Source organism: Acidovorax sp. KPB24-07 (genome assembly GCF_057543315.1).
Map to the genome: position 1 here is coordinate 1 of NZ_BAAJYS010000010.1, position 48,416 is coordinate 48,416.

Consider the following 48,416-nt stretch of genomic DNA (forward strand, 5'->3'; position numbering starts at 1 on the left):
CGTGCAGGGTGCTCGAACCCCGTGCCCGGTCCCCGCCACCGCCCGCGCAGGGCATCGGAGACGGGGTGGGGCGGCAGATGCCGCCGGTGCTGGTCTTCAACGCCAGCTGAACATGCAGGTGATGCAGGAAGACGATCTTCGGCCCCCGTGGCTGCCCGTGCTGGGCTACGAGCGGCTGGACGACGCCATCGCGCACATCAACGCCGGGCCGCGGCCGCTGGCGCTGTACTGGTTCGGCCGCAACGAAGCCGTGCGCGACGATGTGCTGCGCCGCACGGTGAGCGGCGGCGTCACGGTGAACGACACGCTCATGCACATCACGCACGACAACCTGCCGTTCGGCGGGGTCGGCGACAGTGGCTGGGGCGCCTACCACGGCGAGGCGGGCTTTCTGCGCTTTTGCCACCAGAAGTCGGTGCTGGTGCAATCGCGCTGGTCCATGGGCTCGGCGCTCTACCCGCCGTATGGCGCGCGTTTCGACCGCGTCATGGGCCTGCTGCGCCGCTGGCTTTAGCCGCCGCGGGGCCCTCGCACAGGGCCCGGGACAGCCGGGGGCTGGAGTGGAAAAACCATTTGCGGCGACAATGCCGCTCCTTTTCGTTTTTTTCATCCCCTGTTTTCGTCCCGTTTTTTTCCATGTCCAGTATCCAGGTCCGTCCCGCCACGCTTCGCGATGCCAAAGCCATTGCACAGATCCATACCGTCTCCGCAGCCGAGGTATACCGTGGCTTGTTGCCTGACGACCAATTGAAATCCCTCTCTTCGGTCGAGAAGCGCCAAGCCTACTGGCGCGAGGCCATCGAGTACTGCGAGCCCCAGGTCCAGGTGGCCGTGGACGGCGACAAGATCGTCGGCTTCGTCGGCTTCGACCGCTCGCGCGATGAAAAATCGCGCCCCACCACCGGTGAAATCTGGGCCATCTACGCCGCCCCCACCCACTGGAGCCAGGGCGTGGGCGTGGCCCTTTGGGACGCCGCACGCGACGGCCTGCAGGAAGAGGGCTGCACCAACGTCACCGCCTGGGTGCCGCTGCGCAACGAACGCGCGCTGCGCTTCCATGAACTGGCCGGCTTCAAGCGCGAAATGTCCACGGCCAAGACCGCTGTCGTCGGCGGTGTGAAGATCGAGGAAGTGCGCCTCAAGCGCCCCTTGAACTGATCCGCCGCCTCCCCTGACTTTCCTTTTCGCACACCCTTCATGATCCACTGGACCGAGCACGGCGAGGAGCGCTCAGCGCCCTGGCGCAGCGAGAGCAACGCTGCGGCGCCCCGGCGCGTGGTGCTGGCCGACGACACGCTCGCGGCCGACACCGCCTATCGGCTGGCGTGCGAGGGCACGGGCCTGTTGTGGCACGGCGATTTCCAGAACGCGCGGCACCTGCTCCAGGCGCTCATGCGCCGCGCGGACAAGAAGCCCAAGGCCAAAGGGGCCAAGGGCGGTCGCAAGGCCCACGCCGGTGGCTCTGCAGCCGAGAGCACGATCCCTGCGCAGGCCTTCCATCTGCACCGGCAGGCCCAGGCGCAACGTGCGCGCACGCTGGGCATGCTGCTCGTGCCCGTGGAGGGGGACCGCACCATCGCGTTGCGCCGTGCGCCCGATTGGCGAGAGGCATTCGCCGAGGCCTGGGGGCCGGCCGACGGCACCGCCTGCGTGGTGTCGCTGCGCGAAATGCTGGGGCTGGTCGGGGCACACGAGTGGCGAAAGAAGGGTGTGGAGATTCCCGCCCTGGGCACGCCCCAGGCCCCGCGCCGCATCCATCCGCACTACGGCGTGTTCTCGCCCGTGCGCGGGGAGTATGTGGACCTGGTGGCCCAGGCGCCGCTACCGGCCAGGGATCTGGCCTTCGACATCGGCACCGGAACGGGCGTGCTCGCGGCGGTGCTGGCCCGGCGCGGCGTGCACCGCGTCGTGGCCACCGACCAGGACCCCCGCGCTTTGGCCTGCGCCCGCGACAACATCCATCGGCTGGGCCTGTCGGCCCAGGTCGAGGTGGTGCAGGCCGATCTCTTTCCCGAGGGCCAGGCGCCGCTGGTGGTGTGCAACCCGCCCTGGCTGCCGGGGCGTGCCAGTTCGTCCATCGAGCATGCGGTCTATGATGAAGACAGCCGCATGCTGCGCGGCTTTCTGTCGGGCCTCAAGGCGCACCTGGCGCCAGCCGGCGAAGGATGGCTGATCCTGTCCGATCTGGCGGAGCACCTGGGCTTGCGCTCGCGTGACCAACTGCTCGAATGGGTGGCCGGCGCAGGCCTGCGGGTGGTTGATCGGCACGAGGTGCAGCCCCGCCATCCCAAAGCCGCGGACGCTACCGATCCGCTGCATGCCGCACGTTCGGCCGAGCGCACCTCGCTCTGGCGGCTGGCTGCGCTGTAGGCACTGCGCCAAGCGCCACCGGTTTCCTTTTCACACCGGCAGCAGTTGCTCCATGCGCTCGCGCACGGCGGCAGCGCGTTCGGGGCCGGCCAGCAAGGTGATTTCATCCAGCAGCGCCTCGCTCACGTCCAGCATGCTGTCCCGGTCGCGCGCACCGCGCAGCGCTTCATGGAAATTGCGGGCCAGGTCGGCATTGCGCCGCGCGAACATGCGCTCGCAAATGTCGAACAGGTACATGCGGGCGCCGGCCAGCGAACGCAGGGCGTTCGACGGTGCCGGGGCTTCGTTCGTGGCGGCCGGCGCAGTGGAAGGCGCGGGCGTTGTGTTGGGGCTGGCCAGGTAACCCTGGCGCATCAGTTGCTCGACGATCTGGGCGCCGATGCCGTTGTACATGGCCTGCAGGTCCTTCATCGGCCGGCCATCGGCCAGCAGCAGCAGGGAGCGTTCTCGCAGGCTCAGTGTTCGCACGCCGGGGGACAGTTCCAGGCGGGCCTTGTCGGTTCTCAGGAGCAGCATGGAAGGGGCAAAGATCAGGCGGGAGCCTGATTGCACCGCACTCCCGTGACGTGGCGATGACGCCAGCAGGGCCACGCGGCTGCGTGCGGCCAATGCCCACGGTTCTGATGCCGGGTGCGGAACTTGCCGCGAAGGCCGGTGGTATTCTCGCGGGCTTCGCCCAGGGGGGAGAAGCATGCTGACGGAACACCCAATGAACAAGAAAACAATTGCAGGCGCCGCCGTGGCGCTGGCTGTCGTGGCCTATGGTGGCGCGACCTGGTATCTGGGCCAACGGGCCCAGTCGAGCTACCAGGAGGCGCTGGTCGATCTGCGCCAGGCCCTGGGCCCGGAGGCCATCGTTTCCGAGGAATACCACAAGGGCTTCTTCTCATCGCAGGCCAAGCTGGTGCTGCAGTGGACCCCGCCCCGCACGACCGAGCAGGTGGAGGCCAATGTGCCGCCATCGCCGCCGTTGCGCCTGGCCGTGAACAGCACCGTGCACCATGGCCCGCTGGCGGGCCGCCGCCTGGCGGCCGCCGTGGTGGATTCGCGCTTTGCGCTGGAGGGGCTGGACGCGCAGGCCACCAAGGACCTGGCCAAGGTGACCGCTCCCACCCTGACCACGGTGCACCACCTGACGGGCCGGCACGACCTCCATTTCCAGTTGCCCGCGGGTGAAGTCGGCAACGAGGAGATGACGTTGCGTTGGCAAGCCATGGTCACCGACATGACCCTCAGCGGGGACCGCAAGCACGTCAAAGGCAGCTTCCAGTGGCCCGAATTCGCGATGGTTGGCGTGCCCGGCGGTACCCCGGACGAGGACGACGAAGAGGCCAGGCCGGCGGCCCGCATCACCATGGCCATGAAGGGCATGGACGGCACGTTTGAAAACGAAGTGATCGAAGGCATGTGGCTTTTCGGGCCCGGCACCGGCACGGTGCGGCTCGCGGAGATGGACGCCAGCAGCACCCCGGCCGCAGGCGGCGCGGCAACGTCCCTGTTCTCTCTGAAAGAAGTGGCCGGGTCGTCCACGATCGAAAGCAATGGCGCCACGATCAGCATCGCCACTGCGCTCAACGGCAAGGGCAGCATGGGCCCGCTGAATTTCGAATCGGTGGGCTTCGAAGAAAAGTTCCAGCGCATCGACCTGGAAACGATCAAGCGCTTTCAGCAGGCACTGATCGAGGCCTACCGCACACAGGGCCTGGCGAGCGCGGCCTCCCAAACGGAAGAGCGCATTCTGGCTTTGCTGGAAGAGAGCGCTCCCCGCCTGGTGGCAGCCCTTCCGGCTTACTCGATGAAACTCATGGCCACCTACCAAGGCCAGCAGGGGCAGATCGAATACGGTGGCGAAGTGCAGCGCGCTCCCTCGGCCGAAGAGGTTGCGCAGACGGGCTGGAAGGCCGCGTTGATCAAGGGCTCGATGCTGAATGCCAGCGCGCGTTTGCCCAAGGCGTGGATTGCGCCCATCGCCGAGGCCGCGGGCAAGAAAGACATGAAGAGCGAAGACATGGACGCCATGATCGGCATGGCCCAGGCGGCCGGGTTCCTGCGGCAGGAGGGCGACAATCTCACCAGCGTGGTGAAAATGGAAGCCGGCCAGGTCAAGCTCAACGGCAAGAGCATCGACCTGCCAAAGGGGACTTTCTAAAATAGCGTGCTTCGGTGGCTTCGGCCATCGGTCGGCTGCTCGCCAGGGCCCTTCGGGCCCTTTTTGTTTTTCCGGGCGCCGGGCCGTTCGTGGGGCTGCAGGCAGTCCTTTTCCTTGTCGTTACCTTCATCGGAAATTCCGGATTCACGGCCATGGGCGCTCGGCGCCGGTGGCGCAAAGGCCCATTCACGCTGCCATGACCTTGCTGCTCGCGCCCATGGAAGGGCTACTCGACTTCGTGCTGCGCGACGTGCTCACCCGCGTGGGTGGGGTGGACCGCTGTGTGTCGGAGTTCATTCGCATCACCGGCACCTTGCTGCCCGACAAGGTGTTTCTTCGCTACCTCCCGGAACTGCGCCATGGCGGCAGGACGCTGGCGGGCGTGCCGGTGCGGGCGCAGTTGCTGGGCTCCGATCCCGTCAGCATGGCCGAGAACGCGGCGCGCCTGGCGGCACTGGGACCCGAGGGGATCGATCTGAACTTCGGCTGCCCGGCCAACGTGGTCAACCGCCATGGGGGCGGTGCGGCGCTGCTCAAGGAGCCGGAGCGCATCGCTGCCGTGGTCGAGGCGGTGCGCCGCGCCGTGCCGCCGCACCTGCCGGTGTCCGCCAAGATGCGGCTGGGCTACCACGATGCCTCCCTGGCCCGCGAATGCGCACAGGCCATGCAGGCCGGCGGCGCGTGCGAATTGGTGGTGCATGCGCGAACCAAAGCCGACGGCTACCGGCCACCGGCCTATTGGGAGCAGATCCCCGCTGTGCGCGATGCCGTCTCCATCCCGGTGGTGGCCAATGGCGAGATCTGGACCGTGGCCGATGCGCAGCGCTGCCGCGAGGTGTCGGGATGCAGCGCCCTGATGCTCGGGCGGGGCATGGTGGCCGATCCCGGCCTGGCCCTTGCAATCCGCTCGGCGGACGCAGGCGACGCCGACGTGCCTGCATTGCCTTGGTCGGCGCTGCAGCCGCATCTGTCCGATTTCTGGCGTCTGGTCTGCGAAGACCTGGAGCCCCGCCAGCGCGCGGGCCGGCTCAAGCAATGGCTCAATCTGCTGCGCCGGCGGTTTCCGGAAGGGGAGGCGGCGTACCAACAGGTGCGCACCATGACGGATCAACAAGACATCACGCAATGGTTGCACCGGCAGCCGATGCCCGATCCGGCTTGAAACCAACTTGCCCTGAGGGTAGGGCGGGCCTGCCTCGGCTGAGTGCGGACCAGACGGTTCCGTCAGGTCGCACCTGAGGCATGGGCCTGCGAAGCAGGCCGCCTGTTTCGCGCTACAAAAGGTGATCCGGTGCCAATGGCCCCAGGAGCTTCAGCAGCAAACGCAGTCCCAGACCAGTATCGGGGTCCGTCGTGGCGTCTTCGAGGCCGCTGCCCTGGGGGGCTCGCCAAACCAATCCCTGTTCGGTCTTCTCCAGTCGCCAGGCGCCTTCGCGCATGGCGGTTTCGATCTGCTCTGACGCCATGCGGGAGAGGGCCCGGCTTTGGATCAGCAGGGCAATCTCGGTGTTCTGCAACTGGGAGCGCAGATCCAGGTTCATCGAACCCACCACCAGCAGCCGGCCGTCCAGCACCAGCACCTTGGAATGCAGCATCGACCGGGACTCGCCCGTGGCGGCGGCCCCCGATGAACCGAACGTCGACTTGAGGCCTGCCTGCTCGCTGCGCAGTTCATACAGCTGCACGCCCATGGCCAGCAATTCATCGCGGTGCCGTGCGTAGCCCACATGGGCAACCGGCGCATCGTTGGAGGCCAGCGAATTGGTGAGCACCCGCACTCGGACTCCCCGTGCCACGGCATCGGCAAACGCCTTCTTCATGTCCTCGCCGGGCACGAAATAAGGCGAAATGATGAGCAGGTCCTGCCGTGCCTGGGCCAGCAACTGCAGAAGGCCGTCCACCACGGTTTCTCCTTGCGCTGCATGTTCTGCAGAGGCTTGGAGCGCTTGCGTCCGCGGTGTCGTGGAAGAGGGCGAGTTGTTGTCGGAATAGGAACCGGATGCGCTCACCTCGACGGCTGCCCCTGGCTTCATGTCGCCCACGGGAATGCCGCGCTCGCCTTCGGCGGGAATCTTCGCGGGTTGGTCCGCCAGCATGGCGGCCGGCGCCCAGACGAAGGCTGCCGCACCGAGGTCCATGGCTTTTTCGTTCCAGACGCGCTCACGTTGCGCCTGCGTGGGTCCATCGCTGGATGGGCGGGGCTCGCCGTCCGGCGGCTTGGGCCCATCCCGCCGGTCGGAGGCCGCAGTGCGCGTCCCTGAAGGGGGGGCGTTGCTGTTGTCACCATCACCCTGTCGCTGCTGTTCGGACGCTGGCGCCTTCGAGGTCTGTTCGCGCAACCTTGCCAGTTCCTGCTGGGTGATGAGCGACTGCACGGGGTAGGCGCGCTGGTTGTTCCAGTAGCTGTCGAAGCTGCGAGACAGATCCTGGACGATGGGGCCCACGGCGAGCACGTCCAGATCCACGAAGTTGCCCGAATCGGCATTGCCGAAATAGGCATCGCCCAGATTGCGCCCGCCCGTTACGCCCATCACGTTGTCCGCGATGAACAGCTTGTTGTGCATGCGTTGCTGCACCCGGGAAAAATCGGTCACAGAGCCCCACAAGCGCCCCAGCATCGAACCACGCGGCCCAGCGACCGGGTTGAACATCCGCATTTCCACATTGGGCTGGAACGCCATGCCCATGACCAAGGCATTGCGCCCCGTGCTGTGAAAGTCGTCCAGGAGAATGCGAACACGTACCCCGCGCCGTGCCGCCGCTGCAATGCCGCGCAGCAACCGCTCGCTGCTGGCATCCGCATGGATGGCGTAGTACTGCAGGTCCAGTGTTTTCTGTGCGTTCTCCACCAGGGCGAGGCGGCTGCCATAGGCTTCCTGGGGGCCGCTGAGCAGGAGAAAGCCGGAGTCGTGGCGTGCTTGGTCAGCGCGGCGGCGATCCTCCAGCACCTTGGACAAGACTGTATTGCTGGCAGGTAACTCTGCTCGTGAGACAGGACGGTCGACTCTATCTGGCAGACCGGCACAACCTGAAATGAAGAGCAATGCGACGAGTGCTGAAATACCGCGCGAAATATACAAACTGGGATGTCTCACTCGTGAGGTTTTTATGGATGTGCCGGTGCTGTGGGCTGGATGGTTAGTTGGTCAGTTCGAAGCCGTTGCGGTACAGCTTGAGTCGGTCGATGGTTTGCAAGATCGTGCTCTGCCTGTCTTCGAAATAATGATTCTTCGCATCTCTTCATTTTGAGTGGCCGTCGATACATCATTCCGCTTGATGGTCAAGGTGAGGTTTTCTGGAGAACTTCCATCTTTTTTTCGAGAAAATCCGGAACTGTCAAATGTTAAATAAGGATCGGCGCCAGTGGCCGTACCGTTTCCCGATATGGTGAAATAACTTGCTGGGGCCTCTTGCTTCATGACAGTTCCATCCCCGCTTTCGCTGTAGGTCTGGCTGCGATCCTTATCAACGAAAACGATCCAACCGGTGCCCCAATCGGCACCACTGGCTGGAATGACATAGGCACTGGCATTTTGCTTCATTGCCTCTGCTTTTGCAGTATTGATGGCTACCAGAAGAGAGTTGGCAAGCGAAGATAGCTGAGAATTCCGCTGAAAGGCCTGGAACCCTGGCACGGCCACCAAAAGCAGTATTGCAGCAATGGCCATTGTTATTACCAGTTCAATCAGGGTAAAGCCATTCTGCGATTTTGATGTTTTACTCATGGCCAGCAAAGCCTGGGATTGCTTGTGTTGCCGCTGCATTTTTTTTGTGCCGTTGCTCATTAATTCCAGATTGCCGACGACTGGATCTGACTTTACTGGAGTCGCGATCACTCTAACGCATTGTGAAATGGGCAACGTCCCGGTGCCAGTTGCAGGGCATGTACTGGCAGACAGGAGGTATGCCGCCGCAGACAAGCCTCCATCGCCAGAAAATGTTTTAAAGGGAACCGTGGAGGCCGTGACACCCCCGCAGGCAGTGGATGGAGAGGGGGCTAAGGCAGCAACAGTTCCGCTGCTGTTGCTGAATGCCAAGTAGCAATTATTTTGTGTCATGTATCGCTCCTGCTGCTGAAGAAGCTCTGCCAAGGCGGCCCGCCCTTGCGCTCGCCGGCCTTTCAGAATGGAGTCGTTGTAAGCAGGATAAGCAACTGCTGCCAGAATGCCAATCACTGCCACCACGATCATGAGTTCTATCAGGGTGAACCCTCGGTTTGCTTGCGCGTTCATAGCTTGACTCACTTGTTTTTCATGTCTTGGTAGTTGTTGATCTGGCGCCAGCTTAGACGGCCCACGGCCTCGGTGATGCTGACGACCTGCGTGCTTGTGCTGGCGCCGGATTGCCCGATCGTTGTGCTCCTCAACGTCGTGGTTCTCCATCCCCGACCGGTGCTGTCCAGTGGAGTGGGCGGCGTTTCGGATTCATTCACGAAGAACATGCTCGGTCCCAACAGACCCACGGTCGAAAGGTTGTATTTCCCTGAGCCATCGCCAATGTTGACCACATAGGCATTGCTGGTTCCGGGCGTGTTGGTGCAAGTTCCGGTAGCACCAGTGGCGCCAGGAATGATCGTATTAAAGGTGGCATAAAGGCTGCCTTGGTCACCAATGGCACTGACCAATTTTTCTCCAGAAACCGGCATATCAAAATACCACCCAGAACGTTGTGTTGCATCGGTATCCGACATGGCCCGGCCCCATTTGAATGCACCCACCGTGATGACCCTTGTGCCGGTATTGATGGCGCCTTGTTTCAGCCGCGCCCGTCCGCTGATGACACTTGCCGCCGCAGGGGAACTGTCTGCAGCCGTAAGACCATTGTCGTAAACGGCATAGAAACTGTTGGTTGCAGTCGACGTGTTGTCTGTCGTCTCCAGATATTTTCCTGTGCCGAAGGTGACATAAAAAGTTTCCAAGCCGGATACTGTTGGTCCCGAGAATATGGCTGGTGCTGCAGTAATCGGTTGGATGGTATTGCTCGAATCTTTGGCAATATACAAGGGGTAGGGCACAGGCGACCCTGCAGTGCCTTTGTTGAATGCCGTCAATTTATTCATATTCCAATCGCTGGTAGGCAGATTTTTTGAAAAATCAAGTTTCCAGAGGTTGCCATGAAAGTCTCCCATGTAGATCTGCGTGACCTCGCCAGCACTGCCCCAGAGCGGCTGAAAATTGGCAAGCCCCGTCGCTTTGGTGGAGCTCAGCGTGCTATCGATGGGCAAGGAGATCTTGAAATAATTGGTTCCCAAAGTCCACGAGGTTCCAGGCTGCTTGTCCAATGCCAGCAGGAAAAGGGCGGGCTGTCCGGTCGTACTAAATACCCCATTGACATCGGGCACGTAATTGTTCGCACCGCTTGCCACGACTGCAAACCAACGATAGGTGCCGGTGCTGGCGCTCCCGCTGGTTTTCAGCTTTAGAATCTGCGGTTTCCCGATTACCTGGCCCATATCTGCATCGTCGGAACGCTTGAATTCCCACATCACGTTGGAGGCAGCAAAATTGGACGGGTCAGACACATCCAATGCAAAAACCCCGGAACCTCCTCCGCCTGTTCCCGAGACCAGGACAGTTTTCCAATCGGATGCCGTGCCATTGAATGCCACTTGCGCCTCTCCCACAACTGGTGGCGCATCGACATAGCTTTGATGGTTAGTCACATAGCTCGTGTTTGTCAGTGCTGAGAGTTTGGGGCCCATCCAGCTGGGAATATAGGCAAACAATTCGTCGCCAGTACCCGCGTTGAATGAATGCAGCATGCCGTCATTTGCTCCAACAAAAACAGCTGGCGTGCGATTGTTATAGCTACTCCGGAAGGCAGCATACCCGGCGCCGGAATAGGCCGCGGTAGGTGCACCTGAATACACAACGCTGGAGTTGACGATGTCTCCGAGCAACGAACTGCGCACCCGGAAAGGATTACCTTCCTTGGTTCGGTCTCCCCTCAAAAAGCTGACACGCGCTGAACCTTGCCCATCTGAAGATGCGGTAGGTTCTGCTTTATTGAGATAGCCTTGCAAGGCGCTTTCAATCGTTGCCCAAGTAAATGACGCCGCCACTGGATTCGCATTTCCGGCGGTATTTCCCACAAAAATCTTGCGATTGGCAGCGGGCGAAGCCATCACCGACAAACGGTCTGCTGCGCTCCAGTTCTGAGAACCAACGTTGAGGCTGGTGCCGGAGGCTGTCAAAGGTTCAGCGACAACGTCTCCGCTCCAGTTACTCGTATCAAACTTGGCAGAATACACGACGCTTCCCGACGTGCTGTTGATGGTCGTGGTAGAGGCTGAACTGCCTGCGATGCTTCTGGCTTGGGTCGACGCCCTGCTGAAAATATCGTCAAAGGCTGAAAGGACGCCACGTGCACTACTTTGAAGGTAATAGGTGCCAGCCTCGCCAGGATCATTTTGCTTTTGCCAGACATTGTTGTCGTTGGTGCCGTCTTGGCGCTTGAAAGGATTGCCATAGGTGTTATACGGCCTGGCTGCAGCGTTGCTGGGATCCGATTCGAAGCCGCCATACTTGGAGGCCATGAAAAACTGATTGGCAAAACGGCGTGTTGAGACGTTGTTTTGGTCCCCGTACTCGTTGACGTCGAAAAGGAACGTTTTGACTCGGAGTCCTGGACGCTGTTTTGCAGGGGCTGCGGTCCAATCGGTTCCACGAATGTCGTGCGTGTGAGACCAATATGCCGACCCCATGATCTGGCTGGTTTGGGTACCACTCGGCACGCTACCGTTGGCCCCATTGGGATTGCCAGTGGTTCGGGTCACATTTTGACCATCTTGATAGGTCGTTGCTTGATTTCGCTCAAAAGCTTGAACCGTGCTACGCCATGCATTAATGTTTGGAATATTATTTGCCAAATCAGGCGTTGGCAGTCTGTTTCCGTCATGGGTGTTCACGTCTCCAATGACAACCACGTTGCTTTTCAAGCAAGAATAATCCGATGCATTGCTTCTGTTGTCATATGGGTCGGTCCAGGTCGAGTAAGCCGGATAACCATCGTACATATCAGATGAAATATTGCTCGTCGCAGCGGTGCTTGGCTGCAAGCCTTGCAGGTATCTGATCGTCTCGTAATGGAGTTCACCGACAGGGTCATACATTTTGTAGCGACCAGGTACAGGTCCGGTTCTGCCAAATTTGTTCAGATAGTTGATGACGCCGCTAATGTTCGGCGTTTGACTGGTATTGTTGTCGGGATTGGATAGGAATACTCCGTTGTTGGCATTCCATTCTGCATTGGGATTCCCGCCGCTGGGGGTGTTGTCCTGTCCCGTGGTGCTGAAAGTTTTGCTGCCGACATATTTCATCGGTGCTCGAAGCACCCCGCCATAGCGGCCGTTGTTATAGCTTGCCGTCTGGTCCATAAGATAACCAAAGGCAGCCAATCGCATCTGATCACTGTATTTCTGAATAACACCGGTTGGCTTGTAATTGCCATTGGGGTACTGCCTGCACAAATTGTATGCAGCACGCACGTCTTGCAAAACGCCAGAGGTGGTATCGCAGACTTGAACGCGTGCATAGAAAAAGCCATCGCTATTCAAGTTTGCGTTCACAGGCGGTGTCCACGATCCGCTGTAGTTTCGGTAGTAACACTGTTTAGCAGTGCCGCTCTTCGGGTCGCCAAAGATGTCATTGGTACAAGCCACGCCATTCGATGCGGGAGCCACCTTCCAGTAATTCACACCATTGACTTTGACTCCATACCAAACCTCTTTCGTTCCTGTAAAACTGCAGGTATTATTTTCAGTGGCGCATTGAGTTGTACCGCCGGGTCGATCTGTTGATGCATCGCTGACCGGTCCCACGGATGAATTAGCGGTTGGCGCGCCCAATTTATATGATGCCGGGCCTGTCGAACAGTTTCCGGTATTAGAAGTGCCAAAATAGATTCTATTCAGGGTATTGGCTACCCATATATCGTTTCCGTTGGCAGCTGTGATCATTGCTGTGGGGACAGCTCCCCAATAAGTCCCTGCACTTCCACCATTTTTTTGCAGTTGCTTGGCCGGAAAATTGCTGGTATTCCACATGCAGACCGGGTCCCCATTGGGAATGACTGCCCGTTGAAGTATGGTCAGGGAAGAGTTGGTAGTGGCTGTATCAATGTATCGATCACCGCCTGACAATGCCAAGCGGAGCATATCAATGGCTGAACTGCTGGCCCAGTTCAAAAAATTGCCGCTGAAGGCATTGGTGCACTTCCGTGCGGTTGCAGCACCGCTGCGATCGAAACGCTTGTAGTCTGCTGTTGTCAAGCCGCTTGCAGGTGTTTCCGATGGAGAATCGTTGTATACATAGCAACTTTCCGCGTCATAATATCCCAAATACTCATTTAAATTGGAATAAGTATTGTCTGTGGCGCCCCCTGATGGGTATTGTGAGCCTACTGTGGGATATTCAACGGATAAAGCCAGAGCCAAAGTGGGCTTGTCCACTGCCGCTGCTGCGTAGAGTGGATCTGCGGAAATATTGATTGCAGGTATGGAGGGCGCAGTGCCTGCGCTGAATGCAACAAATGAAATGGTTGCCATGATTGGCACGGCTGCCAATGCAATCCACTTCGCAGAAGACGATTTTTTAATGCTCTCTTTGCAGCCTGCAATTATTTTTATTGCTGCAGCAGTCCTGGAGGTATCAGAGTTGTTCATATAGTCCTCTTCAATTTCTGAAAATTACTTGCGATACTGTTTGAGTATCCGCATTCGGACCAAAGCCCATGGCAGTGATTCTGTAAATATACTTGACGTCTCTTGGATCTTTTGTGCGAGACATAGAGGGATCGGGAATTGGCTCTATCACATAGCGCGGAGGTTGAGCGGGCTGAATTCCTGCATTTCCAGATGGAAATGTCCGTCCTGTATAGGTTCCGAATACAGTGGTAGGCGCATTGTTTGATGTATTCGTGAAGTCCACGGCCAACCAAGCCGGCTTACCCGTGGCATTGAGGGCGCATAACCCAATCGTGTTGCCAGATGTACCGCAGTCCTGAACAAACTGCGCAATATCTGTACTGCCTCGTTTGAAGATGCTATTTCTTTTGGTGGAAGAGCTCGCAGGTTGTCCCAGGATGTCAAATTCCGCATCCATCAATGCAGCTTCGGTGGATTGCCAAGCAATTTGAGTATCTCGATCATTTCGGGTGCCGCGCTCCGCCATCATCGAAATCTGCACTCCTGATATTCCCAATATGGAAACAATCACCAGCAACAGCATCACTACAATTAATGACGCTCCTTGTTCTTTTGAAGCCCGGGGTAAAACTGCGAATTTCACAGATAAATCTTGGAATTTCAGCATGCTAATTGTCTTGTTGATAGTTGCGCAGGTGTACCGTGAATGTAACGGTTTGTCGCAATCTTCCATCGGATGACGTGAAAACGGTGCCTGGATCATTGGTGGCGTCTGCCAGGCCACTGCCTATCGCGCCAGAACTGGAACCTTTGGCAATACCCAGCGGATAGAGGGTTTGAGAGCTCTTGTCAATAGCCGAGCCGCTGGGGCCTCTGATAACCATGCCGATGCGCAGGCTCCTGACGCGTCGCCAATTGGAATAGCTGACGGCCGCATTTGACGTGTTGGTGATCTGGTCGGCCCTTAAATAACGCTCAGGCCCATTTTCTGGTGAACTTGCTGCACTTGCCGGCAAAGTGGCGTTGTTCGGGCCGATACCATCAACCCCGTAAAGCACCTGAAAGTTTTCCACGCCCCTGATCAAAGGCTCCGCTTCCAGAGAACCGGTTGAACCAATATGGGTGCACATGAGAGACGGCTCGCCGTCTTGTCCGATACCAACGTGCAATATGCTCAATATGCGGTCATATCGATCAACGGGTACCGCTGACGGTGCCACCCCCATGCAATCAATCATGGTTTGATCGGAAGTCGTGGCTGTCGGCACCAGTTGGCTGGTTTGATTTCTCAACACCAGAATATCACTGCCTGCACCTACGCCTGAGCCCCAATTGGAGCTTTCATCCCATGCGTCGGTTTCACTGCGTTTTTGGTTATTGATACCGTAAATGTTTGGCGGTGGATTCGATTCAATGCCAGCAGTACTATTGGGTACTGGAGTGGCCGCGTCTCTCACATCCTTATATCCCGCCTGTACGCCCAAGCGTTGAATCAGATCGACGGCAAATCTGCTGTTGTCTCGAAGTTGTGACGCTGCATCCACGCTGCTGAAGCCCTGCCTCGAAACGACCAATGCTGCTACTGCGACCAGCACAATCAGTAAGCTGATGACCATTGCCACCATCAGTTCGATAAGGGTTAAGCCCCTTTGCTGCCCCTTGGTTGCCAAATAATGTGGCATGTAGTTGTTTTTTTTCATATTGAACTGGCATTGCCACTGGTCACTGGGAAAATAATGTAGGGAACGCTTCCTGAGCTACTGGCCTGCTCCAATACGTCGTTTCCAGTTTTACTTCTATCAGTGGAATTGCGAGTCCATCCAATTTTTATCACGGCGATCTCATTCGCAGTGGCTCCGGATGAGGTACAGGCCCACTGGGGTATTCCATTGCTGTTGTACGGAGCACTGTCAAAACAGATAACTACGCGAGCTCCTGGCAGGGTGTTGTCTACCCGGGCGAGCCAATCCGTCATCTCGGCATTGGCAATATCAGTCGCTGATGTGCAACCCGTGGAAGCATTGCCCACGCTCAAGCAATACGATGGAGTGGCTGGCACCATGGACCCGCTCGACAGTGAAACAAGATACGGGTTATCGGCAGTTGTTGTCTTTACACCGATTTCTTTATTGCCCCGCATCATCTCCGCCAACTCTCTTGCCAACATCGCTGCTTGTGCTTGCAGTCGAGCCTCTCTATTGGATTGAAGGGCGAAAGCCTGCATGCCAACCAAGCCCAGCATGCCGAAAGACAGCACCATGATCGCGACCAAGACTTCAACCAAGGTGAAGCCCCGGGATTGCCTGATAGGTCGTGGACAGGAAAGGGTTTTGGCGGCCAACCTGGACGGTGGTAACAGGGCAGAGAATGTCATGTGCGAATGTTACGGAAGTCTCCTTCAGTTCGCCCGCCCCTCCTGTGCCGTTGGCTCCATAAGGCTGACCGTTTGGCGGCAGAATGGGCGGCTGTCCGCCAACCGTGGCATCCAAGACTGGAGTTTTCTCACGCCGTATGAACAAGTCAGCAGAGTCAAATTTCATGAGGAGGGCATTGGAGCTGGCGCAGCAAGGCCTCTTTCGAACCTCGCCCAATCCACGAGTCGGCTGCGTGATCGTCAATGCTTCTGGCACGGTGCTGGGCGAAGGATCTACACAGCCGGCAGGTCAGGCGCACGCTGAAATCATGGCGCTGCGCGATGCCCATGGGCGTGGGTTGTCGGTAGAAGGGGCCACTGCCTATGTCACTTTGGAGCCCTGTTCGCATCATGGGAGAACCGGTCCGTGCTGCGATGCTTTGGCTGACGCGGGATTGAGCAAGGTGTTTGCCTCTATCACCGATCCCAATCCCATGGTGGCGGGGCAAGGGGTGAGCAGATTGCGCGAGCGTGGCGTGGAAGTAGACGTGGGCCTTGAATCGCAAGCATCCCGCGAGTTAAACCTGGGCTTTTTCAGCCGCATGATCCGCCGACGCCCCTGGGTTCGCATGAAGGCAGCTGCCTCTCTGGATGGCTTGACGGCCTTGCATGGAGGTGAAAGCCAATGGATCACGTCGCCCTTGGCGCGCTCCGATGGCCATGCTTGGCGTGCGCGGGCGTGTGCGGTGTTGACTGGCATCGGCACCGTTCTGGCGGATGATCCACGGCTGGATGTCCGGGGGGTCGAGACTCTTCGCCAACCTGACCTGATTTTGTTGGACAGTCAGTTGAGGGTGCCATTGCACGCGGCCATTTTCAAAGCCGAGCGCCGGGTTTTTATTTACACGGCCATCCAAAACCCTGAAAAGGAGGCGTTACTCGCCTCACGAGGTGTCACCGTGCTGCATTTGCCCAATGCGGAAGGGCACATCGACCTGGCTGCCCTGATGTTGGATCTGGGTCGCCTGCAAATGAATGAAGTGCATGTGGAAGCGGGCAGCCAGTTGAATGGCGCGCTACTGCAAGCGGGGTTGGTGGACGATGTGCTGCTTTATCTGGCCCCCAAATTGTTGGGGCCTGGATTGGGCATTGCGCACCGGGTGGCATTGTCCAAGCTATCCGACGGAACCGACATGGCATTCCAATCGGTCGAGATAGTCGGCCCGGACCTGCGCGTGGTCGCGCGGCTGTCCGGCCACGCTGATTTTTAAGACCCGATTTTCGCTTTTGCTTTTTGAAGGCTCATGGCTTGGCATATCCAAGACACGCTCCGGCGTTCGGTCGCCCTTTGCATTCTCTGTACAGCCTGCGATCGCGTTCGGCAGTCGACTCTTCGGAGGTGCTTCGTGGAGTGGTCGTTTTCAACTTGACCGTATTCTTTCTTTTGTTGTCCTGCGCTGAATTCGAGGCATCGGTCGTTGTCGCTGCATGGGCCGCAAGCGTATTCATGCCGAGTGAGACTCCGGCGCAAAGCAGGAAGGCAAATCCTGCAAGGTGTTTGGCGGTTCGAGTGGGCATGGGTTCCTCCCTGGAATTTTGATTTCAGGATATTGTGGCGCAAGAGCATGGTGGAAGCCGCTACGATGCCCGCTGATCTTTTGCTCTGGAAGTTTCGATGCGCGCTACCGTCATCCACCTTGAAGAATCCAAAATCCGTGAAGTGGCCAACGCGGGAATGGGCCGCAGCGATGTGCTCGCTTTCTGGTTTGGCGAAAGCGATGAGGTCACCCCTGAGCCTGTGCGGCGGGCGGCCATGGAGTCTCTTGGGCGGGGAGAAACCTTCTACTCTCATAACCTGGGGCTGCCCGAGCTGCGCAGCGCGATCGCCTCGTACACGAGCGCATTGCATGGGCCGATCGCTGCAGACCGGGTGGCCGTGACCTCCGGCGGGGTGAGCGGGCTGATGCTGTCCATGCAAGCGTTGCTCGATCCTGGTGACGAGGTGGTGGCGGTGACGCCGGTGTGGCCCAACCTGACGGCGCAGCCCCAGATCATGGGCGCCCGGCTGCGATGCATTCCGTTGCGTCCCCAGCCGGGGGGCGCATGGGTGTTGGACATGGATGCGCTGCTGGCTGCCATCACCCCCTCCACTCGGTTGGTGATCGTGAATGCACCCAACAATCCCACGGGCTGGACGCTCACGCGCGACGAGCAGCGTCAAATCATTCAGCACTGCCGTACGACGGGTACGTGGATACTGGCCGACGAGGTGTACGAGCGGCTCTACTACGACGATCCGTCCCACTCGGTGTGCGCGCCCAGCTTTCTGGATCTGGCAGAGGCTGAGGACCGATTGGTCGTGGTGCAGAGCTTTTCCAAAAGCTTCCTCATGACTGGCTGGCGTCTGGGTTGGCTAGTCATGCCGGCGGAAATGACTCATCAAATTGGCAAACTCATCGAGTTCAATACCTCGTGCACCAGTGTCTTCACCCAGCAGGCGGGCATTGCGGCTTTGCAGCATGCGTCAGAAATCACGCCCCGTGTCGTCTCTCATCTTCAGGTGTGCAGGGATGCGTTGGTTCCCTTGCTGCAGGCGCTGCCGGGCATTGAGGTCGCCAGTCCGCGTGGCGGTATGTATGCGTTCTTTCGGCTGCCCGGCCAGGGCGACTCTCTGGATTTGGCCAAGCGGTTGGTGCGGGAAGCCGGTTTGGGGTTGGCACCGGGCAACGCGTTCGGTCTGGAGGCGCAAGGATGGTTGCGTTGGTGCTTCGCTTCCCGCGATCCTGAGCGGTTGGTGCAAGGGGTGCAACGGCTCAAAACCTGGCTCGGGGTATAATCGCAGAGTTTTGCATGGTGCAAGACGCACGCTTGTGGCCATTCCAGCCGCTTGCGCAAGTAAGACAGGGGCAGGGCAGCCACGCGCTGCAATCTCCGGCCCCGCAATTCAAGGAAAACCAATGATCGCATCCTCTATCAAGGCCGAAGTCGTCAAGGCCAACGCCCGTGCTGCCAACGATACCGGTAGCCCGGAAGTTCAAGTGGCCCTTCTGACGGCCCGTATCAACGAACTGACCCCTCACTTCAAGACCCATGCCAAGGATCACCACGGTCGCCGTGGTCTGCTGCGCATGGTGAGCCGCCGCCGCAAGCTGCTGGACTACCTGAAGGCGAAGGATGCTGAGCGTTACACGGCATTGATCGCCAAGCTGGGTCTGCGCAAGTAAGCGCATTCGCATGCCGAAACGCCTGGGTTAGCACGCTAGCTCAGGCGTTTTTTACTTCGGAGCCGCAAAACAGAGCGAAGCTGTGTCATTCCAATGGCCTTGTTCCATCGAGGAAAAGGGCCGGGCCACTGGAATGGCATCGTGTTCTGAATTGCACTCCTTTGCAGGCTGGTTCTGTGTAGCCAGCGATTAAAAATGGAGCAAACATGAGCATTTTCAACAAAGTCACCAAGTCCTTCCAATGGGGCGACAAGACCGTCGTCATGGAAACGGGCGAAATCGCCCGCCAGGCTTCCGGCGCCGTGCTGGTCAACATCGATGACACCGTCGTTCTGGCCACGGTGGTGGGCTCCAAGACCGCCAAGCCTGGGCAGGACTTTTTCCCCTTGACGGTGGATTACATCGAGAAGACGTACGCTGCTGGCAAGATCCCTGGCAGCTTCTTCAAGCGCGAAGCCAAGCCCAGCGAGCATGAAACGCTCACGAGCCGCCTGATCGACCGCCCAATCCGCCCTCTGTTCCCCGAAGGCTTCTTCAACGAAGTGCACGTGGTCATCCATACGGTGTCGCTGAATCCTGAAGTGGATGCGGACATCGCCGCCATGATCGCCGTGAGCGCTGCGCTCTCCATCTCCGGCATCCCGTTCAACGGCCCGATCGGTGCGGCTCGCGTGGGCTACATCAATGGCGAATATGTGCTGAACCCCGGCCAGACGGCCCGCAAGAATTCCCAGATGGACCTCGTGGTGGCCGGCACCGAAGCTGCCGTGCTGATGGTCGAATCGGAAGCGCAGCAGTTGTCCGAAGAGATCATGCTGGGTGCCGTGGTGTTTGGCCATGAACAAGGCAATATCGCGATCAACGCGATCCACGAACTGGTGCGCGATGCTGGCAAGGCCGTCTGGGACTGGCAGCCGCCAGCCAAGGATGAGTCCTTCATCGGCAAGGTCAACGCCCTGGCGGAAGAAAAGCTGCGCGCGGCTTATCAGATCCGCAGCAAACAGGCTCGCACGCAGGCCTTGCGCGAAGCGACGGCTTCGGTGCTGTCGGCTTTGAAGGCAGAGGGCGCCGAGTTTGACGCGGTCAAGGTCGAGGGCTTGTTGTTTGACATCGAAGCCAAGATCGTTCGCAGCCAGATCCTGGCGGGCGAGCCCCGCATCGACGGCCGCGACACCCGCACGGTCCGCCCCATCGAAATCCGCAATGGCGTGCTTCCCCGCACCCACGGGTCCGCCCTGTTCACGCGCGGTGAAACCCAGGCGCTGGTGGTTTCCACGCTGGGCACCGAGCGGGACGCCCAGCGCATTGACGCACTGGCAGGCGAGTACGAAGACCGTTTCATGATGCACTACAACATGCCTCCCTTCGCCACGGGCGAAGTGGGCCGCATGGGTTCGACCAAGCGCCGCGAAATCGGCCACGGCCGTCTGGCCAAGCGCGCGCTGGTGGCGGTGCTGCCGACCAAGGAAGAGTTTCCCTACACGATGCGTGTCGTGTCTGAGATCACTGAGTCGAATGGCTCCTCTTCGATGGCTTCGGTGTGCGGCGGCTGCCTGTCGCTGATGGATGCCGGCGTGCCGATGAAGGCGCACGTGGCGGGTATCGCCATGGGTCTGATCAAGGAAGACAACCGTTTTGCCGTGCTGACCGACATCCTGGGCGATGAGGATCATTTGGGCGACATGGACTTCAAGGTGGCTGGCACCACGGGTGGCATCACTGCGCTGCAGATGGACATCAAGATCCAGGGCATCACCAAGGAAATCATGCAGGTCGCGCTGGCCCAGGCCAAGGAAGCGCGCCTGCACATCCTGGGCAAGATGCAGGAAGCCATGGGCGAGGCCAAGACCGAGGTCAGCAACTTCGCACCGAAGCTGTTCACGATGAAGATCAACCCTGAGAAGATCCGTGACGTGATCGGCAAGGGCGGTGCGGTGATCCGTGCCCTGACGGAAGAAACCGGCACGCAGATCAACATCGACGAAGACGGCACCATCACGATCGCGTCCACCGACAGTGCCAAGGCAGACGAGGCCAAGCGCCGCATCGAGCAGATCACGGCGGAAGTCGAGATCGGCAAGATCTACGAAGGCCCCATCGTCAAGATCCTGGACTTCGGCGCATTGATCAACTTGCTGCCCGGCAAGGACGGTCTGTTGCACATCAGCCAGATCGCTCACGAGCGTGTCGAGAAGGTGACCGACTATCTGACCGAGGGCCAGATCGTCAAGGTCAAGGTGCTGGAGACGGACGAGAAGGGCCGCGTCAAGCTGTCGATGAAGGCTTTGGCTGATCGCCCCATGGGCGACAGCGGCGGCCGTCCTGCACCTGCAGAGCGGGGGGAGCGCTCGGACCGTGGCGAGCGCCGTGAGCGCCGCGACGGTGCCGATCAGCAGCAACAGCAACAGTCCCTGGCTTCCGGCGAGTCGTCGGGTCAGATGGACGCCTGAGTCCCAGCACGATTGAAATGAGCGCTGCCGGCGCGGGCTTTGTCTGCGCCGTCGCGGTATTCATCTCGACTTTTGTAGCAAGGTGATGGCTATGCGTGTGGTGGAAATCGAAAGCCCGGGCGGCCCCGAGGTTCTGCGTCTGGCAGAGCGTCCGGTGCCCGAGCCAACCCGGGGGGAGTTGCTCATTCGGGTCGCGGCCAGCGGCATTAACCGGCCCGACGTTCTGCAGCGCAAGGGGCACTACGCCCCGCCGCCGGGTGCGTCGGATTTGCCGGGGCTCGAGGTGGCAGGGGTAATCGAGCGGGGCGATCGGGCTGCGATGGACAAGGTCGGCCTCAAGGTGGGGGACCGCGTCTGCGCGCTGGTCGCTGGCGGTGGTTACGCCGAGTACTGCGTAGCACCCGTTGAACAATGTTTGCCCGCGCCGGACGGTTTCACCGACGTCGAGGCGGCCTCGCTGCCGGAAACGCTTTTCACCGTATGGAGCAACGTGTTCGACCGCGGCCGCCTGCAATCCGGTGAAACGCTGTTGGTGCAGGGTGGAAGCAGCGGCATCGGTGTGACGGCCATTCAATTGGGGCGTGCATTCGGCGCCACGGTCATCGTCACGGCCGGCAGCGATGAAAAATGCGCGGCCTGCCTGGAAATCGGTGCACATCACGCCATCAACTACAAGACCCAGGACTTCGTCGCAGAGGTGCAGCGCATCACTGGTGGCAAGGGGGTGGATGTGGTGCTGGACATGGTCGCAGGCGATTACGTCGCCCGCGAGATCGAGTGTCTCGCCGAGGATGGGCGCTTGGTGATCATTGCCGTTCAGGGGGGCATCAAGGCCGAGTTGAACGCGGGTCTCGTGCTTCGCCGCCGTCTCACCGTCACCGGCTCCACGCTGCGGCCTCGGTCCGTGGCGTTCAAAGGCGCGATTGCCCGTGCCCTGCGCGAGCAGGTGTGGCCGCTGCTGGCATCCCGCAAGGTTCGCCCGATCGTGCACAGCACGTTTGCCGCGGCGGAGGCTTCCAAGGCGCACGCGCTGATGGAGTCCAGCCAGCATGCAGGGAAAATTGTTTTGACGTGGACCGCATGAAAAAGAAATTGATTGCCGGGAACTGGAAGATGAATGGCAGCCTGGCTTCCAATCAGGCTTTGGTGAACGCGTTGCGCGAAGGCATGGGGCAACCCGGCTGCGAAGTGGCGGTGGCGGTGCCTGCGCCTTACCTGGCGCAAGTGCAGGCCTTGGCCGACGGCTCCGCTGTTGCAGTCGCCGCGCAGGATGTGTCGGCGCACGAGTCCGGCGCCTACACTGGGGAGGCCTCTGCCGCCATGCTGCTGGAGTTCGGGGTGCGCTACGTGTTGGTGGGGCATTCCGAGCGGCGCCAGTACCACGGTGAAACCGACGAGGTGGTCGCGGCCAAGGCGCAGCGTGCGCTGGCGGCGGGCATCACGCCCATCGTCTGCGTCGGAGAAACGCTGGCAGAGCGTGAGGCGGGGCAGACGCAGGCCGTCGTCAAGCGCCAGTTAGCGGCCGTGGTGCACGCGAACGGGCACTGCATCAGCGAGATCGTCGTCGCCTATGAGCCCGTTTGGGCGATCGGTACGGGCCGCACCGCCACGCCCGAGCAGGCGCAGGAGGTCCATGCGGTGCTTCGCGCCCAATTGGCGGCGGCAAGCCCTCAGGCGGATCGCATCCGTTTGCTGTACGGCGGAAGCATGAACGCGGCAAATGCCGCCCAGTTGCTGGCCCAGTCTGATATTGACGGCGGTCTGGTGGGTGGGGCGTCGCTCAAGGCCCAGGACTTTTTGCAAATCATCGCCTCAGCGCAATAAAGACGCCGGCATACAGCTATCAAATTAGGAGTGAATAGAGAATGAATGCGCTTGTGAATGTGATTTTGGCGGTGCAGATCCTGGCTGCGCTGGGGATGATCGGTTTGATCTTGATCCAGCATGGCAAGGGTGCGGACATGGGGGCTGCCTTCGGCAGTGGAAGTTCTGGCAGCCTGTTCGGCGCCAGCGGCAGTGCCAATTTCCTGTCGCGCAGCACCGCAGTGCTGGCAGGGGTGTTCTTCGTGGCGACTCTGGCGCTGGCGTACTTTGGCAATGTCCGTCCCGCGGGTGTTGGCAGCGTGCTGGAAGTGCCTGGGGTGGTGGCGCCTGCTCAGCCTGCTTCCGGCGCGGCTTCCGAAGTGCCTTCGGTGCCCGTGGTGCCTGCCTCCGGCGCTGGGCAGATCCCTACCAAGTAAGAAGAAAAGCGCAAAATTTGATCCTGCTCCTCGGAGCAGGGTTTTTCCGGAGTAGAATCCCGGATTGTCTGGAAAGCCAAAAACCCAACGGGTTCCTCATGCCATCCAGATGCATAAATCAGCCGTCGTGGTGAAATTGGTAGACACGCTATCTTGAGGGGGTAGTGGCGAAAGCTGTGCGAGTTCGAGTCTCGCCGACGGCACCAAAACAAAAGCCCATCCAACACGCCCATCTTGGGGCGTCTGGGTGCAGCTTCAGCGGTGAGCACATCCTCCAGATGAACCTCGATCAGTACCTCCCCGTTCTTTTGTTCATCTTGGTCGGCATCGGTGTCGGCGTCGTCCCGCTGGTGCTGGGCTATGTCCTCGGCCCCAATCGCCCGGATGCGGCCAAAAACTCCCCCTACGAATGCGGTTTCGAGGCCTTCGAAGACGCGCGCATGAAGTTCGATGTGCGCTACTACCTCGTTGCCATCCTCTTCATTCTTTTTGATCTGGAAATCGCCTTCCTGTTTCCGTGGGCGGTTTCGCTCCACGAGGTGGGGCTGACGGGTTTCATTGCCGTTGTCATCTTCCTGGCCATCCTCGTCGTGGGCTTTGCCTACGAGTGGAAAAAGGGTGCCCTGGATTGGGAATGACCGGTCTTCACAAGGAATGACACGATGATTGAAGGCGTGATGAAGGAAGGCTTCATCACCACCAGTTACGACTCGGTGGTGAATTGGGCCAAGACCGGCTCGCTGTGGCCCATGACCTTTGGTCTGGCCTGCTGTGCGGTGGAGATGATGCACGCCGCGGCGGCGCGTTACGACATCGGCCGTTTCGGTGCCGAGGTGTTTCGCGCCAGTCCGCGCCAGTCCGATCTGATGATCGTGGCCGGCACGCTGTGCAACAAGATGGCGCCGGCCCTGCGCAAGGTGTACGACCAGATGTCCGAGCCGCGCTGGGTGCTGTCCATGGGTTCGTGCGCCAATGGCGGTGGCTACTACCACTACAGCTATTCGGTGGTTCGCGGCTGCGATCGCATCGTTCCGGTGGATGTGTACGTGCCGGGTTGTCCGCCCACGGCCGAGGCGCTGATCTACGGGATCATCCAGCTTCAGCAGAAGATCCGCCGCACCAATACCATCGCTCGCGTCTGAAGGGTTGACGATGACTGCCTTTGCTATTCGACCCGAAGCACTTCGGGACGCGATTGCCGCTGCGCTTGGCGACAAAGTGCGCCAGCTTTCGGTGGCGCTGGATGAGGTGACCCTGGTGGTTTCCGCGACGGACTATCTGGCGGCCATGCAGTTGCTGCGTGATGCGCCGGGCTGCCGCTTCGAACAGCTGGTCGACCTGTGCGGCGTGGACTACTCCTCGTATGGCGACGTCGGCGTGGAGGGGCCGCGCTACTGCGTGGTCTCGCACCTGCTGTCGGTCAGCATGAACCAGCGCGTGCGGGTGAAGGTGTTCTGCCCGGATGACGATTTTCCGGTCGTGCCGTCGGTCTCGGACCTCTGGAACTCTGCCAACTGGTACGAGCGCGAGGCGTTCGACCTGTACGGCATCGTGTTCGACGGGCATAGCGACCTGCGCCGCATCCTTACCGACTACGGCTTCATCGGGCACCCCTTCCGCAAAGATTTTCCGTTGTCCGGGCACGTGGAAATGCGCTACGACGCCGAGCAGCGCCGCGTTGTCTACGAGCCGGTCACGATCGAGCCGCGCGAGATCACGCCCCGCATCATCCGCGAAGAAAAGTACGGAGGCCTGCACTGAGGCGCCCGCGCCGAAAAGTGATCCACCATGGCTGAAATCAAGAACTATTCCCTGAACTTCGGGCCGCAGCATCCGGCCGCACACGGTGTGCTGCGTCTTGTGCTCGAGCTGGACGGCGAAGTCGTGCAGCGTGCCGACCCCCACATCGGCCTGCTGCACCGCGCCACCGAAAAGCTGGCCGAGCACAAGACCTTCATCCAGTCGCTGCCCTACATGGACCGCCTGGACTACGTCTCGATGATGTGCAACGAGCACGCCTACTGCCTGGCCATCGAGAAGCTGCTGGGGCTGGACGTGCCCGTGCGTGCGCAGTACATCCGGGTGATGTTCTCCGAGATCACGCGCCTGCTGAACCACCTGATGTGGCTGGGTTCGCATGGCAACGACTGCGGCAGCTCCACCATCCTGATCTATACCTTCCGCGAGCGCGAAGACCTGTTCGACATGTACGAGGCGGTCTCCGGCGCGCGCATGCACGCGGCGTACTTCCGTCCGGGTGGTGTGTACCGCGACCTGCCGGATTCGATGCCGCAGTACAAGGCCAACAAGATCCGCAACGCCAAGGCGATCGAGGCGCTGAACCAGAACCGCAGCGGCTCCCTGCTGGACTTCATCGACGACTTCACCCAGCGGTTCCCGAAGTGCGTGGATGAATACGAAACGCTGCTCACCGACAACCGCATCTGGAAGCAGCGCACGGTCGGCATCGGCGTCGTGACGCCGGAGCGCGCCCTCAATCTGGGCATGACCGGCCCGATGATACGCGGCTCGGGCATCGCATGGGATCTGCGCAAGACGCAGCCCTACGACGTCTATGACCGCATGGACTTCGACGTGCCGGTGGGCAAGACAGGCGACTGCTACGACCGCTATCTGGTGCGTGTGCAGGAGATGCGCCAATCCAACCGCATCATCAAGCAGTGCGTGGACTGGCTGCGTGCCAACCCCGGCCCGGTGATCACGGACAACCACAAGGTGGCGCCTCCTTCGCGTGAATCCATGAAGTCGAACATGGAGGAGCTGATCCACCATTTCAAGCTCTTCACCGAAGGTTTCCGCGTGCCCGAAGGCGAAGCGTATGCGGCCGTGGAGCATCCCAAGGGCGAGTTCGGCATTTACCTGGTGAGCGACGGCGCCAACAAGCCCTACCGCCTGAAGATCCGCGCGCCCGGCTTTGCCCACCTGGCCACCTTGGACGAAATGGCCCGTGGCCACATGATCGCCGATGCCGTGGCCATCATTGGCACGATGGATATCGTGTTCGGGGAGATTGACCGATGAATACCGAAACGAAGACGATGGTGCCCGCCGCGTCCCAGATCACCGACGCGACGCTGGCGCGCTTTGCGCGCGAAGTGGCGAAGTACCCCGCGGAACAGAAGCAGTCGGCCGTCATGGCCTGCCTGGCCATCGTCCAGCAGGAACTGGGCTGGGTCAGCACCGAGAACGAGGCCGTGATCGCGAGCTACCTGGGCATGCCCCAGATCGCGGTGCACGAAGTCACCACGTTCTACAACATGTACAACCAGCAGCCGACGGGCAAGTACAAGCTCAACGTCTGTACCAACCTGCCGTGCCAGCTGCGCGATGGCCAGAAGGCGCTGCATCACCTGGAAAAGAAACTGGGCGTGGCCATGGGCGAGACCACGGCCGATGGCCTGTTCACGCTGCAACAGTGCGAATGCCTCGGTGCCTGCGCCGATGCGCCCGTGATGCTGGTCAACGACCGCACCATGTGCAGTTTCATGGACAACGACAAGCTCGATCAGCTCGTGGATGGCCTGCGCCAAGCCGAAGGCGTGGCATCCGCGGCCCGGGCGGAAGGGCAAGCATGACCACCGCTGCGCAGATCCTGTCGCAATTTCAGGCGACGGGCGTTCAAACCTGCTTCCACGACCGCCACATCGATCCGCAGATTTATGCGGGCCTGGATGGCACCAACTGGAGCCTCAAGGACTACGAGGCACGCGGTGGCTATGCCGCCCTGCGCAAGATTCTGGAGCAGGGCGAAGGCGTGGGCCTCACCCAGGACCAGGTCATTGCGACCGTCAAGGAATCGGGCCTGCGTGGCCGTGGCGGTGCGGGCTTTCCCACCGGCCTCAAGTGGAGCTTCATGCCCCGCTCGTTCCCTGGCCAGAAGTACCTCGTCTGCAATTCCGACGAAGGCGAACCGGGCACCTGCAAGGACCGCGACATCCTGCAGTTCAACCCGCACATCGTCATCGAAGGCATGATCATCGCGGCTTACGCGATGGGCATTTCCGTGGGTTACAACTACATCCACGGCGAAATCTTCCAGACCTACGACCGCTTCGAAGAAGCGCTCGAAGAAGCACGCGCGGCGGGCTACCTGGGCGACAGGATCCTGGGTAGCGCCTTCAGCTTCCAGCTGCATGCCGCCCATGGATTCGGTGCCTACATCTGCGGCGAGGAAACCGCATTGCTGGAGTCGCTCGAAGGCAAGAAGGGCCAGCCGCGCTTCAAGCCGCCATTCCCTGCGAGCTTCGGCCTCTACGGCAAGCCCACCACGATCAACAACACCGAAACGTTTGCCGCGGTGCCCTGGATCATTCGCAACGGCGGTGCGGCCTATCTGGCCTGCGGCAAGCCCAACAACGGCGGCACCAAGATCTTCTCGGTTTCCGGCGACGTGGAAAAGCCCGGCAACTACGAAGTGCCCATGGGCACTCCGTTCGCCAAGCTGCTGGAACTGGCGGGTGGCGTGCGCAAGGGCCGCCAGCTCAAGGCCGTGATTCCCGGCGGATCGTCCGCTCCGGTGCTGCCAGCGTCCGTCATCATGGAATGCACGATGGACTACGACTCCATCGCCAAGGCCGGCTCCATGCTGGGCTCGGGCGCCGTGATCGTGATGGACGATTCGCGCAGCATGGTGGAGAGCCTGTTGCGCCTGTCGTATTTCTATTCGCATGAATCGTGCGGACAGTGCACACCGTGCCGCGAAGGCACCGGCTGGATGTGGCGCGTGATCGACCGCATCCAGCACGGCGAAGGCCGCGACGGCGATCTGGACTTGCTCAATTCAGTGGCCGACAACATCCAGGGCCGCACCATCTGCGCCCTGGGCGATGCCGCCGCCATGCCGGTGCGCGCCATGATCAAGCACTTCCGCCCGGAATTCGAAGCGCTGATCCGCAACAAGACCCCTCAGGCGTCTGCCTCTGCCTGATCGCGAGAAAAGCATATGGTTGAAATCGAACTGGACGGGCAGAAGGTAGAAGTCGCCGAGGGCTGCATGGTGATGCATGCAGCCGAGAAGGCGGGTACTTACATTCCCCATTTCTGCTATCACAAGAAGCTTTCCATCGCCGCCAATTGCCGCATGTGCCTGGTGGACGTGGAGAAGGCGCCCAAGCCGATGCCGGCCTGCGCTACGCCCGTGACGCAAGGCATGATCGTGCGCACCAAGAGCGACAAGGCCATCAAGGCCCAGCAGTCGGTCATGGAGTTCCTGCTCATCAATCACCCGCTGGACTGCCCGATCTGCGATCAGGGCGGCGAGTGCCAGCTGCAGGATCTGGCGGTGGGCTACGGCGGCTCTTCTTCGCGCTACGAAGAGGAAAAGCGTGTGGTGTTCCACAAGGACGTGGGTCCCCTGATCTCCATGGAGGAGATGACCCGCTGCATCCATTGCACCCGCTGCGTGCGCTTCGGCCAGGAAGTGGCCGGCGTGATGGAGCTGGGCATGATCCATCGCGGCGAGCATTCCGAGATCACCACGGTGCTGGGCGATACGGTCGACTCCGAGCTGTCGGGCAACATGATCGACATCTGCCCTGTGGGCGCGCTGACCAGCAAGCCTTTCCGCTACAGTGCCCGGACCTGGGAGCTGTCGCGCCGCAAGTCGGTGAGCCCACACGACTCCACCGGCGCCAATCTCATCGTCCAGGTGAAAAACCACAAGGTGATGCGCGTCGTTCCCTTCGAGAACGAAGACGTCAACGAGTGCTGGATCGCCGACCGTGACCGCTTCTCCTACGAAGCCCTCAACGGAGACGAGCGCCTGACGCGCCCGATGCTCAAGCAGGGCGGCCAGTGGAAGGAAGTCGACTGGCAGACCGCGCTGGAATACGTGGCCAATGGGCTGCAGGGCATCCGCACCGACCATGGTGCCGAGAGCATCGGCGCTCTGGTGAGCCCGCACAGCACGCTGGAAGAGTTGTTCCTCGCCGGCGCGCTCGTGCGCGGCATCGGCAGCGACAACATCGACCACCGCCTGCGCAATGCCGAGTTCACCGAGGCCGATGGGATCCATTGGCTGGGCACGAGCATCGCTTCGCTGTCCTCGCTGCAGTCGGTGCTGGTCGTGGGCTCGAACCTGCGCAAGGACCACCCGCTGTTCGCCCAGCGCATCCGCCAGGCTGCACGCAAGGGCTGTACCGTGAGCGCCCTCAACGCCGCGGCCTACGACTGGGCCATGCCCGTGGCGCAGTCCATCGTGGCGCCAGCCCAGGACTGGGCTGCGGTCCTGGCCGATGTGGCTGCCGCCGTGGCGCAGGACCGCGGCGTGGCTGCCCCCGTGGCCACCGGCCGTGTGACCGAAGCCTCTTCCGGCATGGCCCGTGCATTGGCTTCGGGCGAAGGCCGAGCCATCCTGCTGGGCAATGCCGCTGCGCACCATGCCCAGGCCTCGAGCCTGCTGGCGCTGGTCCAGTGGATCGGTGCCCAGACGGGCGCGGTGGTGGGCTACCTCACCGAAGCCGCCAACACGGTGGGCGCGCAGTTCGTTGGCGCACAGCCGCAGAAGGGCGGCCTGAACGCCGGCCAGATGCTGGCGGGCGGTCTCAAGGCGGCGCTGCTGCTGAACACCGAACCCGTCCATGACTCCGCCGCAGGTGCACAGGCAGCGGCTGCGCTGTCAGGTGCCGAGATGGTCGTGACGATGAGCCCTTTCAAGGCCAACATGGAATTCAGCGATGTGCTGCTGCCCATCGCGCCGTTCACCGAAACCTCGGGCACCTTCGTCAATGCCGAAGGCCGCCTGCAAAGCTTCCATGCCGTGGTCAAGCCGCTGGGCGACGCCCGTCCCGCGTGGAAGGTGCTGCGGGTGCTGGGCAACCTGCTGGGTGTGCAGGGCCTCGACTTCGAGACCTCTCAGGACGTGCTGGCGAAAGCCACGGGTGCGACGGTGACCTCTCCGCTGGCCCAGCTGCCTGCCGAACGCCTGAGCAACAGCACGCGCGCCGCCATCGCCGTGCCCGCCGATGCGGGTGCCGCTCCGGTCGTGGCCAGCATCTACCAGCTCGACGGGCTGGTGCGCCGTGCGCCGTCGCTGCAGTTGACGGCCGATGCACGCCGCGCCGCTGAAGGAGTTGCCGCATGATCGACGCGCTGTACAACGGCGGCCTGCACCTGTTCGCCCAGTCCTGGTGGACGGCGGCGGTGTGGCCGGTGATCTGGAACCTGATCAAGATCGTGGCCATCGTGGCCCCCCTGATGGGCGCCGTGGCCTACCTCACGCTGTGGGAGCGCAAGCTGCTCGGCTTCATGCAGGTGCGCCATGGTCCCAACCGGGTTGGCCCATTCGGGCTGCTGCAGCCGCTGGCCGACGGCCTCAAGCTGTTGACCAAGGAAATCATCCAGCCAACGGCGGCCAGCAAGGGCCTGTTCGTGCTCGGCCCGGTCATGGCCATCATGCCCGCGCTGGCGGCCTGGGTGGCGATTCCGTTCGGTCCGGATGTGGCCCTGGCCAACGTGAATGCCGGTCTGCTGCTGGTGATGGCCATCACCTCCATCGAGGTGTACGGCGTGATCATCGCCGGCTGGGCTTCCAACTCCAAGTACGCCTTCCTGGGTGCGCTGCGCGCCTCCGCCCAGATGGTGAGCTATGAAATCGCGATGGGTTTCTGTTTCCTCGTCGTCATCATGGTGTCGGGCAGCATGAACCTGACCGAAGTCGTGATGGGACAGGGCGCCGGCATGGCCGCCGCGAAGGGCTTTGGATTCCTGTCGTGGAACTGGCTGCCGCTGCTGCCGATCTTCATCGTCTACCTCATCTCGGGCGTGGCCGAAACCAACCGCCACCCCTTCGATGTGGTCGAAGGCGAGGCCGAGATCGTGGCCGGCCACATGGTCGAGTACTCGGGCATGGGCTTCGCCATCTTCTTCCTGGCCGAATACGCCAGCATGTGGCTCGTGTCCATCCTGGCCGTGCTCATGTTCCTGGGCGGCTGGCTGTCGCCGGTGGCGGCGCTGGACTTCATCCCCGGATGGATCTGGCTGGGCCTCAAGACCTTCCTCGTGGTGTCCATGTTCATCTGGATCCGCGCGACCTTCCCGCGCTTTCGCTATGACCAGATCATGCGGCTGGGCTGGAAGATCTTCATTCCGGTCACGCTGGTGTGGCTGCTTATCGTTGGCGCGTGGCTGCACTCGCCATGGAACATCTGGAATTGAGCGGGGACACCGATGACTGCTGTTGCTGCTACTGCATCCTTTTCGATCAAGGATTTTTTCAAGAGCTTCATGCTGGTGGAGCTGGTCAAGGGCATGGCCCTGACGGGTCGCTACGCGTTTCGGCGCAAGGTGACCGTTCAGTTCCCCGAAGAGAAGACGCCCCTGTCGCCCCGGTTCCGCGGCCTGCACGCGCTGCGTCGCTACGACAACGGCGAAGAGCGTTGCATCGCCTGCAAGCTCTGCGAAGCCGTGTGCCCGGCACTGGCGATCACCATCGAGTCCGATGTGCGTGCGGACGGTTCGCGCCGCACCACGCGCTATGACATCGACCTGACCAAGTGCATCTTCTGCGGCTTTTGCGAAGAAAGCTGCCCGGTCGACTCCATCGTCGAGACGCAGATCCTGGAATACCACGGCGAAAAGCGCGGCGACCTGTACTTCACCAAGGACATGCTCCTGGCCGTGGGGGACCGCTACGAGGCCGAGATCGCTGCAGCCAAGGCGGCCGACGCCAAGTACCGCTGAGCGCGGCTCCAGAACCCCTACAAAGACCCGATTCATGGACGCCAAGACTGGTTTCTTCTATCTGTTCTCGGTCGTGCTGCTCTTTGCAGCCTTCCGGGTCATCACCGCGCGCAACCCTGTGCATGCGGTGCTGTATCTCATCCTCGCGTTTTCGCAGGCGGCCGCCATCTGGCTGCTGCTGAAGGCGGAGTTCCTCGCCATCGCCCTAGTGCTGGTGTACCTCGGCGCGGTGATGGTGCTCTTCCTCTTCGTGGTGATGATGCTGGACATCCACATCGACTCCATCCGGCAGGGCTTCTGGCGGCACTTTCCGCTGGCGGCTTTCGTCGGCGCGCTGATCGCCCTGGAAATGGCGGCCGTGCTGATGGGGGGCTTCCGCGGCATGGATGAGCCCAAGGCGGTGGCGGCCGTGGTCGATGCGGCGGGCCATGTGCTGCCTTACTCGAACACCAAGGCGCTGGGCAAGCTGCTCTACACCGAGTACCTGTACCCCGTCGAGATCGCAGCGGTCATCCTGCTGGTGGCGATGATCGCGGCCATCGCGCTCACCCTGCGCCAGCGCAAGGACAGCAAGGCGATCAACCCATCGCAGCAGATCCGTGTGCGCGCCAGCGACCGTGTGGAGCTGGTGAAGGTCGCCGCGACGCAAAAGCCTGCAGAGGAAGCAGCGGCGACGCCCGCTGCCGAGGAGAAGAAGGCATGACATTGACCCTGGGCCATTTCCTGTCGCTGGGCGCGATGCTGTTCGCGCTCGCCGTCATCGGCATCTTCCTGAACCGCAAGAACCTGATCGTGCTGCTGATGGCGATCGAGTTGATGCTGTTGGCCGTGAACATGAACTTCGTCGCGTTCTCGCACTACCTGGGCGACATGCACGGCCAGGTGTTCGTGTTCTTCATCCTGACGGTCGCCGCGGCAGAGTCGGCCATCGGCCTCGCGATCCTGGTGCTGCTGTTCCGCAACAAATCCAGCATCAACGCGGAAGACCTCAACACCCTCAAGGGTTGAGTCGCCGGTACTAGCCAAGGTCTTCAAGAATGAGCCAAACCCTTTCTGCTTCGACACTGCTGGCGGTGCCCATGGCACCGCTGGTGGGATCCGCCCTGGCGGGTATCTTCGGCACCGCCTTCGGCGGCAACCGGATCGGCCGGCGGCTGAGCCACACGCTGACCATTCTCGGCGTGCTGGCGGCCTTCGTCCTCTCCGCCATGACGCTCAAGAGCGTGGCCATGGATGGCGCGCGCTTCAACGAAACGCTCTACACCTGGATGGTGGTCGGCGGCCTCAAGATGGAGGTCGGCTTCCTCGTGGACAGCCTCACGGCCATGATGATGTGCGTGGTGACCTTCGTGTCGCTGATGGTGCACATCTACACGATCGGCTACATGGAAGAAGACGACGGCTACAACCGTTTCTTCGCCTACATCTCGCTGTTCACCTTCTCGATGCTGATGCTCGTCATGAGCAACAACCTGCTGCAGCTGTTCTTCGGCTGGGAAGCGGTGGGCCTGGTGTCGTACCTGCTGATCGGCTTCTGGTTCAACAAGCCGACCGCAATCTTCGCCAACATGAAGGCGTTCCTGGTGAACCGCGTGGGCGACTTCGGTTTCATCCTGGGCATCGGCCTGATCGCGGCGTACACCAACACGCTGAACTACAGCGAGATCTTCGGCAAGGCGGGTGAGCTGGGCGCACTGTCGTTCCCGGGGACCAGCTGGATGCTGATCACGGTCATCTGCATCTGCCTGTTCATCGGTGCCATGGGCAAGAGCGCGCAGTTTCCGCTGCACGTCTGGCTGCCGGACTCGATGGAAGGCCCGACGCCCATCTCCGCGCTGATCCACGCCGCCACCATGGTGACGGCCGGCATCTTCATGGTGTCGCGGATGTCGCCGCTGTTCGAACTGTCGGACACCGCGCTCAACTTCATCCTCGTGATCGGTGCGATCACGGCGCTGTTCATGGGCTTTCTGGGCATCATCCAGAACGACATCAAGCGCGTGGTGGCCTATTCCACGCTGTCGCAGCTGGGCTACATGACGGTGGCGCTCGGTGCCTCCGCCTACTCGGTGGCGGTGTTCCACCTCATGACGCACGCGTTCTTCAAGGCGCTGCTGTTCCTCGGCGCGGGCTCGGTCATCATGGGCATGCACCACAACCAGGACATCCGCTGGATGGGCGCCGTGCGCAAGTACATGCCCATCACCTGGATCACGTCGCTGCTGGGTTCGCTGGCACTGATCGGCACGCCGCTGTTCTCGGGCTTCTATTCCAAGGACAGCATCATTGAGGCTGTGCATGCCAGCACGCTGCCGGCCGCCGGCTTCGCCCACTTCGCCGTGCTGGCGGGCGTGTTCGTCACCGCGTTCTATTCGTTCCGCATGTACTTCCTGGTCTTCCACGGCAAGGAACGCTACGACCAGAACCCGGATGCGCACCACGACGACCACCACGCCCATGACGACCACCACGGCCATGGCCACGATGCCAAGCCGCACGAGTCGCCCTGGGTCGTCACCGTGCCGCTGATCCTGTTGGCCATTCCTTCGGTGGTCATCGGCTTCCTGTTCATCCAGCCCATGCTGTTCGGCGACTTCTTCAAGGACGTGATCTTCGTCGACGCCGCCAAGCACCCCGCGATGGCGGAACTGGCGGAAATTTTCCACGGCCCCGTGGGCATGGCGCTGCACGGCCTGCAGACCGCACCGTTCTGGCTGGCACTGGCCGGCGTGGCGGCGTCCTACTACATGTACATGGTCAATCCGGCCCTGCCGGCCGCGATCAAGCGCATCTTCCATCCGATCTACGTGCTGTTCGAGAACAAGTACTACCTCGACTGGATCAACGAAAACATCATCGCGCGGGGTGCCCGCGCGCTGGGTACCGGCCTGTGGAAGGGCGGCGACCAGGCCGTGATCGACGGGGCGCTGGTCAACGGCTCGTGGAAGCTGGTGGGCCGCGTGGCGGGGGTAGTGCGCTGGTTCCAGACGGGCTACATCTACCACTACGCGCTGGTCATGATCCTGGGCATCTTCGCGCTCATGACGTACTTCGTGTGGCTCAACAAGTAGAGGGAAAACAAAAATGGGTTTGTTGAGTCTTGCCATCTGGGTGCCGATCGCGTTTGGCGCCCTGCTGCTGGCCTTTGGCCGCGATGAGCACGCACGCGCCGTGCGCTGGCTGGCCCTGATCGGGTCGCTGGTGGGTCTGGCCGTCACGCTGCCGCTGTACGGCGGCTTCGAGGCCACGTCCGCCGCAGCGCAGTTCGTCGAGAAGGTGCAGTGGATCGAGCGCTTCAACGTCCACTATCACCTGGGTGTGGACGGCATCTCGTTCTGGTTCGTACCGCTCACGGCGTTCATCACGGTGATCGTGGTGATCGCGTCGTGGGAGTCGATCACCGAGCGCGTGAACCAGTACATGGGCGCGTTCCTGATCCTCTCGGGCCTGATGATCGGCGTGTTCAGCGCGCTCGATGGCCTGCTGTTCTACGTGTTCTTCGAAGCCACGCTGATCCCGATGTATCTGATCATCGGCATCTGGGGCGGCCCCAACAAGATCTACGCGGCGTTCAAGTTCTTCCTGTACACGCTGCTCGGCTCGCTGCTGATGCTGATCGCGCTGATCTACCTGTACAACCAGTCTGGTGGCAGCTTCGACATCGCCACGTGGCACCAGCTGCCGCTGTCGGCCCGTGCGCAGACCCTGCTGTTCTTCGCCTTCTTCGCCGCGTTCGCGGTGAAGGTGCCGATGTGGCCGGTGCACACCTGGCTGCCCGACGTGCACGTGGAGGCCCCCACCGGCGGCTCCGCCGTGCTGGCCGCCATCATGCTGAAGCTGGGTGCCTATGGTTTCCTGCGCTTTTCCATGCCCATCGCCCCCGACGCCGCGCGCGAATGGGCCTGGCTGATGATCGCGCTGTCGCTGGTGGCCGTGATCTACGTGGGCCTGGTGGCGATGGTGCAAAAGGACATGAAGAAGCTCGTGGCGTATTCGTCGGTGGCGCACATGGGCTTCGTGACCCTGGGCTTCTTCATCTTCAACGACCTCGGCGTGTCGGGCGGGCTGGTGCAGATGATCGCCCACGGCTTCGTGTCGGGCGCGATGTTCCTGTCGATCGGCGTGCTGTACGACCGGGTGCATTCCCGTGAGATCGCGGCCTATGGCGGCGTGGTCAACACCATGCCCAAGTTTGCGGCCTTCGCCCTGCTGTTCGCCATGGCCAACTGCGGCCTGCCGGGCACGGCCGGTTTCGTGGGCGAGTGGATGGTGATCCTGGGCGCCGTTAAGGCCAACTTCTGGATCGGCCTGGCCGCGGCCACGGCGCTGATCTTCGGCGCGGCCTACACGCTGTGGATGTACAAGCGCGTCTACCTCGGCCCCGTGGCCAACGACCACGTGAGGGACCTCAAGGACATCGGTGCTCGCGAGTTCCTGGTGATGGCCGTGCTCGCGATTGCCGTGCTGTACATGGGGCTGTACCCCCGTCCCTTCACCGACGTGATGGATGCTTCGGTGGCGCAGCTGCTCAAGCACGTGGCGCTGTCCAAGCTCAACTGACCAGACTGAAACGAGAGACTCGAGATGATTGACAACATCAGCTGGCTGGCGGTGTATCCGGAGATCGTGCTCCTGGTCATGGCCTGCGTGATCGCGCTCGTGGACCTGGGCGTGACCAGCCCACGGCGCACGGGCACTTACGTGCTCACCATGCTCACCCTGACCGTGGTGGCCGTGCTGCAGGCCCTGTATGCCAACACCGGCAACACGTTCTACGGCTTCGGCAACATGGTGGTGAGCGATGCCATGGGCAACTGGCTCAAGTGCTTCGCCACCGTGGCCATGATGGTCACGCTCGTCTATGGCCGCCCCTATGCCGGCGACCGCGACATGCTGCGCGGCGGCGAGTTCTTCACGCTGTCGATGTTCGCGCTGCTGGGCATGTTCATCATGATCTCGGGCAACAACTTCCTGGTGATCTACCTGGGCCTGGAATTGCTCACGCTGTCCAGCTATGCGCTGGTGGCCCTGCGCCGCGACCATGCGACCTCCACCGAGGCCGCGATGAAGTATTTCGTGCTGGGCGCGATGGCCAGCGGCTTCCTGCTGTACGGCCTGTCGATGATCTACGGCGCGACCGGTTCGCTCGATATCGGCCAGGTGTTCAAGGCGGTCAACTCCGGCCAGATCCGCCACCAGGTGCTGGTGTTCGGCCTGGTGTTCGTGGTGGCCGGCCTCGCCTTCAAGCTGGGCGTGGTGCCGTTCCACATGTGGATTCCCGATGTGTACCAGGGCGCTCCCACGGCCGTGACGCTGATCATCGGCGGCGCGCCCAAGCTGGCGGCCTTCGCCATCACCATCCGCCTGCTGGTGGACGGGCTGCTGCCGCTGGCCATCGACTGGCAGCAGATGCTCGCGGTGCTGGCCATCGGCTCGCTGCTGGTGGGCAATCTGGCGGCCATCGCCCAGACCAACCTCAAGCGCATGCTGGCGTACTCCACGATCTCGCAGATGGGCTTCGTGCTGCTGGGCCTGCTGTCGGGCGTGGTCAACGGCAACGTGGATGCCAACGCGGTCGAGAACGCCTACAGCTCCTCCATGTTCTACGTGGTGAGCTACGTGCTGACCACGCTGGCGAGCTTCGGCGTGATCCTGCTGCTGGCCCGCGAAGGCTTCGAGAGCGAAGAGATCTCCGACCTGGCGGGCCTGAACCAGCGCAGCCCGCTGTATGCCGGCGTGATGGCCGTGTGCCTGTTCTCGCTGGCCGGTCTGCCGCCGCTGGTGGGCTTCTACGCCAAGCTGTCGGTGCTGCAGGCCCTGGTGGCTTCGGGCCAGACGCTGTACATCGCCCTGGCCGTCTTCGCGGTGGTGATGTCGCTGATCGGCGCCTTCTACTACCTGCGCGTCGTGAAGGTGATGTACTTCGATGCACCGCTCACCGCCGCGAACGTGTCGGCCCCGCTGGACGTGCGCATGGTGCTCACGCTCAACGGCGCGTTGGTGCTGGTGCTGGGCCTGCTGCCCGGCGGCCTGATGGCGCTGTGTGCCGACGCCGTCGTGCGCGCGCTGGCGACCTGAGCGCGCCCGGGTTTCTCTCTCCAAGGCCGTTGCCCCTCCTGTGTCCGCCACCGCGTCCATCTGGCTGGTGATCGTGCTGGCGGCCATCGGGGCCAACCTGCCGTTCTTCAGCCAGCGCTGGCTGCTGGTGGGCCCGAAGGCGGCGCCCACCAAGCCCATGGCGATGCGCCTGGGCGAGATGGCCCTGCTGTACTTTCTGGTCGGTGGCGTCGCGCTGCTGCTGGAGCGCCGCGTGGGGCAGATCGCGCCCCAGCAGTGGGAGTTCTACGCGATCACCGCCACGCTGTTCATCACGCTGGCGTTTCCCGGGTTCATCTATCGCTACCTGCTGCGGCGCAACAAGGGCTGAGGCCCTGCGCATCACCGGCTGGCTGCCTCCGTTGCCTGCTCCATTCCCATTGCCATGAAAGTGCTCGATCTCCATTGCGCACAGGACCATGCCTTCGAGGGCTGGTTCGGGTCCGAGGCCGATTTCCAGAGCCAGCTGGCGCGCGATCTCGTTCAATGCCCCCTGTGCGGCAGCAGCGAGATCCGCAAGGGCCTGAGTGCCCCGCGCCTGAACCTGGGCGCAATGCCCAACCCGGCTGACGCGCGCGCCCGCGAGGACGGTGCTGGCCGCACTGCGGTGGCCCACCCATCCCCTTCCATGCTCCCGGTCGATTCCGCCCTGCAGGCCGCGTGGCTGCGGGTGGCCCGGCACATCGTGGCCCACACCGAGGACGTGGGGCCGCGCTTCGCGCAGGAAGCGCGCCGCATGCACCACGGCGAAACCGAAGAGCGTGGTATCCGCGGCCAGGCCAGTGCCCAGGAAGCGGCCGAACTGCTGGAAGAGGGGATCGCCGTGCTGCCCCTGGTGCTTCCGGACGCGGCCAAGGAAACCTTGCAGTAGCCGCCTGCCGGTGCGTCGGCATCGCCGACCGGATGGCAGGCCTCGGCCCGCCAGCCTTCACTGCGTGAACTGCAGCGCCGCCAGCCGGGCGTACACGCCGCCCTGCCGGACCAGGTCCGCATGGCGCCCTTCCTCCACGATCTGCCCCTGGTCCATCACCACGATGCGGTCGGCGTTCTGCACCGTGGCGAGCCGGTGCGCGATGACCAGCGTGGTCCGCTGGCCGCTGTGGCGCTGCATGGCGGCATCCAGCGCGGCCTGCACCATGCGTTCACTTTCCGCATCGAGCGCGCTCGTGGCCTCGTCCAGCAACAGCAGCGGTGGGTTCTTCAGCAAGGCACGGGCGATGGCGATGCGCTGGCGCTGCCCGCCGGACAGGCGCACGCCACGCTCGCCCAGGAAGGTGCCGTAGCCTTCGGGCAAGGCCGCGATGAACTCGTGCGCGAAGGCCGCGCGCGCGGCCTCCTGCACCTCCTGCTCGGTGGCGCCGGGGCGGCCGTAGCGGATGTTGTCCAGGGCCGAGGCGGAGAAGATCACCGCGTCCTGCGGCACGATGCCCACGTGGGCACGCAGGTCGCCGAGCGCCAGGCGGCGGATGTCCACGCCGTTCAGCGCGATGCCGCCGCCTGCGGCATCCACGTCGTAGAAGCGCTGCAGCAACTGGAACACCGTGGTCTTGCCCGCGCCGCTGGCGCCCACCAGCGCGACGGTTTCGCCGGCCGACAGGTGCAGGTCGAAGCCGCGCAGCGCGGGTGCCTGCGGCCGCGAGGGGTAGTGGAAAGCCACCCGGTCGAAGTCCACGCGCAGCCCGCCGCCCGTGTCCGGCAGCGCCGCGGGCTGCGCGGGGCTGGCGATGGGCGATCGGCTGGCGAGCAGTTCCATGAGCCGTTCAGTGGCCCCGGCGGCGCGCAGCAGGTCGCCGTACACCTCGCCCAGCACGGCCACGGCCCCCGCGAGGAACATGACATAGATGACCGTCTGCCCCAGGTGGCCGGCCGACATCTCGCCCGCCAGCACCGCCTGCGTGCCCCGGTACAGGCCCCACAGCAGCAACGCCGCGTTGGCGATCACGATGAAGGCCACCAGCGCCGCGCGGGCCCGGCTGCGGCGCACGGCGGTCTGGAAGGCGTTCTCGGTGGAGGATTCGAACCGGCGGGCCTCGCGCGATTCGGCCGTGTAGCTTTGCACGGCGGGCACGGCATTGAGCACCTCGGCCGCGATGGCGCTGGAATCAGCCACCCGGTCCTGGCTGGCCCGGGAGAGGCGTCGCACCCAGCGGCCGATCCACAGCGTGGGCAGCACCACGACCACGATGGCGGCGAACACCACCGACATGATGTACGGGTTGGTCCACACCAGCATCCCCAGCGCCCCCACGCCCATCACCGTGTTGCGCAGGCCCATCGACAGCGACGAGCCCACCACGGTCTGCACCAGCGTGGTGTCCACGGTCAGGCGCGACAGCACTTCGCCGGTCTGCGTGGTTTCGTAGAACTGCGGGCTTTGTTCCAGCACGTGCGCATAGACGGCGTTGCGCAGGTCGGCCGTCACCCGCTCGCCCAGCCAGCTCACGGTGTAGAAACGCGCGGCGGAGAACAACCCCAGCGCCACGGCCACGGCGAACAGCAGCCCGAAATGCTCGCGCAGCGCCATGGCCTGCTCGCCGCGCGTGGCGCCCACCAGCCCGCCGTCGATGAGTTCGCGCAGCGCCAGGGGAAACGCCAGCGTGGCCAGCGCCGCCAGCACCAGGAAGACCAGCGCGAGCGCAATGCGCCCGGCATAGGGCCGGAGAAACGGCAGCAGGCCGCCGAGCGAGCGCGGGGCGCCAGGGGTGGGGGAGGAGGAGGGCATGCGGGCAGTGTAGGAGCCCGCGCCCGGATCGGCATCCGCCTTGCCATGAAGCCCGTCGCGACACAGGTTTGCTATTAATTTAATAGCTATCCAGGCAATCGAATCTAGGGCATGGAGCGGTTTTCATCCCAAGCCATGCCTGGGGGGAAGGCGTGCGCCGGACCGCGCCCGGGCGTCCCAGAGGGGGCGGTGCCGGCCGGCCGGCCGGGTAGGCGTTTATACATAGGCATTTGTCCCAGTATCTGCGCAGCGGGGGCGCGCCTTAGGATGCGGTGCAACCTAACGCAGGCCAGGGTGCCTCGCTCCCCCGGGCGAAGCGCCCCGCCCAGCACCACCACGGAGCGGCCAAGGCGCAATGAGCGACGTCATTCTCGAAACCCACAGCCTGACCAAAGAGTTCAGAGGCTTCACCGCGGTCAGCGATGTCAATCTCGCGGTCCGCCGGGGCTCCATCCATGCGCTGATCGGCCCCAACGGCGCTGGCAAGACCACCTGCTTCAACCTGCTGACCAAGTTCCTGGAGCCCACCTCCGGCGTGATCCGCTTCAACGGCGAGGACATCACCCGCGAGCGGCCCGCGCTGATCGCGCGGCGCGGCGTGATCCGCTCGTTCCAGATCTCCGCCGTGTTCCCCCACCTCACGCTGCTGGAGAACGTGCGCATCGGCCTGCAGCGCAAGCTGGGCACGGCGTTCCACTTCTGGCGCAGCGAACGCAGCCTGCAGCAGCTCGACGGCCGCGCGATGGAACTGCTGGCCGAAGTGGGCCTGCAGGACCTGGCCGACGAGACCACCGTGAACCTGCCCTACGGCCGCAAGCGCGCGCTGGAGATCGCCACCACGCTGGCCATGGAGCCCGAGCTGATGCTGCTGGACGAGCCCACGCAGGGCATGGGCCACGAGGACGTGGACCGCGTCACGCAGCTCATCAAGAAGGTTTCGGCCGGCCGCACCATCCTCATGGTGGAGCACAACATGAAGGTGATCTCCACGATCGCCGACCGCATCACCGTGCTGCAGCGCGGCGCCGTGCTGGCCGAGGGGCCGTACGAAGAGGTCTCGCGCAACCCGCAGGTGATGGAGGCCTACATGGGCACCACCGATGGCCAGCTGCAAGGGGCCCACGCATGAGCGCGCCGGCCCTCGAAATCAGTGGCCTGCAGGCCTGGTACGGCGAGTCGCACGTGCTGCACGGCGTGGACATCACGGTGCAGCCCGGCGAGGTGGTGACCCTGCTGGGCCGCAATGGCGCGGGCCGCACGTCCACCATGCGCGCCGTGATGGGGCTGACGGGCGCCCGCAAGGGCTCCGTGCGCATCCACGGGCAGGAGACGATCCAGATGCCCACGCACCACATCGCCCACCTGGGCGTGGGCTATTGCCCGGAAGAGCGCGGCATCTTTTCCAGCCTGTCGTGCGAAGAGAACCTGCTGCTGCCCCCGGTGCTCAAGACCGGCACGCAGGGCATGTCGGTCGATGAGATCTACGCCATGTTCCCCAACCTGGCCGAGCGCCGCCACAGCCAGGGCACGCGCCTGTCGGGCGGCGAGCAGCAGATGCTGGCGGTGGCGCGCATCCTGCGCACCGGGGCCAAGCTGCTGCTGCTCGACGAAATCTCCGAAGGCCTGGCGCCGGTGATCGTGCAGGCCCTGGCCCGCATGATCACCACGCTGCGCCAGAAGGGCTACACCGTGGTGATGGTGGAGCAGAACTTCCACTTCGCCGCGCCGCTGGCCGACCGCTTCTACGTGATGGAGCACGGCCGCATCGTGGAGCAGTTCGGCGCCGCCGAGCTGCAAGCCAAGATGCCCGTGCTCAACGAGCTGCTGGGCGTCTGACCCGGCGCGGGACGGCTTCGACCACCGCCTTCGCCCAGAGCACCCCGATCCCCCTTTCCATCGAAGACCCAAGGAGACAACGACATGAAAAAGATGAACCTCAAGGCGCTCGCCGTGCTGCTGGGGGCCGCGGGCCTCGCGACGTTCTCCGCGCAGGCGCAGGACAAGGTGAAGATCGGCTTCATCACCGACATGTCCAGCCTGTACGCCGACGTGGAAGGCAAGAACGGCGCGGTGGCGATCCAGATGGCCATCGACGACTTCGGCGGCAAGGTACTGGGCCAGCCCATCGAACTGCTGAGCGCGGACCACCAGAACAAGGCCGACATCGCCGCATCGAAGGCGCGCGAGTGGATCGACACGCAGGGCCTGACGATGCTGTTCGGCGGCACCAATTCGGGCACGGGCCTGGCGATGGCGAAGGTGGCGCAGGAGAAGAAGCGCGTGTTCATCGTCAACGGCGCGGGCTCCTCGGCGCTCACCAACGAGCAGTGCAGCCCCTACACCGTGCACTACGCCTACGACACCGTGGCGCTGGCCAAGGGCACGGGCGGCGCGATCGTGGGGCAGGGCGGCAAGGACTGGTTCTTCCTCACGGCGGACTATGCGTTCGGCGCCGCGCTGGAGGCCGATACGGCCAAGGTGGTCAAGGAAAAGGGCGGCAAGGTGGTGGGTAGCGTGAAGCATCCGATCAACGCGTCGGACTTCTCGTCCTTCCTGCTGCAGGCGCAGAACTCCAAGGCGCAGATCCTGGGCCTGGCGAATGCCGGCGGCGACACCATCAACGCCATCAAGGCCGCGCGCGAGTTCGGCATCAACAAGACCATGAAGATGGCGGGCCTGCTGGTCTTCGTGACCGACATCCACAGCCTGGGCCTGAAGAACACCGAAGGCCTGCTGCTCACCACCAGCTGGGACTGGAACCTGGACGACAAGACCCGCGCCTTCGGCCGCAAGTTCTTCGCCAAGACCAAGCGCATGCCGACCGACATCCAGGCGGCCGACTACTCGGCCACCATGAACTACCTGAAGGCCGTGGAGGCCGCCAAGACGCTCGATGCCGACAAGGTGATGGAGAAGCTCAAGTCCACGCCCATCGACGACTTCTATGGCAAGGGCGTGATCCGCCCGGACGGCCGCTTCGCGCACGACATGTACCTGGTGCAGGTGAAGGCCCCGGCCGAATCCAAGGAGCCCTGGGACTACTACAAGGTCGTGAGCAAGCTGCCCGCGGATCAGGTGTGGACCACCAAGGCCGAGAGCAAATGCGCGCTGTGGAAATGAGCTGACGCGCACGATCGAAAAAAAACACATCCGAGATCAGGAGAAAAAGCCATGAAAAACAGACAACTCACCCGACTGACCCTGGTGCTGGGCGCCCTGGGCCTGGCCGCATCGGCCGTGCAGGCCCAGGACAAGGTCAAGATCGGCTTCATCACCGACATGTCCAGCCTGTACGCCGACGTGGAAGGCAAGAACGGCGCGGTGGCGATCCAGATGGCCATCGACGACTTCGGTGGCAAGGTGCTGGGCATGCCCATCGAACTGATGAGCGCGGACCACCAGAACAAGGCCGACATCGCCGCATCGAAGGCGCGCGAATGGATCGACACGCAGGGCCTGACCATGGTGTTCGGCGGCACCAACTCGGGCACGGCCCTGGCCATGGCCAAGGTGGCGCAGGAGAAAAAGCGCGTGTTCATCAACAACGGCGCGGCCACCTCGGCACTCACCAACGAGCAGTGCAGCCCCTACACGGTGCACTACGCCTACGACACGGTGGCGCTGGCCAAGGGCACAGGCGCCACCATCGTCGATGGTGGGGGCAAGAGCTGGTTCTTCCTCACGGCGGACTATGCGTTCGGCCATGCACTGGAGGCCGATGCGAGCACGGTGGTCAAGGCCAAGGGCGGCACGGTGGTGGGCAGCGTCAAGCACCCGCTCAACGCCTCGGACTTCTCGTCCTTCCTGCTGCAGGCGCAGAACTCCAAGGCCCAGGTGCTGGGCCTGGCCAACGCGGGCGGCGACACCATCAACTCCATCAAGGCCGCCAAGGAGTTCGGCATCGGCAAGAGCATGAAGCTCGCCGGCCTGCTGATCTTCTTCAGCGACATCCACAGCCTGGGCCTCAAGACCACCGAGGGCCTGCAGTTCACGACGAGCTGGTATTGGGACCTGAACGACGACACGCGCAAGTTCGCCGACAAGTTCATGGAAAAGACCAAGCGCCGTCCGACCGAGATCCAGGCGGCCGACTACTCGGCCACCATGAACTACCTGAAGGCCGTCGAAGCCGCCAAGAGCACCGATGCCGACAAGGTGATGCAGGCCTGGCGCGGCATGAAGATGAACGACTTCTTCGGATCCGGCACGCTGCGCCCCGATGGCCGCTACGTGCACGACATGTACCTGATGCAGGTGAAGTCACCGGCCGAATCCAAGGGCGCATGGGATTACTACAAGCTCGTCAAGAAGCTGCCCGGCGAGGAAGTGTTCGCCACCCAGGCCGAGAGCAAGTGCGCGGCCTGGAAATGACATCCATGATGCGCCGCCCGTTCCGCTGACCCTCTTTTTTCACCGCTTCACCGCCACTCGCGCCCTCCCATGCAAATCTTCGGTGTCTCACTGCCGGGCCTGTTGAGCCAGCTTCTGCTGGGGCTGGTCAACGGGTCGTTCTACGCCATCCTCAGCCTGGGGCTGGCGGTGATCTTCGGCCTGCTCAACGTGATCAACTTCGCGCACGGCGCGCTGTTCATGCTGGGCGCGATGCTCACCTGGATGGGCATGACCTACCTGGGCATCAACTACTGGGTGATGCTGCTGGCGGCGCCGGTGGTGGTGGGCATCCTGGGGGTGCTGATCGAGCGGCTGCTGCTGCGCTGGATCTACAAGCTCGACCACCTCTACGGCCTGCTGCTGACCCTCGGGCTCACACTGCTGATCGAGGGGGTGTTCCGCTCCATCTACGGCGTCTCTGGCCTGGGGTACGACACGCCCGAACTGCTGGAAGGCGCGACCAACCTCGGCTTCATGATCCTGCCCAACTACCGCGCCTGGGTGGTGGTGGCCTCGCTCGTGGTGTGCGTGGGCACCTGGTATGTGATCGAAAAGACCAAGCTCGGCGCCTACCTGCGCGCCGGCACCGAGAACCCGCGCCTGGTGGAGGCCTTCGGCGTGAACGTGCCGGTGATGATCACGCTCACCTACGCGTTCGGCGCGGCGCTCGCCGCCTTCGCCGGCGTGCTGGCCGCGCCGGTGTACCAGGTCACGCCGCTCATGGGGCAGAACCTCATCATCGTGGTGTTCGCCGTGGTGGTGATCGGCGGCATGGGTTCGATCATGGGCTCCATCCTCACCGGGCTGGGCCTGGGCGTGATCGAAGGGTTCACCAAGGTGTTCTATCCCGAGGCTTCTTCCACCGTGGTGTTCGTCATCATGGTGATCGTTCTCCTCATCCGCCCCGCCGGCCTGTTCGGCAAAGAGAGATAAGCAGGGGCCGCACGCATGAACTCCCAAAAACTCGCCCCCATCGGCTACGGCCTGCTGCTTGCCGCCCTGCTGGCGGCGCCCTTCCTGGGCGCCTACCCGGTCTTCGTGATGAAGCTCATGTGCTTCGCGCTGTTCGCCTCGGCGTTCAATTTGCTGCTGGGCTATACCGGGCTGCTGTCGTTCGGCCATGCGGCCTTTTTGGGCGGCGCGGCCTACGTGGCCGGCCACGCCATCAAGGTCTGGGGCCTCACGCCCGAACTGGGCCTGCTGGCCGGCACCGCCGGCGGCGCGCTGCTGGGGCTGCTGTTCGGCTGGCTGGCCATCCGGCGCCAGGGCATCTATTTCTCGATGATCACGCTGGCGCTGGCGCAGATGCTGTTCTTCGCCTGCCTGCAGGAGCCGTTCACGGGCGGGGAGGACGGCCTGCAGGGCGTGCCGCGCGGCAAGCTCTTCGGGCTCATCGACCTGTCCAGCGACCTCACCATGTACTACGTGGCACTGGTGGTGGTGGTGCTGGCCTTCCTGCTGATCGTGCGCACCATCCACTCGCCGTTCGGCCAGGTGCTCAAGAGCATCAAGGAAAATGAGCCGCGTGCCATTTCGCTGGGCTACGACACGCACCGCTTCAAGCTGCTGGCCTTCGTGATCTCGGCCGCGCTCGCCGGGCTGGCGGGCTCGCTCAAGACCCTGGTGCTGGGCTTCGCCACGCTGTCCGACGTGCATTGGACGGCCTCGGGCCAGGTCATCCTGATGACGCTGGTGGGCGGCCTGGGCACGCTGTCGGGCCCGCTGGTCGGGTCGGCCGTGGTCGTGCTGCTGGAAAACAAGATCGGCGAGTTTGGGCACCTGGTCGCCTCGATCACGGGCGTGGACTGGTTCAACACCCTGGGCGAGTCGGTCACCATGGTCACCGGCCTCATCTTCGTGGTGTGCGTGCTGGCCTTCCGCCGCGGGATCATGGGCGAGATCATCGCGCGCCTGCCGCGGCGCGCCGGGCGCAAGGCCTGAGCCCAAGGGGGGTGAAGCGCGCGGGGTACGCGGCTGACTCCGGGGCGATTCGCATAGGCCCCTGTTGCGGCTACAGCCGCAGCGGCCGGGCGTAGCCGGTCATCTCCAGGTAGCCGCGCCCCACCGCGCGGCCGGCCCCGTCCCGCAGCTCGCTCAGGCCCTCCCAGTAGATGGCGCCCGTCGAGGCCTGGCTGTCCAGCTCCTGCGCATCCAGCAGCGCATGCACTTCGAACGATCCGGCCGGCGTGTCCACGCGCCACTGCACCGGGTAGCGTGTCTGGCTGGCGGGGCTGGTCCAGTGGCGCTGCGGGGTGAACGCGACGGCTTGCGGCCCGAACACCTGCGTGGTGCCCCCGGCCGCGCGCAGTGAGCCGCCAGCCCAGAGCGCCGAACCGTCGCCGCGCCGCAGGCGAAACGCCGTGAGCGCGCTGCCGTCCTGCAGGTTCATGCCGATCCAGTCCCAGCCCACGGCATCGGGGTGCACCAGTGCATCGCTCCATTCGTGGTCCAGCCAGGCGCGGTTGTCCAGGCTGCCCGGTGCCGCGGCCTCCAAGGCCATGCGCCGGCCCGCGAGCTGCAGGTGCCCGGTCACGGACATTTGTGGCTGGCTGTAGTAGTAGCTGGCCTGGGTGGCGTCCGGGCCCTTGCGCGACAGGCCCTGTGCGCCCTGCAGCAGCACGGGCTGCGTGGTGTCGAACTGCAGGTCCAGCGCGAAGTCGGCCGCGCGAACCTGGGCCGCATAGCCGCTCCCCGCACCGCGGGGAGTGCGAGCCAGCGTCCAGTCGCCCAGGCGGATGTCGGTGTCGGCTTCGCTGGCTCCGGCGATGCCGAAGCCGGCGCGCGCGATGCGCTGGTCATGGTGCAGCGCGGTGCCGCCCAGGTCGGTCAGCGCAGCATGCGCGAACACCAGTTGTCTGGCGGCGAAGGCCGACTGCAGCGGCTGCGCGGCCTCGACCCGCGAGCGAAAGAACGTCACCTGAAACCCCCACAGCTGCCCCGCCGCGCGCGCCTGTCCGGTGATGTACCACCACTCGGTGCGCAGCGCCGGATGGCTGCCATGGTCCTGCGGGAACACCAGCGTGCGGGGCGCGAGGGCGTGGGCGGGCAGCCAGGGCGCGCCGCCCGCCAGGGCCGA

Annotated in this window: 43 protein-coding genes, 1 tRNA gene and 1 pseudogene; 35 read left to right on the forward strand and 10 right to left on the reverse strand. The window is 62.7% G+C overall.

Translation table 11 applies throughout. The features are described 5' to 3' along the window. From AC27IQ_RS02870 to AC27IQ_RS02880, 3 genes and pseudogenes are all read left to right on the forward strand, one after another. A pseudogene (locus AC27IQ_RS02870) lies at nt 1-514 on the forward strand (aldehyde dehydrogenase family protein); the annotation flags it as partial. Between the two features lie 122 nt (nt 515-636). Beyond that, a complete protein-coding gene (locus tag AC27IQ_RS02875) occupies nt 637-1,158 on the forward strand; it encodes a GNAT family N-acetyltransferase (protein ID WP_092744242.1) in 522 nt (173 codons plus the stop codon). 39 nt (nt 1,159-1,197) lie between these two features. Next, nucleotides 1,198-2,370, forward strand: coding sequence for a methyltransferase (locus AC27IQ_RS02880; RefSeq protein WP_487088077.1), 1,173 nt, complete (start codon nt 1,198-1,200; stop codon nt 2,368-2,370). 30 nt (nt 2,371-2,400) lie between these two features. Here the strand turns inward: AC27IQ_RS02880 and AC27IQ_RS02885 are convergent, their stop codons facing one another. Further along, entirely contained in the window at nt 2,401-2,886 is a 486-nt protein-coding gene (locus AC27IQ_RS02885; protein WP_284430088.1) for a hypothetical protein, read from the reverse strand. 193 nt (nt 2,887-3,079) lie between these two features. Between AC27IQ_RS02885 and AC27IQ_RS02890 the strand changes: the two genes are divergently transcribed. Together AC27IQ_RS02890 and AC27IQ_RS02895 are read left to right on the forward strand one after the other, a co-directional pair. Continuing rightward, complete coding sequence (locus AC27IQ_RS02890) at nt 3,080-4,519, forward strand: YdgA family protein (protein ID WP_487088080.1); 1,440 nt, start codon at nt 3,080-3,082, stop codon at nt 4,517-4,519. A gap of 196 nt (nt 4,520-4,715) precedes the next feature. Then, entirely contained in the window at nt 4,716-5,681 is a 966-nt protein-coding gene (locus AC27IQ_RS02895; RefSeq protein WP_284430090.1) for a tRNA dihydrouridine synthase, read from the forward strand. A gap of 112 nt (nt 5,682-5,793) precedes the next feature. On the opposite strand, the gene AC27IQ_RS02900 is transcribed toward AC27IQ_RS02895, so the two are convergent. From AC27IQ_RS02900 to pilV, 6 genes are all read right to left on the reverse strand, one after another. Next, on the reverse strand, nt 5,794-7,599 hold the full coding sequence (locus tag AC27IQ_RS02900; RefSeq protein ID WP_487088123.1) for a phospholipase D family protein: 1,806 nt from the start codon (nt 7,597-7,599) through the stop codon (nt 5,794-5,796). A gap of 66 nt (nt 7,600-7,665) precedes the next feature. Next, a complete protein-coding gene (locus AC27IQ_RS02905; protein WP_487088082.1) occupies nt 7,666-8,751 on the reverse strand; it encodes a GspH/FimT family pseudopilin in 1,086 nt (361 codons plus the stop codon). Nucleotides 8,752-8,759: 8 nt separating this feature from the next. Next, nucleotides 8,760-13,181 carry a pilus assembly protein gene (locus AC27IQ_RS02910; RefSeq protein ID WP_487088084.1) on the reverse strand — a complete coding sequence of 1,474 codons (4,422 nt, stop codon included), beginning with the start codon at nt 13,179-13,181 and terminating at the stop codon, nt 8,760-8,762. Nucleotides 13,182-13,191: 10 nt separating this feature from the next. Continuing rightward, a complete protein-coding gene (locus tag AC27IQ_RS02915) occupies nt 13,192-13,830 on the reverse strand; it encodes a pilus assembly PilX family protein (RefSeq protein ID WP_487088086.1) in 639 nt (212 codons plus the stop codon). Between the two features lies 1 nt (nt 13,831). Next, nucleotides 13,832-14,863 (reverse strand): PilW family protein, encoded by a 1,032-nt coding sequence (locus AC27IQ_RS02920; protein WP_284430094.1) that lies wholly within the window; start codon nt 14,861-14,863, stop codon nt 13,832-13,834. Further along, nucleotides 14,860-15,504 (reverse strand): type IV pilus modification protein PilV, encoded by a 645-nt coding sequence (pilV, locus tag AC27IQ_RS02925; RefSeq protein ID WP_487088125.1) that lies wholly within the window; start codon nt 15,502-15,504, stop codon nt 14,860-14,862. The genes AC27IQ_RS02920 and pilV overlap by 4 nt, the downstream gene beginning before the upstream one ends. A gap of 170 nt (nt 15,505-15,674) precedes the next feature. Here pilV and ribD point away from each other — a divergent pair, with 170 nt between their 5' ends. Continuing rightward, nucleotides 15,675-16,787: a bifunctional diaminohydroxyphosphoribosylaminopyrimidine deaminase/5-amino-6-(5-phosphoribosylamino)uracil reductase RibD gene (gene ribD, locus AC27IQ_RS02930; RefSeq protein WP_487088127.1), complete on the forward strand. Its 1,113-nt coding sequence runs from the start codon at nt 15,675-15,677 to the stop codon at nt 16,785-16,787. Nucleotides 16,788-16,818: 31 nt separating this feature from the next. Here the strand turns inward: ribD and AC27IQ_RS02935 are convergent, their stop codons facing one another. Then, nucleotides 16,819-17,094, reverse strand: a complete 276-nt coding sequence (locus tag AC27IQ_RS02935) for a hypothetical protein (RefSeq protein ID WP_284405983.1) — start codon at nt 17,092-17,094, stop codon at nt 16,819-16,821. A gap of 97 nt (nt 17,095-17,191) precedes the next feature. On the opposite strand from AC27IQ_RS02935, the gene AC27IQ_RS02940 reads away from it, so the two are divergent. From AC27IQ_RS02940 to AC27IQ_RS03050, 23 genes are all read left to right on the forward strand, one after another. After that, the gene (locus tag AC27IQ_RS02940; RefSeq protein WP_487088089.1) at nt 17,192-18,352 is read left to right on the forward strand and encodes a pyridoxal phosphate-dependent aminotransferase; all 1,161 of its coding nucleotides are present in this window, start codon (nt 17,192-17,194) and stop codon (nt 18,350-18,352) included. 121 nt (nt 18,353-18,473) lie between these two features. After that, nucleotides 18,474-18,740 carry a 30S ribosomal protein S15 gene (gene rpsO / locus AC27IQ_RS02945; protein ID WP_007849123.1) on the forward strand — a complete coding sequence of 89 codons (267 nt, stop codon included), beginning with the start codon at nt 18,474-18,476 and terminating at the stop codon, nt 18,738-18,740. Nucleotides 18,741-18,946: 206 nt separating this feature from the next. Continuing rightward, nucleotides 18,947-21,190: a polyribonucleotide nucleotidyltransferase gene (pnp, locus tag AC27IQ_RS02950; RefSeq protein ID WP_284405986.1), complete on the forward strand. Its 2,244-nt coding sequence runs from the start codon at nt 18,947-18,949 to the stop codon at nt 21,188-21,190. 91 nt (nt 21,191-21,281) lie between these two features. Next, nucleotides 21,282-22,274 carry an NAD(P)H-quinone oxidoreductase gene (locus AC27IQ_RS02955; RefSeq protein ID WP_487088092.1) on the forward strand — a complete coding sequence of 331 codons (993 nt, stop codon included), beginning with the start codon at nt 21,282-21,284 and terminating at the stop codon, nt 22,272-22,274. Next, nucleotides 22,271-23,014 (forward strand): triose-phosphate isomerase, encoded by a 744-nt coding sequence (gene tpiA, locus AC27IQ_RS02960; RefSeq protein ID WP_487088094.1) that lies wholly within the window; start codon nt 22,271-22,273, stop codon nt 23,012-23,014. Before AC27IQ_RS02955 ends, tpiA begins: the two co-directional genes overlap by 4 nt. Nucleotides 23,015-23,055: 41 nt before the next feature. Continuing rightward, a complete protein-coding gene (gene secG / locus AC27IQ_RS02965; protein WP_284395671.1) occupies nt 23,056-23,430 on the forward strand; it encodes a preprotein translocase subunit SecG in 375 nt (124 codons plus the stop codon). Between the two features lie 121 nt (nt 23,431-23,551). Next, nucleotides 23,552-23,636, forward strand: a tRNA-Leu gene (locus AC27IQ_RS02970). 72 nt (nt 23,637-23,708) lie between these two features. Then, nucleotides 23,709-24,068: an NADH-quinone oxidoreductase subunit A gene (locus tag AC27IQ_RS02975; protein ID WP_092744429.1), complete on the forward strand. Its 360-nt coding sequence runs from the start codon at nt 23,709-23,711 to the stop codon at nt 24,066-24,068. Between the two features lie 24 nt (nt 24,069-24,092). Beyond that, complete coding sequence (locus AC27IQ_RS02980; RefSeq protein WP_007849129.1) at nt 24,093-24,572, forward strand: NuoB/complex I 20 kDa subunit family protein; 480 nt, start codon at nt 24,093-24,095, stop codon at nt 24,570-24,572. Nucleotides 24,573-24,582: 10 nt separating this feature from the next. Then, on the forward strand, nt 24,583-25,191 hold the full coding sequence (locus AC27IQ_RS02985) for an NADH-quinone oxidoreductase subunit C (protein ID WP_487088098.1): 609 nt from the start codon (nt 24,583-24,585) through the stop codon (nt 25,189-25,191). A gap of 27 nt (nt 25,192-25,218) precedes the next feature. Continuing rightward, nucleotides 25,219-26,472 (forward strand): NADH-quinone oxidoreductase subunit D, encoded by a 1,254-nt coding sequence (locus AC27IQ_RS02990; RefSeq protein ID WP_317359385.1) that lies wholly within the window; start codon nt 25,219-25,221, stop codon nt 26,470-26,472. Then, nucleotides 26,469-27,026, forward strand: coding sequence for an NADH-quinone oxidoreductase subunit NuoE (gene nuoE, locus AC27IQ_RS02995; RefSeq protein WP_487088100.1), 558 nt, complete (start codon nt 26,469-26,471; stop codon nt 27,024-27,026). Before AC27IQ_RS02990 ends, nuoE begins: the two co-directional genes overlap by 4 nt. Further along, complete coding sequence (nuoF, locus tag AC27IQ_RS03000; protein WP_487088102.1) at nt 27,023-28,378, forward strand: NADH-quinone oxidoreductase subunit NuoF; 1,356 nt, start codon at nt 27,023-27,025, stop codon at nt 28,376-28,378. Before nuoE ends, nuoF begins: the two co-directional genes overlap by 4 nt. A gap of 15 nt (nt 28,379-28,393) precedes the next feature. Beyond that, entirely contained in the window at nt 28,394-30,532 is a 2,139-nt protein-coding gene (gene nuoG / locus AC27IQ_RS03005) for an NADH-quinone oxidoreductase subunit NuoG (RefSeq protein ID WP_487088104.1), read from the forward strand. Further along, the gene (gene nuoH / locus AC27IQ_RS03010; RefSeq protein WP_272567990.1) at nt 30,529-31,605 is read left to right on the forward strand and encodes an NADH-quinone oxidoreductase subunit NuoH; all 1,077 of its coding nucleotides are present in this window, start codon (nt 30,529-30,531) and stop codon (nt 31,603-31,605) included. The genes nuoG and nuoH overlap by 4 nt, the downstream gene beginning before the upstream one ends. 12 nt (nt 31,606-31,617) lie before the next feature. Beyond that, nucleotides 31,618-32,130 (forward strand): NADH-quinone oxidoreductase subunit NuoI, encoded by a 513-nt coding sequence (nuoI, locus tag AC27IQ_RS03015; protein ID WP_092744422.1) that lies wholly within the window; start codon nt 31,618-31,620, stop codon nt 32,128-32,130. A 34-nt stretch (nt 32,131-32,164) separates the two neighbouring features. Next, nucleotides 32,165-32,833, forward strand: coding sequence for an NADH-quinone oxidoreductase subunit J (locus AC27IQ_RS03020; protein WP_487088107.1), 669 nt, complete (start codon nt 32,165-32,167; stop codon nt 32,831-32,833). Further along, a complete protein-coding gene (nuoK, locus tag AC27IQ_RS03025) occupies nt 32,830-33,138 on the forward strand; it encodes an NADH-quinone oxidoreductase subunit NuoK (protein ID WP_005793248.1) in 309 nt (102 codons plus the stop codon). Before AC27IQ_RS03020 ends, nuoK begins: the two co-directional genes overlap by 4 nt. A gap of 29 nt (nt 33,139-33,167) precedes the next feature. Further along, nucleotides 33,168-35,201, forward strand: a complete 2,034-nt coding sequence (gene nuoL, locus AC27IQ_RS03030; RefSeq protein ID WP_284411385.1) for an NADH-quinone oxidoreductase subunit L — start codon at nt 33,168-33,170, stop codon at nt 35,199-35,201. A 13-nt stretch (nt 35,202-35,214) separates the two neighbouring features. After that, a complete protein-coding gene (locus AC27IQ_RS03035; protein WP_284395542.1) occupies nt 35,215-36,690 on the forward strand; it encodes an NADH-quinone oxidoreductase subunit M in 1,476 nt (491 codons plus the stop codon). A gap of 24 nt (nt 36,691-36,714) precedes the next feature. Beyond that, on the forward strand, nt 36,715-38,208 hold the full coding sequence (nuoN, locus tag AC27IQ_RS03040) for an NADH-quinone oxidoreductase subunit NuoN (RefSeq protein ID WP_272551660.1): 1,494 nt from the start codon (nt 36,715-36,717) through the stop codon (nt 38,206-38,208). 40 nt (nt 38,209-38,248) lie between these two features. Continuing rightward, nucleotides 38,249-38,557, forward strand: a complete 309-nt coding sequence (locus tag AC27IQ_RS03045; protein WP_272567997.1) for a DUF2818 family protein — start codon at nt 38,249-38,251, stop codon at nt 38,555-38,557. A gap of 54 nt (nt 38,558-38,611) precedes the next feature. Next, complete coding sequence (locus tag AC27IQ_RS03050; RefSeq protein ID WP_487088110.1) at nt 38,612-39,097, forward strand: DUF1178 family protein; 486 nt, start codon at nt 38,612-38,614, stop codon at nt 39,095-39,097. A gap of 57 nt (nt 39,098-39,154) precedes the next feature. Here the strand turns inward: AC27IQ_RS03050 and AC27IQ_RS03055 are convergent, their stop codons facing one another. Then, the gene (locus AC27IQ_RS03055; RefSeq protein ID WP_487088113.1) at nt 39,155-40,948 is read right to left on the reverse strand and encodes an ABC transporter transmembrane domain-containing protein; all 1,794 of its coding nucleotides are present in this window, start codon (nt 40,946-40,948) and stop codon (nt 39,155-39,157) included. A gap of 355 nt (nt 40,949-41,303) precedes the next feature. Here AC27IQ_RS03055 and AC27IQ_RS03060 point away from each other — a divergent pair, with 355 nt between their 5' ends. The 6 genes from AC27IQ_RS03060 to AC27IQ_RS03085 all read left to right on the forward strand — a co-directional run bounded on the left by AC27IQ_RS03060 (nt 41,304) and on the right by AC27IQ_RS03085 (nt 47,281). Next, nucleotides 41,304-42,077: an ABC transporter ATP-binding protein gene (locus AC27IQ_RS03060; RefSeq protein WP_272551665.1), complete on the forward strand. Its 774-nt coding sequence runs from the start codon at nt 41,304-41,306 to the stop codon at nt 42,075-42,077. Continuing rightward, nucleotides 42,074-42,784, forward strand: a complete 711-nt coding sequence (locus AC27IQ_RS03065) for an ABC transporter ATP-binding protein (RefSeq protein WP_487088115.1) — start codon at nt 42,074-42,076, stop codon at nt 42,782-42,784. The genes AC27IQ_RS03060 and AC27IQ_RS03065 overlap by 4 nt, the downstream gene beginning before the upstream one ends. An 84-nt stretch (nt 42,785-42,868) precedes the next feature. Then, nucleotides 42,869-44,068, forward strand: coding sequence for an ABC transporter substrate-binding protein (locus AC27IQ_RS03070; protein WP_272568000.1), 1,200 nt, complete (start codon nt 42,869-42,871; stop codon nt 44,066-44,068). 51 nt (nt 44,069-44,119) lie between these two features. Continuing rightward, the gene (locus tag AC27IQ_RS03075; RefSeq protein ID WP_487088117.1) at nt 44,120-45,319 is read left to right on the forward strand and encodes an ABC transporter substrate-binding protein; all 1,200 of its coding nucleotides are present in this window, start codon (nt 44,120-44,122) and stop codon (nt 45,317-45,319) included. A gap of 69 nt (nt 45,320-45,388) precedes the next feature. Next, on the forward strand, nt 45,389-46,273 hold the full coding sequence (locus tag AC27IQ_RS03080; RefSeq protein ID WP_272568004.1) for a branched-chain amino acid ABC transporter permease: 885 nt from the start codon (nt 45,389-45,391) through the stop codon (nt 46,271-46,273). 15 nt (nt 46,274-46,288) lie between these two features. Beyond that, the gene (locus AC27IQ_RS03085) at nt 46,289-47,281 is read left to right on the forward strand and encodes a branched-chain amino acid ABC transporter permease (protein WP_487088119.1); all 993 of its coding nucleotides are present in this window, start codon (nt 46,289-46,291) and stop codon (nt 47,279-47,281) included. Between the two features lie 70 nt (nt 47,282-47,351). On the opposite strand, the gene AC27IQ_RS03090 is transcribed toward AC27IQ_RS03085, so the two are convergent. Continuing rightward, the coding region (locus tag AC27IQ_RS03090) for a lipocalin-like domain-containing protein (RefSeq protein ID WP_487088121.1) at nt 47,352-48,416 on the reverse strand (1,065 nt) is incomplete at its 5' end.

Coding starts and splice junctions, on each gene's coding strand:
- AC27IQ_RS02875 (WP_092744242.1), top strand. CDS start 637: ATGTCCAGTATCCAGGTCCGTCCCGCCACGCTTCGCGATGCCAAAGCC.
- AC27IQ_RS02880 (WP_487088077.1), top strand. CDS start 1,198: ATGATCCACTGGACCGAGCACGGCGAGGAGCGCTCAGCGCCCTGGCGC.
- AC27IQ_RS02885 (WP_284430088.1), bottom strand. CDS start 2,886: ATGCTGCTCCTGAGAACCGACAAGGCCCGCCTGGAACTGTCCCCCGGC.
- AC27IQ_RS02890 (WP_487088080.1), top strand. CDS start 3,080: ATGAACAAGAAAACAATTGCAGGCGCCGCCGTGGCGCTGGCTGTCGTG.
- AC27IQ_RS02895 (WP_284430090.1), top strand. CDS start 4,716: ATGACCTTGCTGCTCGCGCCCATGGAAGGGCTACTCGACTTCGTGCTG.
- AC27IQ_RS02905 (WP_487088082.1), bottom strand. CDS start 8,751: ATGAACGCGCAAGCAAACCGAGGGTTCACCCTGATAGAACTCATGATC.
- AC27IQ_RS02910 (WP_487088084.1), bottom strand. CDS start 13,181: ATGAACAACTCTGATACCTCCAGGACTGCTGCAGCAATAAAAATAATT.
- AC27IQ_RS02915 (WP_487088086.1), bottom strand. CDS start 13,830: ATGCTGAAATTCCAAGATTTATCTGTGAAATTCGCAGTTTTACCCCGG.
- AC27IQ_RS02920 (WP_284430094.1), bottom strand. CDS start 14,863: ATGAAAAAAAACAACTACATGCCACATTATTTGGCAACCAAGGGGCAG.
- ribD (WP_487088127.1), top strand. CDS start 15,675: ATGAACAAGTCAGCAGAGTCAAATTTCATGAGGAGGGCATTGGAGCTG.
- AC27IQ_RS02935 (WP_284405983.1), bottom strand. CDS start 17,094: ATGCCCACTCGAACCGCCAAACACCTTGCAGGATTTGCCTTCCTGCTT.
- AC27IQ_RS02940 (WP_487088089.1), top strand. CDS start 17,192: ATGCGCGCTACCGTCATCCACCTTGAAGAATCCAAAATCCGTGAAGTG.
- rpsO (WP_007849123.1), top strand. CDS start 18,474: ATGATCGCATCCTCTATCAAGGCCGAAGTCGTCAAGGCCAACGCCCGT.
- pnp (WP_284405986.1), top strand. CDS start 18,947: ATGAGCATTTTCAACAAAGTCACCAAGTCCTTCCAATGGGGCGACAAG.
- AC27IQ_RS02955 (WP_487088092.1), top strand. CDS start 21,282: ATGCGTGTGGTGGAAATCGAAAGCCCGGGCGGCCCCGAGGTTCTGCGT.
- tpiA (WP_487088094.1), top strand. CDS start 22,271: ATGAAAAAGAAATTGATTGCCGGGAACTGGAAGATGAATGGCAGCCTG.
- secG (WP_284395671.1), top strand. CDS start 23,056: ATGAATGCGCTTGTGAATGTGATTTTGGCGGTGCAGATCCTGGCTGCG.
- AC27IQ_RS02975 (WP_092744429.1), top strand. CDS start 23,709: ATGAACCTCGATCAGTACCTCCCCGTTCTTTTGTTCATCTTGGTCGGC.
- AC27IQ_RS02980 (WP_007849129.1), top strand. CDS start 24,093: ATGATTGAAGGCGTGATGAAGGAAGGCTTCATCACCACCAGTTACGAC.
- AC27IQ_RS02985 (WP_487088098.1), top strand. CDS start 24,583: ATGACTGCCTTTGCTATTCGACCCGAAGCACTTCGGGACGCGATTGCC.
- AC27IQ_RS02990 (WP_317359385.1), top strand. CDS start 25,219: ATGGCTGAAATCAAGAACTATTCCCTGAACTTCGGGCCGCAGCATCCG.
- nuoE (WP_487088100.1), top strand. CDS start 26,469: ATGAATACCGAAACGAAGACGATGGTGCCCGCCGCGTCCCAGATCACC.
- nuoF (WP_487088102.1), top strand. CDS start 27,023: ATGACCACCGCTGCGCAGATCCTGTCGCAATTTCAGGCGACGGGCGTT.
- nuoG (WP_487088104.1), top strand. CDS start 28,394: ATGGTTGAAATCGAACTGGACGGGCAGAAGGTAGAAGTCGCCGAGGGC.
- nuoH (WP_272567990.1), top strand. CDS start 30,529: ATGATCGACGCGCTGTACAACGGCGGCCTGCACCTGTTCGCCCAGTCC.
- nuoI (WP_092744422.1), top strand. CDS start 31,618: ATGACTGCTGTTGCTGCTACTGCATCCTTTTCGATCAAGGATTTTTTC.
- AC27IQ_RS03020 (WP_487088107.1), top strand. CDS start 32,165: ATGGACGCCAAGACTGGTTTCTTCTATCTGTTCTCGGTCGTGCTGCTC.
- nuoK (WP_005793248.1), top strand. CDS start 32,830: ATGACATTGACCCTGGGCCATTTCCTGTCGCTGGGCGCGATGCTGTTC.
- nuoL (WP_284411385.1), top strand. CDS start 33,168: ATGAGCCAAACCCTTTCTGCTTCGACACTGCTGGCGGTGCCCATGGCA.
- AC27IQ_RS03035 (WP_284395542.1), top strand. CDS start 35,215: ATGGGTTTGTTGAGTCTTGCCATCTGGGTGCCGATCGCGTTTGGCGCC.
- nuoN (WP_272551660.1), top strand. CDS start 36,715: ATGATTGACAACATCAGCTGGCTGGCGGTGTATCCGGAGATCGTGCTC.
- AC27IQ_RS03050 (WP_487088110.1), top strand. CDS start 38,612: ATGAAAGTGCTCGATCTCCATTGCGCACAGGACCATGCCTTCGAGGGC.
- AC27IQ_RS03055 (WP_487088113.1), bottom strand. CDS start 40,948: ATGCCCTCCTCCTCCCCCACCCCTGGCGCCCCGCGCTCGCTCGGCGGC.
- AC27IQ_RS03060 (WP_272551665.1), top strand. CDS start 41,304: ATGAGCGACGTCATTCTCGAAACCCACAGCCTGACCAAAGAGTTCAGA.
- AC27IQ_RS03065 (WP_487088115.1), top strand. CDS start 42,074: ATGAGCGCGCCGGCCCTCGAAATCAGTGGCCTGCAGGCCTGGTACGGC.
- AC27IQ_RS03070 (WP_272568000.1), top strand. CDS start 42,869: ATGAAAAAGATGAACCTCAAGGCGCTCGCCGTGCTGCTGGGGGCCGCG.
- AC27IQ_RS03075 (WP_487088117.1), top strand. CDS start 44,120: ATGAAAAACAGACAACTCACCCGACTGACCCTGGTGCTGGGCGCCCTG.
- AC27IQ_RS03080 (WP_272568004.1), top strand. CDS start 45,389: ATGCAAATCTTCGGTGTCTCACTGCCGGGCCTGTTGAGCCAGCTTCTG.
- AC27IQ_RS03085 (WP_487088119.1), top strand. CDS start 46,289: ATGAACTCCCAAAAACTCGCCCCCATCGGCTACGGCCTGCTGCTTGCC.